Genomic DNA, 57,671 nt, shown 5'->3' on the forward strand with positions numbered 1-57,671 from the left:
GCGTACCCCTGTAGGAGCTGCCGCAGGCTGCGATCTTTGATTTTCAAACCGCAATCGAAGGCAACGCCAACCCGTTGAGCGATTGGGCACTGCTGGCCTGCTCGGCCATCAACCAATCGACAAACTGCTGGATCAGCGCCCCACGTCGTTTGCGCTGGGGCAACACCACGTAATAGCCCAACCGGGACATCACCGTTTCGCCGATCGGACGACACAACAAACCTTGCGCCAGCAAGTTATCCACAAGATGCCGCCAACCGATGGCCACGCCCTGACCGCCAATTGCGGCCTGAATCAACAAGGTGTAATTGTCGAAGCGCAGTTGTCCGGGGGCTGGAGGCGAGGTAATGCCCAACTCGCGAAACACGCCGCTCCAGTCGAACCAGTTGCTGCTGTTTTCCCCGCGCAGGTGCAGCAGCGGAAACTCCAGCAACGATTGGGCAGGCAAGGGCAGGGGACGCTCGTTCAACAGTTGCGGACTGCACACAGGAAACACTTCTTCGCTGAACAGCCAATGGCTTTCGCCCTGTTTGAAGCGCCCATCGCCGAACAACACCGCCACATCGATATCGGTACGTAGCATGTTATGGCTGCGCTCGCTGGTAACGAGGCTGACATCGACCTGAGGATTGGCCGCGTGGAAGCGGTGCAGCCGTGGCATCAGCCAATAGGCGGCGAAGGCGAAATCGGTCGCTACTTGCAGCACTTCGTGTTGATGCTGCGCGCTGATCGCACTCAATCCCGAGTCGATTTGCTGCAAACCGAGTTGAACCTGCTCGAAAAGGATCATCCCGACTTCCGTCAACTCGATACCGCGGTAGATGCGGTCGAACAGCCGAGTGGCGAGTTGTTCCTCCAACCGTTTGATCTGCTGGCTGATGGCCGGTTGCGTCGTACCCAGTTCAACCGCCGCTGCCGTGAAGCTGCGTTGTCGCGCCGCCGATTCGAAAGCGCGGAGCAAATCCAGAGACAGGTCACCGAGGGCGTCATACATAAGCTGTGCTTATCCTAGTCATTGCCGCGCATGGGCTTTACCGCAAAAGTTGTGGGTTACATCCTCGATCCCAGCACTCTCGCATAAACATCCACTATGGAATGCCGCGATCACATGAAGCGCAAGAACATTCTTTTCATCATGGCCGATCAAATGGCCGCGCCAATGTTGCCGTTCTACGGCCCATCGCCCATCAAACTACCGAATTTGAGCCGCCTCGCCGCACAAGGCGTGGTGTTCGACGCCGCTTACTGCAATAGCCCGTTGTGCGCGCCGTCGCGTTTTACCCTGGTCAGCGGCCAGTTGCCGAGCAAGATCGGCGCCTACGACAACGCGGCGGATTTCCCCGCCGATGTGCCGACTTATGCACACTACCTGCGGCGTCTCGGCTACCGCACCGCGCTGTCGGGCAAGATGCATTTTTGCGGCCCGGACCAGTTGCATGGCTATGAGGAACGCCTGACCAGCGATATCTATCCGGCCGACTACGGTTGGGCGGTGAACTGGGATGAGCCGGATGTGCGTCCGAGCTGGTATCACAACATGTCGTCGGTACTGCAAGCCGGGCCGTGCGTGCGCACCAATCAGCTGGATTTCGACGAAGAGGTGGTGTTCAAGGCCCAGCAATACCTGTTCGATCACATCCGCGAGGACGGCGATCAGCCGTTCTGCCTGACCGTTTCGATGACGCACCCACACGACCCGTACACGATTCCCAAAGCGTTCTGGGATCTGTACGACGATGCCGATATCCCATTGCCTGCAACGCCAAATCAACATGAACTCGATCCGCATTCCCAGCGTTTGCTCAAAGTCTACGATCTGTGGGACAAACCGTTGCCTGTGGATAAGATCCGCGATGCCCGCCGCGCTTACTTCGGTGCTTGCAGCTATATCGACAGCAACGTCGGCAAACTCCTGCAAACCCTCGAAGATATCGGGCTGATCGATGACACCATCATCGTCTTCTCCGGAGACCACGGTGACATGCTCGGCGAGCGTGGCCTCTGGTACAAAATGCACTGGTATGAAATGGCGGCGCGGGTGCCCCTGTTGATAAGTGCACCAGCGCAGTTCGGCGCTGGGCGGGTCAGCGCCTCGGTTTCCACCGCCGACCTGCTGCCAACCCTCGTTGAACTGGCGGGCGGCGCTCTGGAGCCAGGCCTGCCGCTCGACGGTCGATCGCTGGTCCCACATCTGCAAGGGCAGGGCGGGCACGACGAGGTGTTTGGCGAGTACATGGCCGAAGGCACCATCAGCCCGCTGATGATGATTCGCCGGGGCGCCTACAAATTCATCTACAGCGAAGACGACCCTTGCCTACTCTTCGACGTACACAATGACCCGCGCGAACTGGAGGAACTCAGCCAATCGCCACAACATCGTCAGCTTTTCGACAACTTTCTCGCCGAAGCGCGGGCTAAATGGGATATTCCGGCGATCCACCAACAAGTGCTCGCGAGTCAGCGGCGCCGGCGTTTCGTCGCCGACGCCCTGACCATCGGCAAGCTGAAGAGCTGGGATCACCAGCCGCTGGTGGACGCCAGTCAGCAATACATGCGTAACCACATCGACCTCGACGATCTGGAGCGTAAAGCACGTTATCCACAACCCTGCCAAAACCAATAATGTTAAGGGGAAGTCCATGCAAAGGTTATCCACAGTACTGACGGTCGGGCTCCTGGCTCTGGGCAGTGCATCGGCTTTCGCCGATCAATGCGAGACGGTGAAAATGGCCGATCCGGGCTGGAGTGACATCGCCGCGACCAACGCCATCACCGGGTTTCTGCTGGATGGCATGGGCTACAAGGCCAAGGTCGACACCCTCGCGGTGCCGATCACCTTTGGCGGGCTCAAGGACGGCCAGGTTGACGTATTCCTGGGTAACTGGATGCCAGCGCAGCAGGGCTTCTACGACAAGTTCGTGGCCACCGGCGATGTCACGCAACTGGCGAAAAATCTCGACGGCACCGAATTCACTCTCGCTGTTCCGGACTACGTGTGGGATGCGGGTGTGCATAACTTTGCCGACCTGAACAAATATGCCGACAAGTTCGATCACAAGATCTACGGCATCGGCTCCGGTGCGCCGGCGAACATCTCGCTGCAAGAGATTATCAAGAAAAACGATTTCGATATGGGCCAGTGGAAACTGGTTGAGTCCAGCGAACAGGCAATGCTGGCCGAAGTATCCCGCGCAGTGAAGAAACAGAAGTTCGTCACCTTCCTCGGCTGGACCCCGCACCCGATGAACGTGCAGCTGAAAATGCATTATCTGAAGGGCGGCGAGAAATACTTCGGCGACACCGGCAGCGTTCACACCCTGACCCGCAAAGGTTATGCACAGGCCTGCCCGAACGTTGGCAAGCTGCTGACCAACCTGAATTTCACCCAGGAGATGGAAAACAGCATCATGGCCGAGGTGGTGAACAAGAAAGTCAGCAATGCTGACGCCGCCAAAGCGTGGATCAAAGCCAACCCGGCGGTGCTGGATAAATGGCTGGATGGCGTGAAGACCGTGGATGGCAAGGATGCGTTGCCGGCCGTAAAAGCCAAGTTGTAATCAATACCTGTGGGAGCGAGCTTGCTCCGGGCGGCGTTCCGACGATGAGGCCCTGTCAGTCACACTGATGTTGAATGACACGCCGCCATCGCGAGCAAGCTCGCTCCCACATGGGCACTTCGTCATCTCGTCCTGATACTCTTTCGTAAAACCCCAACCGAGAGGACCCATGGCCTTCCCCAGCCGCCATTCACTCTTCCCCTTCCTTTCCTGGTTGCCCCGGCAAACCCGCGCCAGCGTCGGGCGTGACCTGATCGTCGGTCTCAGCGGCGCGATTCTCGCGTTGCCGCAATCCATTGCCTACGCACTGATTGCCGGTCTCCCACCGGAGTACGGTCTGTACGCGGCAATCATTCCGGTGCTGATTGCTTGTCTCTGGGGTTCATCGTGGCATTTGATCTGCGGTCCTACAGCCGCCATCTCCATTGTCCTGTACGCCAGCGTCAGTCCTTTGGCCGTTCCGGCGACGCAGGACTACGTCACCGTGATTCTGTTGCTGACTTTCCTGGCGGGGATTTTCCAGTGGTTGCTGGGATTGCTGCGCTTTGGCGCGCTGGTGAATTTCGTTTCTCACTCGGTGGTGCTCGGCTTCACCCTCGGCGCGGCGGTGGTGATTGCCATCGGCCAACTACCCAACCTTCTGGGGCTCGACTTGCCCAGCCAGACCACCGCGCTGGACAGTTTCATCACGCTGTTGCGCCACCTCGGCGAAATGGACAAACCCTCACTGATGCTGGGGCTGGCGACGGTGGTGGTGGGCATAATCCTCAAGCTGTGGCTACCGCGCTGGCCGACGCTGCTGATCACGTTGGTGCTGGGCGCATTGCTGGTCTGGCTCTGGCCATCGATGTTCGGCCATGTGCAGCTGGTCAGTGCTTTTACCGGAAAACTGCCACCCTTCAGCCCGTTGCCGCTCGATCTCGATCTGATCCTGCGTCTGCTGCCGAGCGCCGTGGCGGTGGGAATGCTTGGGTTGGTGACCAGCCTGTCGATTGCCCGCTCGATCTCTGCACGTTCGCAGCAATTACTCGACGCGAACCAGGAAGTTCGCGCCCAAGGCCTGTCGAATATCGTCGGTGCGTTTTTTTCCGGATCGCTGTCGGCAGGCTCCTTCACCCGGTCGGGCCTGAGCTACGAAGCGGGCGCATGCTCGCCACTGGCGGGGATTTTTTCGGCGCTGTGGGTAGCGCTGTTCGCGATTTTCGGCGCCAGCCTGATCGCGCATATCCCGATTCCGGCCATGGCCGGCAGCATTCTGTTGATCGCCTGGGGCCTGGTGGATCATCGCGGCATTCGCGCATTACTGCGGGTCAGCCGCGCCGAGTTCGTGGTCATGGCTCTGACTTGTGTCGCGACGCTGCTGCTGGAATTGCAGACGGCGATCTACGCCGGGGTGTTGGCATCGCTGTTTTTCTACCTCAAACGCACCTCGCAACCGCGGGTACAACATCTGCGCGACGGCGATGAAGACATTCTGCGAGTCGGCGGGTCGATCTTTTTCGGCGCCAGCCATTACCTGCAGGTACGCCTGCAACGCATGCACGGCGCGCGCGTGGTGATCGAGGCGCAGCAGATCAACTTCATCGACTATTCAGGCGTGGAGATGCTGCATCAGGAAGCACGGCGGTTGCTGCGCCAGGATCGTAGCTTGACCTTACGCCAGGCTCGGCCGCAGGTGGTGGATGAGTTGAGGAAGCTTGAAGGGGCGGAGAAATGCCCGATTCGGTTTGAGGATTGAAACACCGCTTCTGCTTTCGTAGGAGCAAGGCTTGCCCGCGATGAACGATAACGCGCTGCATCTGAAACACCGTGGCGTCTGAATCGCGGGCAAGCCTTGCTCCTACAGAATCATGCGGCGAGTTGCCGGCGAAGTTCAGCCAACACCGGCGCAGTATCCGGGCGCACCCCGCGCCACAGGAAGAACGCTTCCGCCGCTTGCTCAGCGAGCATCCCCAACCCATCCATCGACACCGCCGCGCCATGTTCGCTGGCCCAGCGGCAGAACGAGGTCGGTTCCTTGCCGTACATCATGTCGTAGCAAACCGTTTTGCCCGGTTCGATCAGGCTGGCGGCAATCGGCGGCACATCGCCCGTCAGGCTCGCGGACGTCGCGTTGATGATCAGGTCCACCGACTCCTGCAACCAGTCATAACCACTGGCCGACACCGGCCCCAGATCACAGAACAGTTCCGCCAGCAGCTCGGCCTTGTCCACCGTACGGTTGGCGATGATCACCGATGCCGGTTGCTCGGCGAGCAACGGTTCCAGTGCACCGCGCACCGCGCCACCGGCGCCCAACAACAGGATGCGTTTGCCCTTGAGGCTGAACCCGGCGTTGACCGTCAGGTCCCGCACCAGTCCGGCGCCGTCGGTGTTGTCACCCAACAGAGTGCCATCGTCCAGTTTGCTCAGGGTGTTCACCGCACCGGCCCGTTGCGCCCGCGCGGTCAGGTTGTTGGCCAGGCGATAGGCCTCTTCCTTGAACGGCACCGTCACATTCGCTCCACGACCCTCGAGGAAAAATGCCCGGGCACAGCCGGAAAAATCGTCGAGGGGCGCCAGCAAAGTGCTGTAGTCGAGCTTCTGTGCGGTCTGCTCGGCAAACAGGCGATGAATCAGCGGCGATTTGCTGTGGCCAATCGGGTTACCGAAAACGACATAACGGTCCATCAACATTCCTCTCAGGCTTCGGCCAACCAGTCGCGGTCTTGCAGGAAATACTCGGTCAGGCGCGCTTCTTCACTGCCAGGTTCGGCTTTCCAGTCATAACCCCAGCGCACTTGCGGCGGCAGGGACATGAGGATCGACTCGGTACGCCCGCCCGATTGCAGGCCGAACAGAGTGCCGCGGTCGTAGACCAGGTTGAACTCGACGTAGCGCCCGCGGCGATACTCCTGGAATTCCCGCTGTTTCGCGGTGAATGCGTCGTGCTTGCGCCGCTGCAGGATCGGCAGGTACGCATCGATGTACGCGTCACCGATGGCGCGCATGAAGGCGAAACTGGTGTCGAAGTCCCACTCGTTCAGGTCATCGAAAAACAGGCCGCCGATGCCCCGTGGCTCGTGGCGATGCTTGATGTGGAAGTAACTGTCGCACCAGGCCTTGTAACGCGAGTAGACGTCCGGGCCGAACGGCGCGCACGCCTGCTCGGCGACGCGGTGCCAGTGAATGCAATCTTCTTCATTGCCGTAATAAGGCGTCAGGTCGAAGCCGCCGCCGAACCACCAGACCGGCTCTTCGCCTTCTTTTTCAGCGATGAAAAATCGCACGTTGGCGTGGGAAGTCGGCACATGCGGGTTGTGCGGGTGGATCACCAGCGACACGCCCAGGGCTTCGAAACCACGCCCGGCCAGTTCCGGCCGATGGGCGCTGGCGGACGGTGGAAGACCGCTGCCGAAGACGTGGGAAAAGTTGACGCCGCCCTTTTCGATGACCGTACCGTTTTCGATCACGCGGGTGCGACCGCCACCGCCGGCAGGCCGGGTCCAGGCGTCTTCGACGAAGCGCGTGCCACCGTCTTCGGCTTCCAGCGCGGCACAGATTCGGTCTTGCAGGTCGAGCAGGTAGGCTTTTACGGCCTCGGTGCGGGTCGTCATGTCATCACCTTGAATCGGGCGAAGCTACGCGGCGTTTTACAAGGCCGGCAGCAAATTGCTGCGTAGGATAACACTGCACCTTGTTCCGTCGCAGTTGACGAAGATCAAGCTTAGGAGTCCGATAGGGCGCTTCGCATTTACACAATCAGCAACGATCTCAGGAGAGTGCAGATGGCAAAGCGTATCCAGTTCCGTGCCCACGGCGGCCCCGAAGTGCTTGAGTATGTGGATTACCAACCCGCCGCGCCGGGTCCGAAGGAAGTCCGCGTGAGCAACAAGGCCATCGGCCTGAACTTCATCGACACCTACTACCGCAGCGGTCTCTATCCGCCACCGTCCTTGCCATCGGGCGTCGGTTCGGAAGGCGCAGGCGTGGTCGAAGCGGTCGGTAGCGATGTCACCCGCTTCAAGGTCGGTGATCGCGTGGCATATGGCAGCGGCCCGTTGGGTGCCTACAGCGAGATTCACGTTTTGCCCGAAGCCAATCTGGTGAAACTGCCGGACGCCATCAGTTTCGAACAGGCTGCCGGCGTCATGCTCAAAGGCCTGACCGTGCAGTACCTGTTGCGTCAGACTTATGAACTCAAGGGTGGCGAAACCATCCTGTTCCACGCCGCTGCCGGCGGCGTCGGCTCCCTGGCCTGCCAATGGGCCAAGGCCTTGGGCGTGAAGTTGATCGGCACGGTGAGTTCTGCGGAGAAAGCCGCGCTGGCCAAGGCCAACGGTGCATGGGCAACCATCGACTACAGCCATGAAAACGTCGCACAACGCGTACTGGAATTGACTGACGGCAAAAAAGTCCCGGTGGTGTACGACGGCGTCGGCAAGGACACCTGGCTCACGTCGCTCGATAGCGCTGCGCCACGGGGATTGGTGGTGAGCTTCGGCAATGCGTCGGGTGCGGTGGATGGGGTGAACCTGGGGATTCTGGCGGGGAAGGGCTCGTTGTACGTCACCCGGCCGACGCTGGGAACCTACGCCAACAACGCCGAGAACCTGCAGCGTATGGCTGACGAGTTGTTCGAGATGATCATCAGCGGCAAGGTGAAGGTGGATATCAGCCAGACATTTTCACTGGCGGATGCAGCGAAGGCACAGACCGAGTTGTCGGCGCGGCGTACGACCGGTTCAGTGGTTTTGTTGCCCTGATATTTCCATCGCCTGGTTGGGCCTCATCGCGGGCAAGCCCGCTCCCACAGAGGCTGCTGGTGCTCACAAAACTTGTGTTCACCGCTAATCCTTGTGGGAGCGGGCTTGCCCGCGATTGGGCGCACCTCAGTCTCAATCCGGGCGCACAACGTGGCCGGTCGCCAGATCCCGAATCACGCTCGGGTTCTTGCGCCCGCCCAGCATCCCGCCGAGCACCATATCAACCTGACCACGGAAGTACTGCTCGACGCGAATCCGCGTACGCGCCGCCGGCCGACCTTGCGGGTTGGCGGAGGTCGACACCAGTGGCCCGACCAGCGCGCACAATTCCCGCACTTGCGGATGATCACTGACCCGCAGCGCCACCGTTTCATGCACGCCGGTAATCCACTGCGGCAACAGGTTCTGATGCGGCACCAACCATGTGTTCGGCCCCGGCCAGGTGCTGGCCATGCGATCCATCCACAGTTCAGGGAAGTCTTCGAAGAGGAAGTCGAACTGGCGAATGTTGTCCGCGACCAGGATCAGGCCCTTATCCACCGACCGGCCCTTGATCATCAGCAGCCGCTCGACTGCTTCTTCGTCCCACGGGTCGCAACCCAGACCCCAGACGGCTTCGGTTGGGTAGGCAAGCACCGCCCCTGCGCGAATGGCTCGTGCGGCTTGTTGCACACGCCAACTGTTGACCATGAAAAACTCTCCAGAATAAGGCTCTGCGCAGTTTACCGATCTTCCTTATAAAACCTAGCTCACCCGCGCAAACCAGCGCCCGTTTTCACACACGGCGCTGCCGTCCATTTCCAGTTCGGTCAGCGCCACCAGCACCTTGGGCAACGTCCAGCCGCTGGCATCGGCCAGGGCTTCGCTGGTGTGGGGCGCGGCGTGGAGCAACTTCAATAAGGGATGACGCGTATTCACGTTGGGCGTTTCTGTGGATAACGACAGTTGTTGCCAGCCACGTAGCGCTTCGAGGATATGCTCGACAGTCTCCACCAGCACCGCGCCGTCGCGGATCAACTGGTGGCAACCCTTGGCGCCAGGGTGATGGATCGACCCCGGAATCGCATACACCTCGCGCCCCTGTTCCGCCGCCAGCCTTGCGGTGATCAACGAACCGCTGGCGACACTGGCCTCGACCACCAGCACGCCCAGGGACAAACCGCTGATGATTCGATTGCGTCGCGGGAAGTTGCTGGCGCTGGGGCCGGTGTCCAGCGGGAACTCTGAAAGCACCGCGCTGCCCGAGGCGATCATGGCGTCCGCCAGTCGTCGATTACGCTGTGGATAAAACTTTTCCAGCCCCGTGCCGAGCACGCCGATCGTTTGCCCGCCAACGTCCAGCGCCGCCTGATGCGCGGCGGCGTCGATGCCCAGCGCCAGACCGCTGGTGATGACAAAACCGGCACCGGCCAGACTGCGGGAAAATGCGGCGGCGGTGTCCACGCCCGGCCTTGAAGCGCGGCGACTCCCGACCATCGCCAGCTGTGGTTTTTCCAGGATGCCCGGATCGCCCGCCACGAATAACATCGGCGGGGCATCGCTGATTTCTGCGAGCAGCGCCGGGTAGTCAGGCTGGTCCCACATCAATAAATGCTGGGCCGGACGTTCTAGCCAGGCCAATGCATGGCTCGCACCATCACGAACTTCAGCACAGCGCCTGGATTCGGAACATGCCAGCGGCAGACCCAAGGCACGCCAGGCACTGGCCGGTGCGCTGATGGCTTTGGACGCCGAGCCGAAGGCTTCCAGCAACTTCTTGAACCGCGCCGGGCCGAGTTCCGGCAGCCGATGCAAGCGTAAACGAGCTTCCAGTTCCGCAGGGGAAACCGGTGCAACAGTAGGCAGTGACATGGATCGTCCTTGATCGTTATAAGCACCCGTCGAAGCGGGAATAAGCTGTGGATAACTCTGTTGGTAACTTGTGAAGCAAGCTTACGGATTTCGCACCTTATCCATCACCGCCAGCGAGCGCGAAGCGTTGAGCACCAGTCCGTAACTGAGCTTGTCGTAGGTGCGGAAAACCATCAGCAGGCCGGCACGTTCATCCGGAACCTTCAGCGGCTGGCCAGTGATCCGGTCGCGCACGGTTTCGCCGGTCTTCATCACCACCAGCATATTGCCTTCGGCGAGGCCATCACGTTGCCCCTTGTTCAACGTGACCACGTCCATGGCACCGATCTGCGTCACGCCGCGCGGTACATCGATGATCAGGCCATTGATTTCGCTGCGCGGTTCGCTGGGCGTGAACGTCGAATTGATCGAACGCTCTTCGCCGCTGAACAAACGGTCGCCGAGGCGCACTTCCTGTGTTGTACGTTGCAAACTTAGCGTGGCAACGTCGCCTTCGGTGGCAATGATCTCGCCACCACCGATGTCATCGGCGTTGATCCCCAGAAACTCCCGGGTCTGCGGATCGGTATAGACCTTGCCCTGACGGAAGATGCCGTACACCGGTTGCGCCGGGTCGAAGTGGCCGCGGGCAAAGACGCGATCCCCGGCGCCGCTGAGCACCCGTTCGGCATCACCGGCCACGATGTAGGGCGCCTTGTCGAAATCCTCGGCCTTGTCGACGATGCGGTTGCTGAGCAGAAAGCTGTTGATCGACTTCAGCGCAATGCTCGGGATGGCCTCGGTCACCGGGCTGGTGCGCACCTGTGGCGACAGTTTTATGGTCGGAATATTTTCCTTCGGTGGCACTTGCCCGTGCGCCCAACCTGCCGAGGCCAGAAGGAGCAAGGCGAGTAGTGATTTCCTCATGCGGTGAATCCCTTTATTATGTACGTTCGCGTGAAACGCCAGAGCCGTCAGTGGCTCGCTCCCGGCTTGCTTATGAAGAGAAGGGAGCTACGTTTTACAAAGGTAGCCTGCATCTTCGGACCCGCCAGGCCACCGCCCCGACCTTACTTCACACGTGCAGTCATCAAGCTTATGGCCATTTTGAACATCCTCGAATTCCCTGACCCGCGCCTGCGCACTATCGCCAAACCGGTGGCCGTAGTGGACGACGAAGTGCGTCAGTTGGTCGACGACATGTTTGAAACAATGTATGAGGCACCGGGCATCGGCCTCGCCGCGACCCAGGTCAACGTGCACAAACGTATCGTCGTGATGGACCTTTCCGAAGACCGCACCGAGCCGCGAGTGTTCATCAACCCCGAGCTCGAACCGCTGACCGACGACATGGGCCAGTACCAGGAAGGCTGCCTTTCCGTGCCGGGCTTCTACGAAAACGTCGATCGCCCGCAACGGGTCAAGGTCAAGGCGCTGGACCGCGACGGCAAGCCTTACGAACTGATCGCCGAAGATTTGCTCGCGGTGTGCATCCAGCACGAATGCGACCACCTCAATGGCAAATTGTTCGTCGATTACCTGTCCACGCTCAAACGCGACCGCATCAAGAAGAAACTGGAAAAGCTTCATCGCCAGAACGCTTGATGCCCATCTTCAAAGGCTTGCTGCGGCAAGCCTTTTTCTTTTCAAGAGACTTCATGAATGACTGAGCCACTGCGCATTGTCTTTGCCGGCACCCCGGAATTCGCCGCCGAACACCTCAAGGCCCTGCTGAGCAGCCCTTACGAGATCGTCGCGGTCTACACCCAACCGGATCGTCCGGCCGGTCGCGGGCAAAAACTGATGCCGAGCCCGGTCAAGCAGTTGGCCCTGGAAAACAACATCCCGGTGCTGCAACCGCCAACCCTGCGCAACGAAGACGCTCAGGCTGAACTCGCTGCGCTGAAACCGGACTTGATGGTGGTGGTCGCCTACGGCCTGATCCTGCCGCAAGTGGTACTGGATATTCCGCGTCTGGGTTGCATCAACAGTCATGCTTCGCTGCTGCCGCGCTGGCGCGGTGCGGCGCCGATCCAGCGTGCCGTGGAAGCCGGTGACGCTGAAAGTGGCGTGACCGTGATGCGCATGGAAGCCGGCCTCGACACCGGGCCGATGCTGCTGAAAGTCACCACGCCGATCAGCGCCGAAGACACTGGCGGCAGCCTCCACGACCGTCTGGCCGAAATGGGTCCACCGGCGGTAGTTCAGGCGATTGCCGGCCTCGCTGCCGGGACGCTGGAAGGCGAAGTGCAGGACGACAGCCTCGCCACCTACGCGCACAAATTGAACAAGGAAGAAGCGCGCATCGACTGGACTCGCCCGGCGGTTGAGCTGGAGCGTCTGGTCCGCGCCTTCAACCCGTGGCCGATCACCCACAGCACGCTGAACGGCGAAGCCCTGAAAGTGCTGGCGGCGAACCTGGCCGAAGGCAAAGGCGCACCGGGTGAAATCCTCAGCGCCAGCAAGGACGGCCTGATCGTCGCCTGCGGCGAACAGGCGTTGTGCCTGACTCGCCTGCAATTGCCCGGCGGCAAGGCACTGAACTTCAGCGACCTGTTCAACAGCCGTCGTGAGAAATTCGCCACCGGGACCGTGCTCGGTCAAGCGGCGGACGCTCAATGAACCCGCGTCTGGCCGCCGCCAAGGCACTCGCCGCTGTCCTGAGCGGAAAAGCTTCGCTCAACAGCTCGCTGCCGACGCAACTGGACAAGGTCGAGGACCGTGATCGCGGTTTCACCCAGGATCTGGCGTTCGGCACCGCTCGCTGGCAGCCGCGTTTGTCGGCGCTGGCGGCCAAGTTGCTACAGAAACCATTTAAGGCCGCTGACGCCGATGTCGAGGCGCTGCTGCTGGTTGGCCTCTACCAATTGCTCTACACCCGCGTTCCGGCTCACGCCGCTATCGGTGAGACTGTCGGTTGCGCCGACAAACTGAAAAAGCCTTGGGCCAAAGCCCTGCTCAACGCCGTGCTGCGTAACGCTCAGCGCGAAAGCGAAACGATTTTTGCCGAACTGGAACGCGATCCGGTGGTGCGCACCGCCCACCCGCGTTGGCTGCAAAAATCCTTGAAAGCATTCTGGCCAGAGCAATGGGAAGCCATCTGCGCGGCGAATAACGCGCATCCGCCGATGATTCTGCGGGTCAACCGCCGCCATCACAGCCGCGATGCTTATCTCGGCTTGCTGACCGACGCTGGCATCGCCGCCACACCGTGCGTTTACAGCCGCGATGGCATCGTCCTCGAAGCCGCCGCCGACGTGCGCAGCCTGCCGGGGTTTGCCGAAGGCTGGATCAGTGTGCAGGACGAAGCCGCGCAACTGGCCGCTGATTTGCTCGACCTCGCACCCGGCCAGCGGGTGCTCGACGCCTGCTGCGCGCCGGGCGGCAAGACTTGCCACATCCTCGAAGCCGAGCCGCAACTGGCCGGCGTGGTGGCGGTGGACCTGGAAGCCAAGCGTCTGGTGCGGGTTCGCGAAAACCTCGAACGCCTCAAGCTCAGCGCTGAACTGATCGCCGCCGACGGCCGCGACACCCAGGCGTGGTGGGATGGCAAACCGTTCCAACGCATCCTGCTGGACGCGCCGTGCTCGGCCACCGGCGTGATTCGCCGTCACCCGGACATCAAGCTGACCCGTCAGCCCGACGACATCGCCGCACTGGCGGTGCTGCAAGGCGAGTTGCTCGACGCCATGTGGATAACTCTCGAGGTGGGCGGCATTCTGCTCTACGCCACGTGCTCCACATTGCCGACCGAGAACACCGAAGTCATCGAAGCCTTCCTCGCCCGCACACCGGGCGCCCGCGAACTGGACCTCGCCACGGCGGCCGGCATCAAGCAGCCCCATGGTCGCCAGTTGCTGGCCCAGGAAGGCGGACATGACGGGTTCTACTACGCCAAGCTGATCAAGATTGCCGCCGCGCGCGGTTAACCGGTTTAAGGGAGTGACTGGATGAAAATCATCATCCTCGGCGCAGGGCAGGTCGGCGGTTCGCTGGCGGAACACTTGGCCAGCGAGGCCAACGACATCACCGTGGTCGACACCGATGGCGAACGCCTGCGTGACCTCGGCGATCGGCTGGATATCCGCACCGTACAAGGTCGCGGCTCGTTCCCGACCGTGCTGCGCCAGGCCGGGGCCGACGACGCCGACATGCTGGTCGCCGTGACCAACAGCGATGAAACCAACATGGTCGCCTGCCAAGTCGCCCACACCTTGTTCCACACCCCGACCAAAATCGCCCGGGTGCGCGAAGCCGCGTACCTGACCCGCGAAGAACAGCTGTTCCAGAACGAAGCGATTCCGGTAGACGTGCTGATCAGCCCGGAACAAGTGGTGACTAACTACATCAAGCGCCTGATCCAGCATCCGGGCGCCTTGCAGGTGATCGACTTCGCCGAAGGCAAGGCGCAACTGGTGGCGGTGCGGGCTTATTACGGCGGGCCGTTGGTGGGCCAGCAGCTGCGGCAGTTGCGCGAGCACATGCCGAACGTCGAAACCCGCGTGGCCGCGATTTTCCGTCGCGACCGGCCGATCCTGCCGCAAGGCGATACGGTGATCGAGGCCGACGACGAAGTATTTTTCATCGCCGCCAAAGCGAACATTCGCGCGGTGATGAGTGAAATGCGTCGTCTCGACGAGACCTACAAACGCATCGTCATTGCCGGTGGCGGGCAGATCGGTGAACGTCTGGCCGAGGCCATCGAAAGCCGTTACCAGGTGAAGATCATCGAGATGAACCCGGCACGTTGCCGCCATCTCTCGGACCACCTCGACAGCACCGTGGTGTTGCAGGGCAGCGCCTCGGATCGCGACCTGCTGCTGGAAGAGAACATTGCCGACGCCGATCTGTTCCTGGCCCTGACCAACGATGACGAAGCCAACATCATGTCGTCGCTGCTGGCCAAGCGCCTTGGCGCGAAGAAGGTGATGACCATCATCAACAACCCGGCCTACGTCGATCTGATCCAGGGCGGCGACATCGACATAGCCATCAGCCCGCAACTGGCGACCATCGGCACCTTGCTGGCCCACGTGCGCCGTGGCGATATCGTCAGCGTGCATTCACTGCGCCGGGGCGCGGCAGAGGCCATCGAGGCCATTGCCCATGGCGATTCGAAATCCAGCAAGGTCATCGGCAAGGCCATCGAGAACATCGGCCTGCCGCCGGGCACCACCATTGGCGCGATCATTCGCGACGAAGAAGTGATCATCGCCCACGACGACACCGTGATCGAAACCGGCGACCATGTGATTTTGTTCCTTGTGGATAAAAAGCATATTCGCGATGTGGAGAAGCTGTTCCATGTGGGGTTGAGCTTCTTCTGATCCTGATTTTTTCAGTACCTGCATAGGCCCTATCGCTGGCAAGCCAGCTCCCACAGTTTTTTGGTTGTTTACAATATGATGTACACCAAAGAACCCTGTGGGAGCTGGCTTGCCAGCGATGGCGGCGTCAAAGGCAAAAAAAATATCCCCTGACACCCGCAGAAAAGGAATCCACCGATGATCGAATCCCTGGAAAAAATGCTCGCCAAAGGTGTGGATAACTCATTGCTGCGCTTCGGCCTGGGCAAGGGATATCTGGATCTGGGTGAAAACGCCAAGGCTGCCGAGCATTTCCAGCGCTGCGTCGAGATCGATCCGAAGTATTCGGCGGCCTGGAAACTACTGGGCAAGGCCCATCTGGCACTGGCGGACCATGCAGCCGCGCGCCTGGCTTGGGAACAGGGTCTGGAAGTCGCCCGCAACCATGGCGACAAGCAGGCAGAGAAGGAAATGACGGTGTTTCTGAAAAAGCTCGATCGCGCTGATCAGAGGTAACGCAAGCCGATACCCTCGGCGTCCACCTGCACCACTTCCATACGCACTCGCGGCGCGCCTGTGGGTAAGTCCTGAACCTGGCCGTAGACCACCGCGCCTCTGGGTAGAGAGGACAGTGCCGGATGCTTGACGTAGACACCCGTGGTCGAAAGATTGCGCGTCTGGCCCAGGCATTCGCCAAGGCTTTCGTGCGTAATCTTGATGCGAAATGATTTGCGATGTTCGGACATCTACTGCGCCCTTGAATGAACGGTTGTGGATAACCTCGAGTCAAGGTTATCCACAGATCATGCCAACCAACTCAATACCAGCGTTCTTCACCTGGTGGACGCTTCTTGAAGCGCTTCATGCTCCACATGTACTGACTCGGATAAGCCCGCACATAGCGCTCGACCACTTTACTCATGGCTGCACAGGATTCGGCGGTGTCGGTGCTGTACATGGCTTCGGGTGCAGCTTCCAGGATCACTTTGTAGCCAGAACCGTCCGGCAAGCGCAGCGCATGCAGGAACACGCCGACCGCTTTGCCGCCGGCGAGCATGTTCGGTACGAACTTGCTGGTCAGCGCTTGGGTGGCGAAGAACGGCACAAAGATCCCGGCGGATTCGGCCGGTTCCGGGTCAGCAGGAATGCCCACTGCACCACCTTTGCGCACTTCCTTGATGACGCTGAGGATGCCTTCCTTGGTGGACGCGGCCACTTTGTTGCCAAGCTGTACCCGCTGCTTCTGCAGCAACTCGTCCACCGCCTTCAATTTTGGCGGGCGGTAGAAAATGATCGGTTTGCATTGGCTGCAATAGAAGTGGTTGAGCACTTCCCAGTTGCCCAGGTGGCTGGTGATGCCGACCACGCCTTTGCCAGAGGCGAGGGCGTCTTTCAATACATCGAGACCTTCGACTTCGCGCACCAGATCGATGGAGCGCTGGGCCGGCCAAATCCAGGCGCAGGCGCTTTCGGTCAGGGACTTGCCGATGTCCTTCAGACTCTGGCCTACCAGACGTTCGCGCTCGGCGGGGTCCATGTCCGGAAAGCATTTGGACAGGTTGATCCGCACCACGTCGCGGGAACGGTTGGGAAATTTCCACATCATCCAGCCAATCGCCGAGCCCACGGCCTGCACCGCTCGCCACGGGAGCAGGGCAAACAGCCGCAGAGCGCCTACCAGCAAGGCGCCTTTAAACTTATCCACAGGTCACTCCTGATCTTGTGCTGTGCGTGAACCGGCCATTCTAACCGCCGTTCGCCAGCTGCGCGTAGCGGTCGCAATCCTGCGTGTGGTCCATGACCATGCCCGAAGCCTGCATCAGCGCGTAGCAAATGGTCGGTCCGACAAACGTGAAGCCGGCCTTTTTCAAACCTTTGCTCATCTCCACGGCGGTCGGCGTGACGGCCGGGACTTCGCTGCGATCCTTGAAATGATTGATCACGGGCGTACCGCCGACGAAGGACCAGAGAAACGCCACCGGGTCCTCCAGCGCCAGCCAGGCCTGGGCGTTGCGTCGGGCCGCATTGAGCTTGAGGCGGTTGCGGATGATGCCCGGATCGAGCATCAATTCATCGATTTCCGCATCGCTCATCTGCGCCACGCGCTGCACGTCGAAGCCAAACATCACCTGACGATAATGCTCACGCTTGCGCAGCACAGTGATCCAGGAAAGGCCGGCCTGGAACCCTTCGAGCAAAAGCAACTCGAACAAACCCTGCGCATCGCGTAGCGGCGTGCCCCACTCCTGATCGTGATAAGCCATGTACAGCGGATCTTCGGAACACCAAAAGCAGCGTGGCATAAGGCTCCAGGGGGCGTGCGCAGCAATGAATCGGGTATACTCCCGCTCTTTAAATCGCAGCCCAAGAAACAGGTGAATTTCGTGAGCCAGCCTACGCCAGCCGTGCGTACCTTCCAAGACTTGATCCTCGCCCTCCAGCAATACTGGGCCGAGCAAGGTTGTGTGGTACTTCAGCCCTACGATATGGAAGTAGGCGCCGGCACTTTCCACACTGCAACATTCCTGCGCGCCATTGGCCCGGAAACCTGGAACGCCGCCTACGTGCAGCCAAGCCGTCGTCCGACTGACGGCCGCTACGGCGAAAACCCGAACCGTCTGCAGCACTACTATCAGTTCCAGGTAGTCCTGAAGCCGAACCCGGACAACTTCCAGGAACTGTACCTGGGCTCGCTCAAGCACGTCGGCCTGGACCCATTGGTCCACGACATCCGTTTCGTCGAAGACAACTGGGAATCGCCGACCCTCGGCGCCTGGGGTCTGGGCTGGGAAGTCTGGCTCAACGGCATGGAAGTGACGCAGTTCACTTACTTCCAGCAAGCGGGCGGCATCGAGTGCTACCCGGTGACCGGCGAGATCACCTACGGTCTTGAGCGTCTGGCCATGTACTTGCAAGGCGTGGACTCAGTCTACGACCTGGTCTGGGCTGACGGTCCGTTCGGCAAAGTGACTTACGGCGACGTGTTCCACCAGAACGAAGTGGAGCAGTCCACTTACAACTTCGAACACGCCAACGTCGAGAAGCTGTTCGAGCTGTTCGATTTCTATGAAAGCGAAGCCAAGCGCCTGATCGAACTCGACCAGCCGCTGCCGTTGCCGAGCTACGAAATGGTGTTGAAGGCTTCCCATACCTTCAACCTGCTGGATGCGCGCCGGGCGATCTCGGTAACAGCGCGTCAGCAATACATTCTGCGTGTGCGCACCCTGGCGCGTTCCGTTGCGCAAGCCTACCTGCTGGCTCGCGCCAAGCTCGGCTTCCCGATGGCGACCCCGGACCTGCGTGACGAAGTACTGGCCAAGCTGGAGGCTGCACAATGAGTGCTCTGGATTTTCTGGTTGAACTGGGCACTGAAGAACTGCCACCCAAGGCCCTGAATACGCTGGCCGAGGCGTTTCTCGCCGGTATCGACAAGGGCCTGCAAGCTGCCGGCCTGAACTACGAGACCAAAACCGTTTATGCCGCGCCGCGCCGTCTGGCCGTGCTGATCACCTCGCTGGCCACCCAGCAGCCGGATCGCAGCATCAACCTCGATGGCCCGCCACGTCAGGCGGCATTCGATGCCGAAGGCAACCCGACCCAAGCGGCACTGGGCTTTGCCAAGAAGTGCGGCGTCGACCTGAGCGAAATCGATCAGAGCGGCCCGAAACTGCGCTACAGCCAAAGCATCGCCGGCAAGCCGACCGCAAGCCTGCTGCCGACCATCGTCGAAGATTCGCTGAACGACCTGCCGATCCCGAAACGCATGCGTTGGGGCGCTCGCAAGGAAGAGTTCGTGCGTCCGACCCAGTGGCTGGTCATGCTGCTCGGTGACCAGGTCGTCGACTGCACCATCCTCGCCCAGAAGGCCGGTCGCGATTCCCGTGGTCACCGCTTCCATCATCCGGAAAACGTGCGCATCAGTTCGCCGTCGAGCTACTTGTCTGATCTGCGTGCCGCTTATGTACTGGCCGATGCCAACGAGCGTCGCGAAATCATCAGCAAGCGCACCGAAGAACTGGCGACCCGCCAGGAAGGCACCGCGATCGTGCCACCGGCCCTGCTCGACGAAGTGACTGCGCTGGTCGAATGGCCAGTGCCGCTGGTGTGCTCGTTCGAGGAGCGCTTCCTCGACGTGCCGCAAGAAGCCCTGATCACCACCATGCAGGACAACCAGAAATACTTCTGCCTGCTGGATGCCGACGGCAAGTTGCTGCCACGTTTCATTACCGTGGCCAACATCGAAAGCAAAGACCCGCAGCAAATCATCGCCGGTAACGAAAAAGTGGTTCGTCCACGCCTGACCGACGCCGAGTTTTTCTTCAAGCAAGACAAGAAGCAGAAACTCGAAGATTTCAACCTGCGCCTGCAAAACGTGGTGTTCCAGGAAAAACTCGGCAGCGTCTACGACAAGGCCGAACGTGTTTCCAAACTGGCCGCCTACATCGCCGCGCGCATCGGCGGCAACGCTTCGTGGGCTGCTCGCGCAGGCCTGCTGTCCAAGTGCGACCTGGCGACCGAAATGGTCGGTGAGTTCCCGGAGATGCAAGGTGTCGCCGGTTACTACTACGCCCTCAACGATGGCGAGCCGGAAGACGTCGCACTGGCGCTGAACGAGCAGTACATGCCACGCGGTGCTGGCGCCGAACTGCCGTCCACCCTGACCGGTGCGGCCGTGGCCATCGCTGACAAGCTCGACACCCTGGTCGGCATCTTCGGCATCGGCATGCTGCCAACCGGCAGCAAAGACCCGTACGCCCTGCGCCGTGCAGCACTTGGCGTGCTGCGCATCCTGATCGAGAAACAACTCGATCTGGACCTGAACGATGCCGTGGCTTTCGCCGTCGCTGCGTTCGGTGCCAAGGTCAAGGCTGCCGGCCTGAACGACTCGGTGCTGGAGTTCATCTTCGACCGTCTGCGTGCCCGTTACGAAGACGAAGGCGTCGATGTGGCGACCTACCTGTCGGTACGTGCCCTGAAGCCGGGTTCCGCCTTGGACTTCGACCAGCGCGTGCAAGCGGTAGAAGCGTTCCGCAAGTTGCCGGAAGCCGCTGCCCTGGCCGCGGTGAACAAGCGTGTGTCGAACCTGCTGAGCAAGGTCGAAGGCTCGGTGCCTACGGTCGTGGAAGCCAAGTACTTCGACAATGCCAACGAGTTCTCCCTGTACTCGGCGATCCAGCAGGCAGACCAGGCCGTCCAGCCGATGGCTGCAGCACGTCAGTACAGCGAATCGCTGGCGCGCCTGGCCGCCCTGCGCGAGCCGGTGGATGCGTTCTTCGAAGCCGTGATGGTCAATGCGGAAGATGCCAAGGTCCGCGCCAACCGTTACGCCTTGCTGGCGCGTCTGCGTGGGCTGTTCCTCGGCGTCGCCGATATTTCGTTGCTGGGGTAAGACTGTTTGAAACTGCTGATTCTCGATCGGGACGGAGTGATCAATTACGACTCCGACGCTTACATCAAGTCGGTGGAGGAGTGGATTCCGCTTCCCGGTTCGATCGAAGCCATCGCGCAGTTGAGCAAGGCCGGCTGGACGGTAGCCGTCGCTACCAACCAGTCGGGCATCGCTCGCGGTTATTACGACATCGCCACTCTGGACGCCATGCACGAGCGCCTGCGCTCACTGGTGGCAGAGCAGGGCGGTGAAGTCGGCCTGATCGTCTACTGCCCGCACGGGCCGGACGATGGCTGCGATTGCCGCAAGCCAAAACCCGGGATGTTGAAAAACATCGCCGCTCATTACAACGTGTCGCTGACTAATCTATGGTTCGTCGGCGATAGTCTCGGTGACCTGGAAGCCGCCAAAGCCGTCGATTCTCAGCCAGTTTTGGTAAAGACCGGGAAAGGCGAAAAGACTTTGGGCAAGACCCTCCCGGTAGGCACATTGATTTTCGACGATCTGGCGGCGATTGCCGCAGAACTTATCCACAATTAGAGCTCTTTCGAAATCCTGACCAAGGAATGTTCGGGAGTGCGCTTGAACCGTAACGGTAAACGTCGCCATGTCGATACTGCAGGCCATCAGGACCTTTCTTTTTTACCTGCTGCTGGGCACCAGTTCCCTGCTGTGGTGCAGCCTGAGTTTTTTTATCGCGCCCTTTCTGCCGTTCAAGGCGCGCTATCGCTTCATCAACGTCTACTGGTGCCGTTGCGCCTTGTGGCTGAGCAAGGTGTTCCTCGGTATCCGCTACGAAGTGAAGGGCGCCGAGAATGTACCGGATCGGCCTTGCGTGATTCAGTCGAACCACCAAAGCACTTGGGAAACGTTCTTCCTCTCGGCGTACTTCGAGCCTTTGAGCCAGGTGCTCAAGCGCTCATTGCTGTTTGTACCGTTCTTTGGCTGGGCCATGGCCATGCTGCGACCGATCGCCATCGACCGCGACAACCCGAAAGCGGCGCTCAAGCATGTGGCAAAGAAGGGTGATGAACTGCTTAAAGACAACGTTTGGGTACTGATCTTTCCTGAAGGCACGCGTGTTCCTTATGGCACCATCGGCAAGTTCTCTCGTGGCGGCACCGCGTTGGCGGTCAATGCCGAGCTACCGGTGTTGCCGATTGCGCACAATGCCGGCAAGTTCTGGCCGAAAACCGGTTGGGCGAAAAAGCAGGGTGTCATCACCGTAATCATCGGTGCACCGATGTATGCCGAAGGTAGCGGACCGCGCGCCATCGCCGATCTGAACGATCGCGTACAGGCCTGGAACGAGCAGATGCAACGGGAAATGGGCTCGCTGCCACCAGCGCCGCAAGCACCTGTTTCCAACGATCAGGTGGCTGTCTGAGATTCTGTGGATAACCTGTGTACCGTTTAGTGTAAAAACGGCGTAATTATTCCTAACGCGATGATTTACATAGATATTTGTTAAACTGATAAAAATCGCGAAAACGTGCATAAGTTTTTTTCGGGCGCAAAAAAACCGGCAGATATAGCCGGTTTTTTTATGCCCGTAATCATGCTGTTTCACTCTTCTAACAACGGGAAGTGCAAACTGAAACACGTGCCTTTTCCCACCACGCTCCGACACTCGATTCTCCCCCCATGGCGATCCATCACGGCCTTGACCATCGACAGCCCCAGACCCACGCCATCGATGCCTTGAGCCGAGGAAAAGCGTCGGTACTGAGTGAACAGCGCGGGTAATTCCTCTGCGGCGATGCCCTTGCCTTGATCGATCAATTCGCAGATCAGCCATCCCTCGCTGCACTTGATCAGCAAACGAACGCAGGTCCCGCTGGCGCTGTACTTGATCGCGTTCTCCAGCAGATTGAACAGTGCCCGGGTCAGCAACGCCTGATCTGCCAGGATTATGCTTTCCTGCGCTTGCTCATCAATCTGCTGAAGCAGCTCGATTTGCTTCTGCTGGGCAATCGGCAATGCCTGATCCAATACGTCCAGCACCAACATCGCAAACAGACTCGGCTGGAATTCATACGCCTCGGACTCGGCTTTCGCCAGTTGAACAAAGCCGTCGGTCAGGTCCAGCGCCCGACGCACTTGTCGGTCTATCTGGTCGAACAGCTGCGTATCACCCCCCACTTGATGGCGATGCACATCGAGCAAGGCGAGAATCGCTGAATGGGGCGCACGCAGGTCATGGGAGAGAAAGCGCAGTAACACGCCACGTTGTTCTTCGGCGGCGCGTTCGGCACTCAGATCAGTCAGGCTCAGCAGCCAGCCAATCGGCAATTCACCGTCCTCTGGCAGCAGTGCCGCGCGCTCCAAACGCAGGCTGCGTTCCTTGTGATCGCGAAACTCCAGCAGCGGCAGGGTGGTTAGCTGCGGGGCTGACTCGCTGCCGATGTGCGGATAACCAAGTAATGCCAACTGATCAAGAACATCGGCGCCAACCAGATCGCTGCCAAACAGCTCCCGGGCGTTGCGGTTGCCCAATAGAATGCGGCCCCGTGGATCACTGATCAGGGTAGCGACCGGTAAATACTCCAGACCGTCAGCGATAAAACGTCGGGTGTCGCGGGTGCGGCTCATGGCTTGCTCAAGGGCCATGATTTGTCCCTGCAAACGATCGGTGCCGGAAAACTGTGCGCGACGACGTTCGGGAAATACTTTCGGCTCACTGTCCAGGCGCGACAGTTCCCAGCCGAAATAAGTGAGCACTACGCTCAGTCGCCGCCAGTTCCAGATCAGGTATCCAAACAGTATTCCCAGCACAGCGGGTGTGGGTGACCACCACCTTCGCGTCTCTGCCAGACCGAAGCTTGTGAGTAACGCCGCAGCGATGCCCACCAATGTCACCCAAAGCGCCAGACGCGGACGCCACAGCAATAGCCCAAGCACGAAAATCACCAGCAGCACCGAAAGTGCTGCGCTCAGGCTTGGCGTTGCGTCGCGCAGGTTAATTTGCGTGCGATAGGACAACAGCGCGGTCAATGGCAGCAGCACCAGGCTTATCCACAGCCATTCGCGCACCAATTGCCGAAACAATCCCTGAACCTGACTCGGTTCGCGACTTTCGTGGGAACGCGGGCTATTCATGGAAAGGGCTGAGAAGGGTGAATGGTTTCATAGGCCACTGGTCTGAGGAGGACATGGATGTGAAGAATCATAGCGGACGTCGACCAACGGCGAGCCGCTTACTTTGACTCTCCCCTGCGAGTCGCTATTGTCTTATTCACAGCGGAATGCTCCCTGAGCCCAAGGAATTACCGCACATGCGTGTTGCGATACTGGACGACGAACCGGCTGAATTGCGCCGGGTGGAACAGACTCTCCATCAGATGAGCCAGCCTGAGGAAGATGACTGGTCCCTGCACAGCTTTGAGAGGGGAGAAGACCTGTTGCGGGAACTGCGCCGGAACACCTTCGACTTGTTGATCCTAGACTGGCAACTGCCGGACCTCACCGGGATAGAGCTCTTGTGCTGGACCCGCGAACACATGGAAGTCCCTCCCCCTGCCATCATGCTCACCAGCCGCGATGGCGAAAACGACATCGTTCAGGCCTTGAACGCCGGGGCCGATGACTATGTCAGCAAACCCTTCCGTCCCAATGAATTGAAAGCGCGTGTCGCTGCGGTGTTGCGCCGACACAGTCAACAACGCAGCGCGGCAACCGAAGTGCTGAGTTTCAACGACCTGGTGTTCGACGATGCCGAGCTCACCGTCAATCGCGCCGGCAGCCCCATCGTCATGACAGAACGGGAATACCGTTTGGCTCGCTGCCTGTTCACCAATCTGGGTCGGCCGTTGTCCCGGGAGTATCTTTATCAGCGATTCTGGACTCATGAAGAGATGGTTTCTTCGCGTCCTCTGGATACCCACATCTACCGGTTGCGCAATAAGCTGGGATTGACTGCCGACCGTGGCTGGCAGTTGCTGACTATCTATGGATACGGGTATCGGTTGGAGAGTGTGGCTGCAACTATTGAATAGGGCTGTGGATCATTAATCTATCGGCAATAAAAAAGGCCAACGCATAAGCGTTGGCCTTTTCGTTTGGCGGGAGGCCTGAATCAGAAATCCAGGTTGGAAACCGCCAGGGCGTTGCTTTCGATGAAGTCACGGCGAGGTTCGACCGCATCACCCATCAGGGTGTTGAAGATCTGGTCTGCGCCAATGGCGTCTTCGATGGTCACTTTGAGCATCCGGCGCTGGCTTGGGTCCATGGTGGTTTCCCACAGCTGGTCCGGGTTCATCTCACCCAGACCTTTGTATCGCTGGATGGTGTGACGCTTGGTGCTTTCAGCCATCAGCCATTCAAGGGCTTCCTTGAACTCGGTCACCGGCTTCTTGCGTTCGCCACGCTGGATGTACGCGCCATCGTCCAGCAAGGTGCTCAATTGAGCGCCCAACGACACAACAGTCTTGTAATCGTTGCTGCCGAAGAAGTCACGGTTGAAGGTGATGTAGTTCGACAGGCCGTGAGAGATCAGCTCGACTTCTGGCAGCCAGACGTTACGTTCACGGTCTTCGCGCAGGCTGGCCTTGTAAACCAGACCGGACTTCTCAACGGTGCGTAGACGTACTTCGAACTGAGCCATCCAATCCTGCATCGCTGCGTGGTCGGACAGTTGCTCCATGCTCACCGCTGGCAGGTAGATGAAGTGCTCGGTCAGTTCCTGTGGATACAGGCGTGACAGACGCTTGAGGGTCTTCATCACGAGGCGGAAGTCATTGACCAGGCGCTCAAGGGCTTCGCCGGAAATACCCGGTGCTTCTTCGTTCAGGTGCAGGCTCGCGTCTTCCAGGGCCGACTGCGTCATGTACTCTTCCATGGCGTCGTCGTCTTTGATGTATTGCTCTTGCTTGCCTTTCTTCACTTTGTACAACGGCGGCTGAGCGATGTAGATGTAGCCACGCTCGATCAGCTCCGGCAACTGACGGAAGAAGAATGTCAGCAGCAGGGTACGGATGTGTGAACCGTCGACGTCAGCATCCGTCATGATGATGATGTTGTGGTAACGCAGCTTGTCGATGTTGTACTCGTCGCGGCCGATGCCACAGCCTAGCGCGGTGATCAAAGTGCCCACTTCTTGCGAAGAGATCATCTTGTCGAAGCGCGCCTTCTCGACGTTCAGAATCTTGCCCTTCAACGGCAGGATAGCCTGGGTCCGGCGGTTGCGTCCCTGCTTGGCGGAGCCACCAGCAGAGTCACCTTCCACTAGGTACAGTTCGGACAGGGCAGGGTCTTTTTCCTGGCAGTCAGCCAGTTTGCCCGGCAGGCCGGCAATATCCAGCGCGCCTTTACGACGGGTCATCTCACGCGCCTTGCGCGCCGCTTCACGGGCACGGGCCGCGTCGATCATCTTGCCGACAACCAGCTTGGCTTCGTTCGGGTTTTCCAGCAGGAAGTCCGAGAAGTACTTACCCATTTCCTGTTCGACCGCGGTCTTCACTTCGGAAGAAACCAGCTTGTCTTTAGTCTGGGAGCTGAACTTAGGATCCGGCACTTTTACCGAAATGATTGCGGTCAGGCCTTCACGGGCGTCGTCACCGGTGGTCGCGACCTTGTGTTTCTTCGCCAGGCCTTCAGCTTCAATGTAGGTGTTCAGGTTACGCGTCAGCGCCGAACGGAAACCCACCAAGTGAGTACCACCATCGCGCTGCGGAATGTTGTTGGTGAAGCACAACAGGTTCTCGTTGAAGCTGTCGTTCCACTGCAGGGCGATTTCCACGCCGATTCCATCTTCACGCTGAATGTTGAAGTGGAACACCTGGTTGACCGCAGTCTTGTTGGTATTCAGGTATTCAACGAATGCACGCAGGCCGCCTTCGTATTTGAACAACTCTTCCTTACCGCTGCGCTCATCCTTAAGGACGATGCCAACACCGGAGTTGAGGAAGGACAGTTCACGAATCCGCTTGGCCAGGATGTCCCAGCTGAAGTGGATGTTCTTGAATGTCTCGGCCGATGGCTTGAAGTGAATCTGGGTGCCGGTGGTTTCACTCTCACCAACGATTTTCATCGGTTCTTGTGGAACACCGTGGACGTAAGTCTGTTCCCAGATCTTGCCGCTACGGCGAACGGTCAGGACCAGTTCTTTTGACAGTGCGTTCACCACCGACACGCCTACACCGTGCAGACCGCCGGATACTTTGTAGGAGTTATCGTCGAACTTACCGCCGGCGTGCAGCACGGTCATGATGACCTCGGCTGCCGAAACGCCTTCTTCTTTGTGCACGTCTACCGGGATGCCACGGCCGTTGTCGCGAACGGTGATGGACTCATCCGGGTGAATGATGATGCTGATGTCGTCGCAGTGGCCGGCGAGAGCTTCGTCGATCGAGTTATCGACCACTTCGAACACCATGTGGTGCAGACCGCTGCCATCGTCGGTGTCACCAATGTACATACCGGGACGTTTGCGTACGGCATCCAGGCCTTTCAGCACTTTAATGCTCGTTGAGTCGTACGTATTTTCTTCGCTCAATGCCTTCACTCCCGATGGTCGTGGGTCTGGGTGATACGGCCCTGTTCCACGTGGAACAGAGCGACTGGCGTTTCCGTCTGCCAGCCTTCCCTCAATAATTCGTGATCTACACAGGTGATAAACACCTGGCAGCGTAAGTCTTCCAGCAAGCGGCAAAGCGCACGGCGATGTTGCTCGTCCAGTTCGGACGGCAAGTCATCCACCAGATAAATACACTGACCGCGTCGGGCCTGGCTTACCAAGTGCCCCTGGGCAATCCTTAATGCGCAGACCACTAACTTCTGCTGTCCACGAGACAAGATATCCGCGGCATTGTGTGCACCCAATCTGAGGCGCAAATCAGCACGTTGTGGTCCGGCCTGGGTATGACCCATTTGCTGATCCCGCTGAAGGGACCCGGCGAGCACAGCGCTCAACTCACGGTCTTTGTCCCAACCTCGGTAATAGCTGAGCGTTAAGCCCTCAAGCTCAACCAGCTCGCTCAAGGTCTGTTCAAAGACTGGCTTCAAGGCTTTGATATAGGCGCGGCGGTATTCATCGATTTCAGCGCTGGCCTGGCACAGTTCCCTGTCCCAAACCGCTTGCGAAACGGCGTCAAGTGTACCATGCCGCAGCCAAGAGTTTCTCTGGCGCAGGGCCTTCTGCAAGCGCTGCCAAGTTGACATGAACCGTGGTTCCACGTGGAACACACCCCAGTCGAGGAACTGCCGGCGAATTTTCGGCGCGCCCTCCAGCAAGCGAAAGCTGTCTGGGTTGATCAGCTGCAATGGCAGGATTTCCGCTAATTGCGCTGCGCTACGGGCATTTTGCCCGTCGATGCGGATCTGGAACTCCCCTTGGCGGTCTCGCGAAATACCGAGCGCGCTGTGCCCACCCTCCGCCAATTCAACCTGGCCAAACACCGTGCATGCCAATTGCTCGTACTGAATGACCGGCAACAGGCGGGTGCTGCGAAACGAACGGGCAAGCCCCAGCAGATGAATGGCTTCCAGAACACTGGTTTTGCCGCTGCCGTTGGCGCCGTAAAGAATGTTGATTCGGGGGGAGGGGGAGAAAGTCACCGGGTGCAGATTGCGCACCGCGGTGACCGAGACGCGACTTAAGGACATCTAGCTTCTGCTGAGCATGATTACAGACGCATCGGCATGACAACGTAAGCCGAATCGTCGTTGTCGGACTCTTGCACCAGCGCGCTGCTGTTGGAGTCGGACAGGATCAGGCGAACCTGCTCGGTGGTCATCACGCCCAGCACGTCGAGCAGGTAGCTCACGTTGAAGCCGATTTCCAGGGAGCCGCCGTTGTATTCAACACCCACTTCTTCTTCCGCTTCTTCCTGCTCCGGGTTGTTCGCCTGGATCTTCAGCTGACCATTGGCCAGTTGCAGGCGGATACCACGGTACTTCTCGTTGGACAGAATCGCGGTACGGCTGAAGGCTTCGCGCAACGCCTGACGGTCGCCGAGTACCAGCTTGTCACCGCCCTTCGGCAGAACGCGCTCGTAGTCCGGGAATTTGCCGTCTACCAGTTTCGAAGTGAAGGTGAATTCGCCGGTGGTGGCGCGGATATGGTGCTGACCCAGCACGATGCTGACGTTGCCATCCGGTTCGGTCAGCAGACGTGCCAGCTCGAGAATGCCTTTGCGCGGCACGATGACCTGGTGGCGATCCGGCTGACCGATATCGGCCTGCATGGAACACATCGCCAAGCGGTGACCGTCGGTGGCCACGGCACGGATGATCCCGGCAGAAACTTCCAGCAACATGCCGTTGAGGTAGTAACGCACGTCCTGCTGAGCCATCGCGAAGCTAGTGCGCTCGATCAAACGGCGCAACTTGCTTTGCTCGAGGCTGCAAGTCAGCGAGCCTGGGCCTTCTTCTACCGTCGGGAAATCATTGGCCGGCAGGGTCGACAGGGTGAAGCGGCTACGGCCAGCCTTCACGACGAGCTTCTGCTCATCGACCTTGATGTCGATCAGCGCATCGCCCGGCAAGCTTTTGCAGATGTCCATCAGTTTGCGCGCAGGCACAGTGATGGAACCTGGCTCGGCAGGCTCTTCAAGTTGAACACGACCGACCAGCTCGACTTCCAGGTCGGTACCGGTCAGCGACAATTGCTGGCCTTCGACAACCAGCAGCACGTTGGAGAGCACCGGCAAGGTCTGTCGGCGCTCGACGACGCCTGCGACCAGTTGCAGGGGTTTCAACAGGGCTTCGCGTTGAATGGTGAAATGCATGGTCTAGTCCCTTGCCTTAATAAGCTGCGCTGGTGTGCATCAAGTGGTCAGTGTACGCAGCAGGTTCTTGTAGTCCTCGCGGATGTCCGCGTCGGATTCCTTAAGTTCATTGATCTTGCGGCAGGCGTGCAAAACCGTCGTGTGGTCTCGTCCGCCAAACACGTCGCCGATTTCCGGCAAGCTGTGGTTGGTCAATTCCTTGGACAATGCCATGGCGACCTGACGCGGACGGGCGACCGAACGCGAACGGCGTTTGGACAGCAAATCGGAGATCTTGATCTTGTAGTACTCGGCGACGGTGCGCTGAATGTTATCCACAGAGACCAGTTTATCTTGCAGCGCCAACAGGTCCTTCAGGGATTCGCGAATCAGCTCGATGGTGATGTCGCGGCCCATGAAGTGCGAGTGGGCGATCACGCGTTTGAGCGCGCCTTCCAGTTCACGGACGTTGGAGCGAATGCGCTGGGCAATGAAGAACGCCGCGTCATGGGGCAGGTCGACTTTGGCCTGGTCGGCCTTCTTCATCAGAATCGCGACCCGGGTCTCCAGCTCCGGCGGCTCGACGGCTACCGTCAGGCCCCAACCGAAGCGGGATTTCAGGCGCTCTTCAAGGCCTTCGATTTCTTTCGGATAGCGGTCACTGGTGAGAATGACTTGCTGGCCACCTTCAAGCAGGGCGTTGAAGGTGTGGAAAAACTCTTCCTGGGAACGCTCCTTGCGGGCGAAGAACTGAATGTCATCGATGAGCAAGGCGTCTACCGAACGGTAGAAACGCTTGAACTCGTTGATCGCGTTCAGCTGCAAGGCCTTGACCATGTCGGCCACAAAGCGCTCGGAATGCAGGTACACAACCTTGGCGTTCGGGTTCTTCTTTAATAGGTGGTTACCCACAGCATGCATCAAGTGGGTTTTACCCAGACCCACGCCACCATAAAGGAAGAGCGGGTTGTAACCGTGCTTTGGGTTGTCCGCCACTTGCCAGGCCGCAGCCCGGGCCAGTTGGTTGGACTTGCCCTCGACGAAGTTTTCGAAGGTAAAGGTGCGGTTCAGATAGCTGGTGTGCTTGAGCGCGCCTTCTACCTGCACGGTACGTTGTTCGGAGCGAACCGGAGCCTGCTGCGAGCTGGCGCCAGCCATTGGGTCGAAACTGTCTCGTGACGGCTCTTCTTCAATGACCTCTGCGACTTTTTGCGTTGCGCGCTTGCTGGGTGCGGCGACCGATGCTTGCGCCGGAGCACTGACCGGTGCCGAAGTTGCCTGAACCTGGGACGCAGCCGCGGCAGCAGCCAACGGAGCATTCGGCGCAGCACGCGGCGCTGAGCTGCGTTTGCTGCCTATTAATAAGGAAAGCGCTGGCGCCATCCCATTGCCATGTTCATCGAGCAATTCCAGGACGCGGCCCAGGTACTTCTCGTTGACCCAGTCCAGGACAAAACGATTGGGCGCGTAGACACGCAACTCGTCGCCTTCGGCTTCGACCTGTAGTGGACGGATCCAAGTGTTGAATTGTTGGGCAGGCAGCTCATCGCGCAAAAGCTCAACGCACTGCTGCCAAAGTTCCACTGACACGGATATCCCCTAAGTTGAAAGCCGGTGAGGCAAAAACAAGCGGCCATTGTAGCGACCAGACGCTGACTTATCCACACGTAGGTGGCTCATCGACCAAGAAGAATCAACGTTTTATACGCAAAAAAGACGACCAATGGTCTGTGCATAAGCTCTGTGGATAACCGTGGTTAAGCTCATTGCACAACTGGGGGTGAAACTCGGTGGATAACCAGCCTGTGGATAAACCGACCTTTCACACACAGGTTTTCCGACAGCGCAGCACAGGCTTAACACGGTTTTCCACTGTAGTTGTCATTCTCTGTACATCACGTAATAAAAGGGCTAGATGTACTTATCCACAGAAGATTGCGTCCCTAGCTTTTATAAGCTTTACAGAAAAGCTTTAAATACTTTCCTTCTTTATTTTTATATTTAGTGAATGACCGATGACCGGCCAAAACGCCAGGAGATCTATTTATAAGGAAACGTTGGTTGGAAATTGACCTAGAGGCTTGCTTTCTCTAGAATCCCCGGTCTCTTAAAACGGGGGCCATTCCGGCCCGTTGTGGACGAACCAGGTAACACGACAATGAAACGTACTTTCCAACCAAGCACTATCAAACGCGCTCGTACCCACGGTTTCCGTGCTCGCATGGCTACCAAGAACGGTCGTGCCGTTCTGTCGCGTCGTCGCGCCAAAGGTCGTGCGCGTCTGGCAGTTTGATAAGCCGGCACTGGAGGTGAGTCAGGACTTCAGTCGGGAAAAGCGTCTGCTTACCCCCCGGCATTTCAAGGCAGTCTTTGACTCCCCTACCGGCAAGGTTCCGGGGAAAAATCTCCTGCTCCTTGCGCGCAACAACGATCTTGATCACCCCCGTCTCGGGTTGGTTATCGGGAAAAAGAGCGTAAAGCTCTCCGTCGAGCGCAATCGCCTCAAACGTCTGATGCGCGAATCGTTTCGCCTGAACCAGGATTTACTGGTCGGCTGGGACATTGTTATCGTCGCGCGCAAAGGTTTGGGGGACGTAGAAAACCCCGAATTGATTCAGCATTTCGGCAAACTCTGGAAGCGTCTGGCACGCAGCACGCCGGTACCAGCAGTCAAAACCGAAACTGTAGGGGTAGACAGTCCAGATGCGTAAACTGGCACTCGTTCCGATCCAGTTTTATCGCTATGCCATTAGTCCCCTGATGGCCAGTCACTGTCGTTTCTACCCCAGTTGTTCCTGCTACGCGTTGGAAGCCATCGAAAATCATGGCCTTCTACGCGGTGGCTGGCTGACCTTTCGTCGTTTAGGTCGCTGTCATCCGTGGAATCCCGGTGGTTATGACCCGGTTCCACCTATCCCTACCTCCCGTTCTTCTTCGATGGCCGAGTAATCATGGATATCAAACGCACGATCCTGATCGTCGCCCTGGCAATCGTGTCCTACGTTATGGTTCTTAAATGGAACCAGGACTATGGCCAGGCTGCCTTGCCGACTCAGAATGTTGCTTCCAGTACGACCGCCCCGGGCCTCCCGGATACGGCAACTGGCAATAAAGCGTCCGTCAGTGACGACATTCCACACGCCGCAAACGATACCAGTGCACCTGCCGAAACTCCGGTAGCGGCGAGCACCGACCTCATCCAGATCAAAACGGATGTGCTCGATCTGGCCATCGATCCACAAGGTGGTGATGTCGCACAGCTGAAACTGCCGCTGTATCCACGTCGCCAAGACCATCCGGAAATTCCGTTCCAGTTGTTCGACAACGGCAACGAGCGCACTTATCTGGCTCAGAGTGGCCTGATCGGCACCAACGGTCCGGACGCAAGTCCTACCGGTCGTCCGGTTTACTCCTCGGAGAAGAAGATTTATCAACTGGCTGACGGTCAGGACCAATTGGTCGTGGACCTGAAGTTCAGCAAGGACGGCGTCAACTACATCAAGCGTTTCACCCTGAAACGTGGCCTGTATGACGTAACCGTTTCCTACTTGATCGACAACCAGAGCGCTCAGCCCTGGTCCGGGGCGATGTTCGCGCAATTGAAGCGTGACGCCAGCTCCGATCCTTCTTCCAGCACCGCGACCGGCACCGCGACTTACCTGGGCGCCGCCCTGTGGACAAGTTCGGAGCCGTACAAGAAAGTGTCCATGAAGGACATGGACAAGGCCGCGCTGAAAGAAACCGTCACCGGTGGTTGGGTTGCCTGGCTGCAACACTACTTCGTGACCGCATGGATTCCGGAAAAGGGCGAAAACAATGTCGTCCAGACCCGTAAAGACAGCAAAGGCAACTACATCATCGGTTACACCGGTCCTTCGTTGACCGTTGCACCGGGTGCCAAGGCTGAAACCAGCGCCATTCTGTACGCCGGTCCGAAAAGCCAGGCAGTGCTGAAAGAGTTGTCCCCAGGTCTGGAACTGACTGTCGACTACGGCATTCTGTGGTTCATTGCTCAACCGATCTTCTGGTTGTTGCAACATATCCACGCCCTTGTGGGTAACTGGGGCTGGTCGATCATCTTCCTGACCATGCTGATCAAAGGGATCTTCTTCCCGCTGTCGGCTGCCAGCTACAAATCCATGGCGCGCATGCGTGCAGTGGCACCGAAACTGGCCGCGCTGAAAGAGCAACATGGCGACGACCGGCAGAAAATGTCGCAAGCCATGATGGAGCTGTACAAGAAAGAGAAGATCAATCCGCTGGGTGGTTGCTTGCCAATCCTCGTGCAGATGCCGGTTTTCCTGTCCTTGTACTGGGTTCTGCTGGAAAGCGTTGAAATGCGCCAGGCGCCGTTCATGCTGTGGATCACTGACCTGTCGATCAAGGATCCGTTCTTCATTCTGCCGATCATCATGGGCGCAACCATGTTCATCCAGCAGCAGCTGAACCCGACTCCTCCGGATCCGATGCAAGCGAAGGTCATGAAAATGATGCCAATCATCTTCACCTTCTTCTTCCTGTGGTTCCCGGCCGGTCTGGTGCTGTACTGGGTAGTGAACAACTGCCTGTCGATCGCACAACAGTGGTACATCACTCGTAAGATCGAAGCGGCTACCAAAGCAGCTGCCTGATTTACACTGTGGATAACCACTCAAAACGCCCCCTAGTGGGGCGTTTTGCTATCTGTCACTTTTGTATGGATACCGGTTTATGAGCGCTCCTCGTGAAACCATCGCCGCCGTCGCCACCGCTCAAGGTCGCGGCGGTGTCGGCATCGTTCGTATTTCCGGGCCGTTGGCCAGCGTTGCGGCCAAGGCCTTCAGTGGTCGCGAACTCAAGCCGCGTTTCGCTCACTACGGTCCGTTCCTCGGTGAAAACGACGAGGTGCTCGATCAGGGCATCGCATTGTATTTTCCCGGACCGAACTCCTTTACTGGCGAAGATGTATTGGAATTACAGGGTCATGGCGGCCCGATCGTCCTGGATATGTTGCTGCAACGTTGCCTTGGACTGGGTTGCCGTCTCGCTCGACCGGGTGAATTTAGTGAACGTGCATTCCTCAATGACAAGCTCGACCTCGCCCAGGCCGAAGCCATCGCCGATCTGATCGAAGCCAGTTCTGCACAGGCGGCCCGAAATGCACTGCGTTCCTTGCAAGGCGCATTTTCCACACGTGTGCATAACCTCACGGAGCAACTGATCGGTCTGCGGATTTATGTCGAGGCCGCAATCGACTTCCCGGAAGAAGAAATCGACTTCCTCGCGGATGGCCACGTGCTCAGCATGCTCGACAAGGTCCGCGATGAGTTATCCACTGTCATGCGCGAAGCCGGGCAGGGCGCTTTGTTGCGCGATGGCATGACGGTGGTGATTGCCGGCCGTCCGAATGCCGGTAAATCCAGTTTGCTCAATGCGCTGGCCGGACGGGAAGCGGCGATTGTGACCGAGATTGCCGGCACAACCCGCGATGTCCTGCGCGAACATATCCACATTGACGGCATGCCACTGCACGTCGTCGACACCGCTGGCTTACGTGACACCGATGATCATGTGGAAAAAATCGGCGTCGAGCGGGCGTTGAAAGCCATCGGCGAAGCGGATCGCGTACTGTTGGTTGTGGATGCCACCGCTCCTGAAGCGGCTGACCCGTTTGCTTTGTGGCCGGAATTCCTCGAAACCCGTCCAGATCCTGCCAAAGTCACGCTTATCCGCAACAAGGCAGACCTTACGGGTGAAGCCATTGCTCTGGAAGTCAGCGAGGATGGTCATGTCACCATCAGCCTGAGCGCGAAGTCTGGCGGCGTTGGTCTTGAGCTTCTACGCGAACATTTGAAAGCCTGCATGGGTTATGAACAGACGTCCGAAAGCAGCTTCAGCGCACGCAGGCGTCACCTGGAAGCCTTGCGCCATGCCAGCGACTCCCTGGAACACGGCCGTGCCCAACTGACCCTGGCCGGAGCCGGCGAACTGTTGGCCGAGGATCTGCGACAAGCACAGCAATCGCTGGGGGAAATCACCGGTGCGTTCAGCTCCGATGACCTTTTGGGGCGAATCTTCTCCAGTTTCTGCATCGGTAAATAGTCCTTCCGCAGTTCCACAGACAGGCCGTTCGTGCCTGTCTGCCTCTTTCTTTCTGAAACCAGCACTCGAACGCCATGCGGATTCTGTCTGCCTGGCTTTTTTTTGTGTCCAGATTTTGTTCCCGTAGCGCTTTTCTGTGGATTAAGCCCTGTGAATAACCGTGGCTAAGGGCAGTTGATAACAGGGCCTTAAAACTGAACATAACTGCCTCTGTGGATAACCACCTCTTTCATCCACAGGCTTAAACCGGTTATCCAAGGGCCTCATTGGCACATGGTCACAGGGTTTTGGATCTCTGTACATATTGTAAATAAAGGCCTTCAGCGTTCTATCCACAGAAAGGTGCCTCAGTAGAAATAAACATAAAAACAAAGATTTAATAAATTTCTCTCTTTTTAATTTCTATAACCCCGACTTCTCCACAGCTGGTTAAATTTTGTGCAAAGGGTTCTTTAGGAAGGGCGAAGTCCCTATACTTGTCGACCAGGTCCAAAAACCTGAGCTCAAACTATTCCTGAATTACCTACTTAAGCAGGCACGAGGTGCGTGGTGGATTTCCCTTCCCGTTTTGAAGTGATCGTCATCGGCGGCGGTCATGCCGGTACCGAGGCAGCACTGGCCTCAGCACGTATGGGGGTCAAAACCCTGTTGCTGACGCATAACGTGGAAACCCTCGGTGCCATGAGTTGCAACCCTGCCATTGGCGGGATCGGCAAAAGCCACCTGGTCAAGGAAATCGATGCCCTTGGCGGCGCGATGGCCATCGCTACCGATAAAGGTGGTATCCAGTTTCGTGTACTGAACAGCCGCAAAGGCCCGGCCGTGCGTGCAACCCGCGCGCAGGCAGACCGGGTTCTGTACAAGGCCGCTATCCGCGAAATCCTGGAGAACCAACCGAACCTGTGGATATTTCAACAGGCCGCTGACGATCTGATTGTCGAGCAGGAACAAGTCCGTGGTGTTGTCACGCAAATGGGTCTGCGTTTTCTCGCCGATTCCGTGGTGTTGACCACCGGCACGTTCCTTGGTGGACTTATCCACATAGGTTTGCAGAATTTTTCCGGCGGTCGCGCCGGTGATCCACCGTCGATTGCCCTGGCTCACCGTTTGCGTGAACTGCCACTGCGCGTGGGTCGCCTGAAAACCGGTACGCCGCCACGTATTGACGCCCGATCTGTGGATTTCTCGGTGATGACCGAGCAGGCGGGCGATACGCCGATTCCGGTCATGTCGTTCATGGGCTCCAAAGAGCAGCATCCGAAGCAAGTGAGCTGCTGGATTACCCACACGAATGCGCGCACCCACGAAATCATTGCCGCGAACCTCGACCGTTCGCCGATGTATTCCGCTGCCGGTGAGATCGAAGGCATCGGCCCGCGTTACTGCCCATCGATCGAAGACAAGATTCATCGCTTTGCTGACAAGGAAAGCCACCAGGTCTTCATCGAACCGGAAGGTTTGACGACAAACGAGCTGTACCCGAACGGGATATCCACAAGCTTGCCATTCGACGTGCAATTGCAGATCGTTCAATCGATCCGCGGCATGGAGAACGCGCACATCGTGCGTCCGGGTTATGCGATCGAGTACGACTACTTCGATCCGCGCGACCTGAAATACAGCCTGGAAACCAAAGTCATCGGCGGTCTGTTCTTTGCCGGGCAAATCAACGGCACCACCGGTTACGAAGAAGCCGGCGCCCAGGGTTTGCTGGCCGGAACCAACGCCGCGCTGCGTGCACAGGGCAAAGACGCCTGGTGTCCGCGTCGCGATGAAGCGTATATCGGGGTACTGGTCGACGACCTGATTACTCTAGGTACCCAAGAGCCGTACCGGATGTTCACTTCCCGCGCCGAATACCGTTTGATCCTGCGCGAAGACAACGCCGACCTGCGCTTGACCGAGAAAGGTCGCGAACTGGGTCTGGTGGATGACGCGCGCTGGGCGGCTTTCAGCAAAAAACGCGAAAGCATCGAGCTGGAAGAACAGCGCCTGAAAAGCACTTGGGTCCGCCCGGGCACTGAACAAGGCGATGCGATTTCGGAAAAATTCGGTACGCCGCTGACTCACGAATACAACCTGCTCAATCTCTTGAGCCGTCCGGAGATCGACTACGCTGGTCTGATCGCCGTGACTGGTGGGGGCGCAGAAGATCCACAGGTCGCCGAACAGGTCGAAATCAAGACCAAGTACGCCGGCTACATCGATCGTCAACAGGATGAAATCGCCCGTCTGCGCGCAAGTGAAGACACGAAATTGCCTGTGGATATCGATTACACAAACATTTCCGGTCTCTCCAAAGAGATCCAGAGCAAGCTCGGTGCGACCCGTCCAGAAACATTGGGCCAGGCGTCGCGCATCCCGGGTGTTACGCCGGCAGCCATTTCGCTGTTGATGATTCATTTGAAAAAACGCGGCGCGGGCCGTCAGTTGGAGCAAAGCGCTTGAGTTCGTTGGTCACTTTGCAACACGCAGAAGAGTTATCCACAGGTGCCCGCCAGCTTGGTGTCACGCTGACTGAAACCCAGCACGCGCAGCTGCTGGGCTATCTGGCCCTGTTGATCAAATGGAACAAGGCTTACAACCTCACCGCCGTGCGTGATCCGGATGAAATGGTCTCGCGTCATTTGCTCGATAGTCTGAGCGTGATGTCTTTCATCGAAAATGGTCGTTGGCTGGATGTCGGCAGCGGCGGCGGCATGCCTGGCATCCCGCTGGCCATCCTGTTTCCTGAGTCGCAAGTGACCTGTCTGGACAGCAATGGCAAGAAAACCCGCTTCCTGACCCAAGTCAAACTCGAACTCAAACTGGATAACCTTCAAGTTATCCACAGTCGCGTCGAAGCGTTCCAGCCTGCGCAGCCGTTCAACGGGATTATCTCCCGGGCGTTCAGCAGCATGGAGAACTTCACCAACTGGACTCGCCACCTCGGCGACACCGATACACGTTGGCTGGCAATGAAGGGCGTTCATCCCGCCGATGAGCTGGTAGCATTGCCGGCAGACTTCCACCTCGATAGCGAACACGCCCTGGCCGTACCCGGTTGCCAAGGCCAACGCCATCTGCTGATACTGCGCCGCACGGCATGATTGGGAACACAAGCAAGAATGGCTAAGGTATTCGCGATTGCGAACCAAAAGGGTGGTGTGGGCAAGACCACCACCTGCATCAACCTCGCAGCATCCCTCGTCGCCACCAAGCGCCGGGTGTTGTTGATCGATCTCGATCCACAGGGCAACGCCACCATGGGTAGCGGTGTGGATAAACACGGCCTGGAAAACTCGGTCTACGACCTGTTGATCGGTGAATGCGACCTGGCCCAGGCCATGCACTACTCCGAGCATGGTGGTTACCAGTTGTTGCCGGCCAACCGTGACCTGACGGCTGCGGAAGTGGTTCTGCTGGAAATGCAGATGAAGGAAAGCCGCCTGCGCAGTGCGCTGGCGCCGATACGTGAAAACTACGATTACATTTTGATCGACTGCCCACCGTCGCTGTCGATGCTGACGTTGAACGCACTGGTTGCCGCCGACGGGGTAATTATCCCCATGCAGTGCGAGTATTTCGCGCTCGAAGGCTTGAGCGACCTTGTGGATAACATCAAGCGTATCGCGGAATTGCTGAACCCGAATCTCAAGATCGAAGGCTTGCTGCGTACGATGTACGATCCGCGCCTGAGCCTGATGAACGATGTCTCGGCCCAGCTCAAGGAACACTTCGGCGAGCAACTCTACGACACCGTCATTCCACGCAACATCCGTCTGGCCGAAGCGCCTAGCTACGGCATGCCGGCACTGGCGTACGACAAAGCATCGCGCGGCGCCGTTGCCTATCTGGCTCTGGCGGGCGAAATGGTTCGTCGTCAGCGCAAAAACTCACGCATCGCCGCTGCTCAGGCAACTTAAGGAATCCCCATGGCCGTCAAGAAACGAGGTCTCGGACGTGGACTGGATGCACTGCTGAGTGGTCCGACCGTCAGCTCGCTGGAAGAACAGGCGGCGCAAGCCGATCACCGTGAGCTGCAACACTTGCCCCTGGACTTGCTCCAGCGCGGCAAATACCAGCCGCGTCGTGATATGGATCCTCAGGCACTCGAAGAGCTGGCACTGTCGATCAAGGCCCAAGGCGTGATGCAACCGATCGTGGTACGCCCGATTGGCGGTGGCCGCTTCGAAATCATTGCCGGTGAACGCCGCTGGCGCGCCAGTCAGCAGGCCGGGCAGGAAACCATTCCGGCGATGGTGCGCGATGTGCCGGATGAAACGGCCATTGCCATTGCGCTGATCGAGAACATCCAGCGCGAAGACCTCAACCCGATCGAAGAAGCGGTGGCCTTGCAGCGTTTGCAGCAGGAATTCCAGCTGACCCAGCAACAAGTGGCCGAAGCTGTGGGCAAGTCCCGGGTGACCGTGGCCAACCTGCTGCGCCTGATCTCCTTGCCGGAAGTCATCAAGACCATGTTGTCCCACGGCGACCTGGAAATGGGTCATGCCCGTGCTTTGCTCGGTTTGCCGGATAATCAACAGGTTGAAGGGGCGCGACATGTTGTCGCACGCGGGCTGACTGTGCGCCAAACTGAGGCACTGGTTCGCCAGTGGTTGAGTGGCAAACCGGAGCCTGTCGAACCCGCAAAACCAGACCCGGATATCGCCCGTCTGGAACAGCGCCTGGCCGAGCGCCTAGGCTCTGCGGTGCAGATCCGCCACGGCAAGAAGGGAAAAGGGCAGTTGGTGATTGGCTACAACTCCCTGGATGAGCTTCAAGGCGTACTCGCACATATCCGCTGAAACATTTCCTCATGTAGCGCGCAGTCGGAAATCACTACCTGACAGTTGAATAGGGGCAGAACCGCCCCTATACTCTGCGCGCATTTTGTCGGCACAAATTATGCCAAGTTATTGAATTCCGGCAGCCGACCATTGGAGAGCAATAGTGATGGAAACCCGCACGCCAAACCGCTTGCCGTTCCATCGCCTGGCAGTTTTTCCGGTGTTGATGGCTCAATTCGTGGTCTTGCTCATTGCCGCTTTGGCGCTTTGGCAATGGCACGGAGTCGTTGCCGGATACTCGGGACTTTGCGGAGGCCTGATAGCCTTGCTGCCCAATGTGTATTTCGCTCACAGGGCATTTCGGTTTTCCGGCGCCCGAGCAGCCCAGTCCATCGTCCGGTCATTTTATGCCGGCGAGGCGGGGAAACTGATTTTGACGGCAGTGCTGTTTGCACTGGTGTTCGCAGGTGTGAAGCCATTGGCGCCGATTGCAGTATTCGGTGCCTTCGTGCTGACTCAGTCGGTCAGCTGGTTCGCTCCCCTGCTGATGAGAACAAGACTTTCGAGACCTTAGGGCGTTTGAGGCAACCATGGCAGAAACAACCGCTTCGGGCTATATCCAGCACCACTTGCAGAACCTGACCTTCGGTCAGCACCCTACCGGCGGCTGGGGCTTTGCCCACACCGCAGCAGAAGCCAAGGAAATGGGCTTCTGGGCTTTCCACGTCGATACCCTCGGCTGGTCGGTCGCATTGGGTCTGATCTTCGTTCTTCTTTTCCGCATGGCGGCAAAGAAGGCGACTTCCGGTCAGCCAGGTGCTTTGCAGAACTTCGTTGAAGTTTTGGTCGAATTCGTCGATGGCAGCGTGAAAGACAGCTTCCATGGCCGTAGCCCGGTGATTGCACCGCTGGCACTGACCATCTTCGTCTGGGTGTTCCTGATGAACGCCGTCGACCTGGTACCGGTCGACTGGATTCCTCAGCTGGCCATCCTGATCTCCGGCGATGCACACATTCCGTTCCGCGCCGTGTCGACTACCGACCCGAACGCTACCCTGGGCATGGCCCTGTCGGTATTCGCGCTGATCATTTTCTATAGCATCAAGGTCAAGGGCATCGGCGGCTTCATCGGCGAACTGACCCTGCACCCGTTCGGCAGCAAGAACATCTTCGTTCAGGCCCTGCTGATCCCGGTGAACTTCCTGTTGGAATTCGTGACCCTGATCGCCAAGCCGATCTCCCTGGCTCTGCGTCTGTTCGGCAACATGTATGCCGGCGAGTTGGTCTTCATTCTGATTGCTGTGATGTTCGGCAGCGGTCTGCTCTGGCTGAGCGGCCTGGGCGTAGTTCTGCAGTGGGCGTGGGCTGTGTTCCACATCCTGATCATCACCCTGCAGGCGTTCATCTTCATGATGCTGACCATCGTCTACCTGTCGATGGCGCACGAAGAAAACCATTAAGACCAGTCTCGACTAGTCTGATGTCCTTCCCGGTAAAACGGGAAGGGGCTCCTGACGGGGCATCTGAAACGATTTGTTTTACCGCTTTAAATTAAAAAAACCTAAACCATACGACGTAAAAGTCGGGAGGAAAGATGGAAACTGTAGTTGGTCTAACCGCTATCGCTGTTGCACTGTTGATCGGCCTGGGCGCACTGGGTACCGCAATTGGTTTCGGCCTGCTGGGCGGCAAGTTCCTGGAAGGCGCAGCGCGTCAGCCAGAAATGGTTCCAATGCTGCAAGTTAAAATGTTCATCGTTGCCGGTCTGCTCGACGCCGTAACCATGATCGGTGTTGGTATCGCTCTGTTCTTCACCTTTGCGAACCCGTTCGTTGGTCAGATCGCTGGCTAATTACTCGGATCTTCCGGGTAATTTGGTGTGATGGACAACGTAACTGCGAGGTGTTGGCGTGAACATTAATGCGACCCTGATTGGCCAGTCCGTTGCGTTCCTGATTTTTGTACTGTTCTGCATGAAGTTCGTATGGCCTCCGGTCATCGCGGCACTGCACGAACGTCAAAAGAAGATCGCTGATGGTCTGGACGCTGCCAGCCGTGCAGCTCGCGACCTGGAGTTGGCCCAAGAGAAAGCGGGTCAGCAACTGCGCGAAGCGAAAGCTCAGGCAGCTGAAATCATCGAGCAAGCCAAGAAACGCGGTAATCAGATTGTTGAAGAGGCTGTTGAAAAAGCCCGTATCGACGCTGACCGTGTGAAGGTTCAGGCTCAAGCCGAGATCGAACAGGAACTGAACAGTGTCAAAGACGCTCTGCGTGCCCAAGTGGGCTTGCTGGCAGTCGGCGGCGCCGAGAAGATCCTGGGTGCCACAATCGATCAAAACGCGCACGCAGAGCTGGTTAACCAACTGGCTGCTGAAATCTAAGCGAGGGCGATCATGGCAGAACTGACCACGTTGGCCCGACCTTACGCTAAGGCGGCCTTCGAGCACGCTCAGGCCCACCAGCAACTGGCCAATTGGTCAGCCATGCTCGGCCTGGCTGCAGCGGTGTCGGAAGACGACACCATGCAGCGCGTGCTCAAGGCCCCGCGACTGACGAGCGCAGAAAAGGCCGCCACGTTCATTGACGTGTGCGGCGACAAGTTTGATGCAAAGGCACAGAACTTCATCAACGTCGTTGCCGAAAACGACCGTCTCCCGCTGTTGCCGGAGATCGCCGCTCTGTTTGACCTGTACAAGGCCGAACAAGAGAAGTCGGTAGACGTAGAAGTGACCAGTGCTTTCGCATTGAACCAAGAACAGCAAGACAAACTCGCCAAGGTTCTCAGTGCACGACTCAACCGGGAAGTGCGCCTGCAAGTTGCGGAGGACGCTGCCCTTATTGGTGGTGTCGTCATCCGCGCCGGCGACCTGGTTATCGATGGCTCGATTCGCGGCAAAATCGCGAAACTTGCCGAAGCATTGAAATCTTGAGTTTGAAGGGGCAGCAGAGCAATGCAGCAACTCAATCCTTCCGAAATAAGTGAAATTATCAAGGGCCGCATCGACAAGCTCGATGTGACCTCCCAAGCCCGTAACGAAGGCACTGTCGTCAGCGTATCTGACGGTATCGTGCGGATTCACGGTCTGGCCGACGTAATGTACGGCGAGATGATCGAGTTTCCGGGCGGCGTCTTCGGTATGGCCCTCAACCTGGAGCAAGACTCCGTAGGTGCCGTTGTATTGGGCGCATACCAGTCTCTGGCTGAAGGCATGAGCGCCAAGTGCACCGGCCGCATCCTCGAAGTTCCGGTTGGTAAGGAACTGCTGGGTCGCGTAGTCGACGCATTGGGTAACCCTGTTGACGGCAAAGGTCCACTGGGCAACACCGAGACCGACGCGGTCGAGAAAGTTGCTCCAGGCGTGATCTGGCGTAAGTCGGTAGACCAGCCTGTACAGACTGGCTACAAGGCTGTCGATGCCATGATCCCTGTCGGCCGTGGCCAGCGTGAGCTGATCATCGGTGACCGTCAGATCGGTAAAACCGCTCTGGCGATCGACGCGATCATCAACCAGAAGAACAGCGGCATTTTCTGCGTCTACGTAGCAATCGGTCAGAAACAATCGACCATCGCCAACGTGGTTCGCAAGCTGGAAGAAAACGGCGCCCTGGCCAACACGATCATCGTGGCTGCCAGTGCTTCGGAATCTCCTGCGCTGCAATTCCTGGCACCGTACTCCGGTTGCACCATGGGTGAATTCTTCCGCGACCGCGGTGAAGACGCGCTGATCGTTTATGACGATCTGTCCAAGCAAGCAGTGGCTTACCGCCAGATTTCCCTGCTGCTGCGCCGTCCACCAGGCCGTGAAGCTTACCCAGGCGACGTGTTCTATCTCCACTCCCGTCTGCTGGAGCGCGCATCCCGCGTTTCGGAAGAATACGTAGAGAAGTTCACCAACGGCGCAGTGACCGGCAAAACCGGTTCCCTGACCGCACTGCCGATCATCGAAACCCAGGCTGGCGACGTTTCCGCGTTCGTTCCGACCAACGTGATTTCCATCACCGACGGTCAGATCTTCCTGGAATCGGCCATGTTCAACTCGGGCATCCGCCCTGCAGTGAACGCCGGTGTTTCGGTATCCCGTGTGGGTGGTGCCGCTCAGACCAAGATCATCAAGAAGCTGTCCGGTGGTATCCGTACCGCTCTGGCTCAGTACCGTGAACTGGCGGCATTCGCCCAGTTCGCTTCTGACCTGGACGAAGCGACCCGCAAGCAACTTGAGCATGGTCAGCGCGTTACCGAGCTGATGAAGCAGAAGCAATACGCTCCAATGTCGATCGCTGACATGGCGCTGTCGCTGTATGCCGCTGAGCGTGGGTTCCTGACTGACGTTGAAATCGCCAAGATCGGCAGCTTCGAGCAAGCGCTGATTGCTTTCTTCAACCGCGATCACGCCGATTTGATGGCGAAGATCAACGTGAAGGGTGACTTCAATGACGAAATCGATGCTGGCATGAAAGCCGGTATCGAGAAGTTCAAGGCCACCCAAACCTGGTAAGCCGCAGCGGGAGCCTAGCGGCTCCCGCTTGCTAACCTGATAGGTGTTACATGGCAGGCGCAAAAGAGATTCGCAGTAAGATTGCGAGCATCAAAAGCACGCAAAAGATTACCAGCGCCATGGAAAAAGTGGCGGTCAGCAAAATGCGCAAGGCACAAATGCGCATGGCTGCTAGCCGTCCTTATGCGGAGCGTATCCGCCAGGTAATTGGGCATCTGGCCAACGCCAACCCGGAATACCGCCACCCGTTCATGATCGACCGTGAAATCAAGCGCGTCGGTTATGTCGTAGTGAGCAGTGACCGTGGTCTGTGCGGCGGCTTGAACACCAACCTGTTCAAGGCCCTGGTCAAGGACATGGCGGTAAACCGCGAAAACGGCGTCGAGATCGATCTGTGTGTCGTTGGTAGCAAGGGTGCGGCCTTTTTCCGCAACTTCGGCGGTAACGTCGTTGCAGCTATCAGCCACCTGGGTGAAGAGCCGTCGATCAATGATCTGATCGGCAGCGTCAAGGTGATGCTGGATGCCTACCTGGACGGCCGTATTGACCGCCTGTCCGTGGTGTCCAACAAGTTCATCAACACCATGACGCAACAGCCTACCGTGGAGCAATTGATTCCACTGGTGGCGACCCCGGATCAAGACCTCAAGCACCACTGGGACTATCTCTACGAACCGGATGCCAAGGAGCTGCTGGACGGCTTGATGGTCCGTTACGTGGAGTCGCAGGTCTACCAGGCGGTGGTCGAGAACAACGCGGCTGAACAAGCTGCGCGGATGATCGCGATGAAGAACGCTACCGACAACGCCGGTGATTTGATCAGCGATTTGCAGCTGGTCTACAACAAGGCGCGTCAGGCTGCGATCACCCAAGAGATCTCGGAAATCGTCGGCGGCGCTGCCGCGGTTTAACGGTTCAAATATTCAGAGGATCCAGCTATGAGTAGCGGACGTATCGTTCAAATCATCGGCGCCGTTATCGACGTGGAATTTCCACGCGACAGCGTACCGAGCATCTACAACGCGCTGACTGTACAAAGCGCGGCCGGGACCACCCTGGAAGTTCAGCAGCAGCTGGGCGACGGCGTGGTTCGTACCATTGCGATGGGTTCCACCGAAGGCTTGAAGCGCGGTCTGGACGTTGTCGACTCTGGCGCAGCCATCTCCGTACCGGTTGGTAAAGCAACTCTGGGCCGGATCATGGACGTTCTGGGCAACCCGATCGACGAAGCAGGTCCAATCGATACCGACGAGCGTTGGGGCATTCACCGTCCAGCGCCTTCGTTCGCTGAACAGGCAGGCGGCAACGACCTGCTGGAAACCGGCATCAAGGTTATCGACCTGGTTTGCCCGTTCGCCAAAGGCGGTAAAGTCGGTCTGTTCGGTGGTGCCGGTGTAGGCAAAACCGTAAACATGATGGAACTGATCCGTAACATCGCCATCGAGCACAGCGGTTATTCCGTGTTCGCCGGTGTGGGTGAGCGTACTCGTGAGGGTAACGACTTCTACCACGAGATGAAGGATTCCAACGTTCTGGACAAAGTGGCACTGGTTTACGGTCAGATGAACGAGCCGCCGGGTAACCGTCTGCGCGTAGCACTGACCGGCCTGACCATGGCCGAGAAGTTCCGTGACGAAGGTAACGACGTTCTGCTGTTCGTCGACAACATCTATCGTTACACCCTGGCCGGTACTGAAGTATCTGCACTGCTGGGCCGTATGCCTTCCGCAGTAGGTTACCAGCCGACCCTGGCTGAAGAGATGGGCGTTCTGCAAGAACGTATCACTTCGACCAAGGAAGGTTCGATCACTTCGATCCAAGCGGTATACGTACCTGCGGATGACTTGACCGACCCGTCGCCAGCGACCACCTTCGCCCACTTGGACGCCACCGTCGTTCTGTCCCGTGACATCGCTTCCCTGGGTATCTACCCAGCGGTCGATCCACTCGACTCGACTTCGCGCCAGCTGGACCCGAACGTAATCGGCCAGGACCACTACGACACCGCTCGCGGCGTTCAGTACGTTCTGCAGCGTTACAAAGAACTGAAGGACATCATTGCGATCCTGGGTATGGACGAGCTGTCGGAAGCCGACAAGCAGTTGGTAAACCGTGCTCGTAAGATCCAGCGTTTCTTGTCGCAGCCGTTCTTCGTGGCTGAAGTCTTCACCGGTGCTTCGGGTAAATACGTTTCCCTGAAAGACACCATTGCTGGCTTCAAAGGCATCCTCAACGGTGACTACGACCACCTGCCAGAACAAGCGTTCTACATGGTTGGCGGCATCGAAGAAGCGATCGAGAAAGCCAAGAAACTGTAATCCCGGCGCCCGGAAACGGGCGCTAATTTAGGTTGAGGCAATCAGATGGCTATGACAGTCCATTGCGATATCGTCAGCGCGGAAGGGGAAATCTTTTCCGGTCTGGTCGAGATGGTGATTGCGCACGGTGCACTGGGTGATCTTGGTATCGCCCTGGGTCACGCGCCGCTGATCACCAATCTCAAGCCGGGCCCGATCCGCCTGGTCAAGCAGGGCGGGGAAGAGGAGGTGTATTACATCTCCGGTGGTTTCCTCGAGGTTCAGCCGAACATGGTCAAGGTTCTTGCCGACACCGTGCAACGTGCTGCCGACCTGGACGAAGCCTCCGCTCAGGAAGCCGTTAAGGCTGCCGAGAAGGCCTTGCATGAGCGGGGCGCGGAATTCGATTACGGTTCTGCTGCCGCACGTCTGGCCGAGGCCGCAGCTCAGCTGCGCACCGTCCAGCAGATCCGCAAGAAGTTCGGCCACTAAGGTTGAGTTTGTTGTGTGATTGATTAAAAAGGGTAGCCTCGGCTACCCTTTTTTCTTTTCCGATATTCATCACGATGGTCGCAGCCGCTGACCACCCAGGATTGGTAGCCAGTCATGTCTCTTGAAATCGTTATTCTCGCTGCTGGCCAAGGCACGCGCATGCGTTCCGCTTTGCCGAAAGTACTGCACCCGATTGCCGGCAACTCCATGCTCGGCCATGTTATCCACAGCGCCCGACAACTTGATCCGCAGCGCATCCACGTGGTGATCGGCCATGGTGCCGATGCTGTGCGTGAGCGTCTGGCCGCTGACGATCTGAATTTCGTCCTTCAGGACAAACAACTAGGGACCGGCCATGCCGTGGCCCAGGCTGTACCGTTCATCAAAGCTGACACCGTGTTGGTTCTTTACGGTGACGTGCCGTTGATCGAAGTTGAAACCCTGCAGCGTTTGCTCAAGCTGGTCGTGCCAGGGGAGATGGGTCTGCTTACCGTGGAGCTGGACGACGCAACTGGTTACGGCCGTATCGTTCGCGACACCGACGGCAAAGTCGCCGCCATCGTCGAGCACAAGGACGCGACCGAAGCTCAGCGTGCCATCAACGAAGGTAACACCGGTATCCTCGCGGTCCCGGCCGATCGCCTGGCCGACTGGACGGGGCGTCTGTCGAACAACAACGTGCAGGGCGAGTACTACCTGACCGACGTGATCGAAATGGCGGTCAGCGACGGTCTGGTAGTGGCCACCGAACAACCCCACGATGCGATGGAAGTGCAGGGCGCCAACGACCGCAAGCAACTTTCCGAGCTTGAGCGCCACTATCAACTGCGTGCCGGTCGCCGGTTGATGGCCCAAGGCGTGACATTGCGCGACCCGGCGCGTTTCGATGTGCGCGGTGAAGTCACCGTTGGCCGCGACGTGCTGATCGATATCAACGTGATCCTCGAAGGCAAAGTCGTTATTGAAGACGACGTGGTGATCGGCCCGAACTGTGTGATCAAGGACAGCACGTTGCGCAAAGGCGTGGTGATCAAGGCGAACAGCCATATCGAAGGCGCGATTCTCGGTGAGGGCAGCGATGCCGGTCCGTTCGCACGTTTGCGTCCAGGCACGGTGCTTGAAGCACGGGCGCATGTGGGCAACTTCGTCGAACTGAAAAATGCACACCTGGGTGAAGGCGCCAAGGCTGGCCACCTGAGCTATCTGGGCGATGCCGAAGTTGGCGCGCGCACCAACATCGGCGCCGGCACCATCACCTGCAACTACGATGGCGCCAACAAGTGGAAAACCGTGTTGGGTGAAGACGTATTCATCGGCTCCAACAACTCGTTGGTGGCACCTGTGGATATCCTGGACGGTGCAACTACCGCAGCCGGATCGACCATTACCTCGACTGTGGATAAAGCCCAGTTAGCAGTAGGACGTGCTCGTCAGAAGAACATCGATGGCTGGAAGCGGCCGGAGAAGATCAAGAAGGGCTGAGTTATCCACAACTCATAAAATAAAAAGATCGCGGCCTTCGGCAGCTCCTACAGAGTGATCACAAATCCCGTGTAGGAGCTGCCGCAGGCTGCGATCTTTTTTAATTTATCCACAGATGTTTTTATCGTTCCGCGCTTGACGAAGTTTCGCCAATAGGTTTTGATTGCTTCCGTTATCTTTCGAATCGAAACTTACCAGATCATGTCGAAGCGCAACACACCTCAACGTCGCCACAATATCCTTGCCTTGCTCAACGAGCAGGGTGAAGTCAGTGTGGATGAGTTGGCAAAACGCTTCGAAACGTCGGAAGTTACGATTCGCAAGGATCTTGCGGCACTCGAGAGCAACGGTCTGTTGCTGCGCCGTTATGGTGGCGCGATCACCATGCCACAAGAATTGGTCGCCGACCTCGGTCAACCGGTCTCCAAGTACAAGCAAGCCATCGCCCGTGCTGCAGTGACGCGTATCCGCGAACATGCGCGCATCATCATCGACAGTGGCAGTACCACCGCCTCCATGATCCCGGAACTTGGTCAACAACCCGGTCTGGTGGTGATGACCAACTCGCTGCATGTCGCCAACGCCCTCAGCGAACTGGAACACGAGCCGGTGCTGTTGATGACCGGTGGCACGTGGGACCCGCATTCCGAGTCCTTTCAGGGGCAGGTTGCCGAGCAGGTACTACGCTCTTACGACTTTGATCAATTGTTCATCGGTGCCGATGGCATCGATCTGGTTCGCGGTACAACCACTTTCAATGAATTGCTCGGGCTGAGCCGCGTCATGGCTGAAGTCGCCCGTGAAGTGGTCGTGATGGTGGAGGCCGACAAGATTGGCCGCAAGATTCCCAACCTGGAACTGCCCTGGAGCAGTGTCCATACCCTTATTACCGATGATCGCCTGTCGCTCGAGGCACGGGATCAGATTCAGGCCCGCGGTATCACTTTGATTTGCGCGGCTGTCAGTCAGGAGAAATAGCATGTGTGGAATTGTCGGCGCAGTCGCAGAACGTAATATCACCGCCATCCTGGTCGAAGGCCTGAAGCGTCTGGAATACCGTGGGTATGACAGCGCCGGCGTGGCGGTCTACACCAACGACGAGAAGCTCGAGCGCCTGCGTCGTCCGGGCAAGGTCAGCGAACTGGAGCAGGCACTGGCCGAAGAAGCGCTGGTCGGTCGTCTGGGCATCGCCCACACCCGCTGGGCGACTCACGGTGCACCGTGCGAGCGCAACGCGCACCCGCATTTTTCCGGTGACCTGGCGGTGGTGCACAACGGCATCATCGAAAACCACGAAGCTTTGCGTGAGCAGCTCAAAGCCTTGGGTTACGTGTTCACCTCGGACACCGACACCGAAGTCATCGCCCACTTGCTCAACCACAAGCTCAAAGACCTGCGTGACCTGACCGTGGCCCTCAAGGCAACCGTTAAAGAACTGCACGGTGCTTACGGTCTGGCAGTGATCAGTGCGCAACAACCGGATCGCCTGGTTGCAGCCCGCAGCGGTAGCCCGCTGGTGATCGGCCTGGGCCTGGGGGAAAACTTCCTCGCGTCCGACCAACTGGCCCTGCGTCAGGTCACCGACCGCTTCATTTACCTGGAAGAAGGCGATATCGCCGAGATCCGTCGCGACAACGTGCAGATCTGGGACGTGAGCGGCCAAGCGGTTGAGCGCCAGACAGTGCAGTACAGCGACGGCGCCGAAGCTGCCGACAAAGGCGAATTCCGCCACTACATGCTCAAGGAAATCCACGAGCAACCGTCTGTGGTGCAACGCACCCTGGAAGGTCGCTTGAGCGAGAACCAGGTGCTGGTGCAAGCCTTCGGTCCACAGGCTTCCGAGTTGTTTGCCAAGGTGCGCAACGTGCAAATCGTCGCGTGCGGCACCAGCTATCACGCCGGTATGGTCGCCCGTTACTGGCTTGAAGAACTGGCCGGCATCCCGTGCCAGGTCGAAGTCGCCAGCGAGTTCCGCTATCGCAAAGTCGTGGTGCAGCCTGACACGCTGTTCGTCACCATTTCCCAGTCCGGCGAAACCGCCGACACGTTGGCCGCGCTGCGTAACGCCAAGGAGCTGGGCTTCCTCGCCAGCCTGGCGATCTGCAACGTTGGCATCAGTTCGCTGGTGCGTGAATCCGACCTGACCCTGCTGACCCAGGCCGGTCGTGAAATCGGCGTGGCTTCGACCAAAGCGTTCACCACGCAACTGGTTGGCCTGCTGTTGCTGACTCTGTCGCTGGGTCAGGTTCGCGGGACGTTGGCCGCAGGTGTCGAAGCCACCTTGGTCGAAGAACTCCGTCGCCTGCCGACCCGCCTGGGCGAAGCGCTGGCGATGGACAGCACCGTCGAGAAAATCGCCGAGCTGTTTGCCGAGAAGAACCACACGTTGTTCCTCGGTCGTGGCGCGCAATTCCCGGTGGCGATGGAAGGAGCGCTCAAGCTCAAGGAAATCTCCTACATCCACGCCGAAGCCTATCCGGCCGGAGAACTGAAACACGGCCCGCTGGCGCTTGTGGATAACGACATGCCTGTGGTCACTGTGGCGCCAAACAACGAGTTGCTGGAGAAGCTTAAGTCCAATCTTCAGGAAGTACGGGCCCGTGGTGGTCAGCTAGTCGTCTTCGCCGACGAGAAAGCCGGCATGACCAACGGTGAAGGCACGCACGTTGTGCAAATGCCGCACATCCACGACATCCTGTCGCCGATCCTCTACACCATCCCGCTGCAGTTGCTCTCGTACTACGTGGCTGTGCTCAAAGGCACTGACGTCGACCAGCCGCGCAACTTGGCGAAATCGGTGACTGTGGAATAAGTTATCCACAGGTCGTTGAGTTGATGCTTCGAAAGTATTTCGAAACCGTCAGCTCAATGACTCGTGGCGGCTGGCGTCACCTCGACAGCTTAATGTTTTCACACCTGATAGGTAGGCTTACCTGTTGCAGTGAGTGTGTATGAAGCATTAGGTGATAATCGCGCTGAGGTCGGGCATTGTGAAATGCAACTCCGTTGTAAGAGGCGGAGTGGCGAGGCGCTTTAGTGCGCAAACGCTTCAGGGTATCTTTCGAGGTAGGCGTCGTTGAGATGCGTATCTTGGGAACGCATGAAAGTTTTGAAATCAGGCACCAGAAAAACCAGCAGAGACAGCAGCAGCACCATCAAACCCAAAACCGTGATTGTCATTGCGACTCCCAGACTGGCGATCAGGGTGTTCATCGTGAAGCTGCCCAAGGGGCTGGCCGCCGCAGACAGAAATGAAACCGTGGCGAAAATCCGGTTGCGATGGAGCTTTGGAGTCGCCAGTAATCTCACGGCGGAGGTTGGAATGTTGATCAACATCAAGCCTACACCGCCGCAGAAAAAGGCAGCAGGTACGATGATTGAAGATGAAACGGTGCCAACTACCACCAGATTGCATCCCAATAATGCGAACCCCGCAGAAACACACATGTCACGGGGAATCCGATCGGATAACCAGCCGATGATTTTGTAACTGCCCGCCAAAATGCCCAGCCCGAAGCAAGAATCCAGAAGACCGATGTAAGTGACCGGGTACTCGATGACATCCTTTACGTACAGTGGAATCAGTATGGTGAAGAACGGAAACAGGGCAAAGTTGATCAACATTGCAATGATGGCCAGATAGAATTCGACCTTCACTCCGTAAATTACTTTGAAGCCGGAATAGATCATGCTGAAGCCGCTAGCCCCCGAGGCTTTTTCGTCTTGCACCGTGGCACCGATGTGATTCGGAATTGTCGCGATCAACACCCCGGCGATCAAAATCGCAAAGAAATCGGCGGCAAAGGCAAACGTGGTACCAAATCCGTATATCAAGCCGCTGGCCAGTGCGGGCCCAAGCAGAATGGAAAAGGATGACATCACGCTTTTGGTCCGAAAGGCCAAGGAGACTTTTTCGTCATCTGCAAATAAAGGAATGATCGACGCTTGAAGAGGGTCGCGCACTCCGACAATCGCACTGCTGATCATCATTAGAGCGCCCACCGCCCAAGGGTTGAACGACCCTGTAGCGGACAGCCCCACCATCAACAGCGCTGTCAGCAAACTGATCCCTGAGGCCAGCTTAATGATCAGTATTTTGTTGTATTTGTCCCCCAGCCATCCCAACAGAGGTTTGGCTAACACCTCCGTCGCAATGGAACAGGCAATCATGTTGGCAAAATAGAGCGCAGAGCCTGTTTCCTGCAACGCCCACCATGCCACCGCCAATTGGTTGCACCGTCCTCCCAGAACCATCAGCAAAAAGCTGAATTGTACTTTCAGCAAACGCCGGTCGAAACCGGCTCCCCACGCGTAACCTGAGTTTGCACTCATCGATGTACCTTTCATCCTGATAGGGCGAATGCGGAAGCAAGGACATTCAAGAAACCACAGGTGACTTTGATCGAGTTAGATCGCTAGATATCGCTCAATGCCACCTTCAAGGCTATAGAGTTCCCTTCTTGGCTGACGCTTCGAATTGTTAGCTACTGACGCCGTTTGTGCTGTAGACAACCAAGCGCCGGACCCAACATACAAGGTGCGGCCGTAGGCTGCGATGTTTAGATTTTAATGAGGACAAAGCCATGGACCGCTTCCAGGAAATGCAGGTCTTCGCTGCCGTCGCCCAAGACCAGGGTTTTTCTGCTGCGGCGCGGCGGTTGGGGCTGTCGGCGGCCAGTGTCACCCGGGCGGTTGCTGCGTTGGAGAAGCGCATCGGTACGCAATTGCTCACGCGCACGACACGCAGTGTGCATTTGAGCGAGGCGGGTCAGCGTTATCTTGAAGATTGTCGGAGGATTCTTGCCGAGGTGCAGGAAGCCGAGGATTCGGCGGCGGGTAGTCACGCTCAGCCTCGTGGGCAACTGACGATCACCGCGCCAGTTTTGTTCGGTGAGTTGTTTGTCACACCGCTGATGGTGGATTTTCTGACTCAGTTTCCGGACGTCATGATCAATGCGCTGCTGGTTGACCGGGTGGTGAGCGTGGTGGAGGAGGGCGTTGATGTGGCGGTGCGCATTGGTGATCTGCCTGATAGTCACCAGCATGCGATCCGTGTGGGTGAAGTGCGGCGAGTCATCGTTGCGTCACCGCAGTTTCTGGCTGCCAATGGTCGACCGACACATCCGCAAGACCTGGCTCAGACACCGATCATTGCGACGTCATCGATCGGTCAGCAAAGAAGCTGGCCTTTCCTCGAAGGTGACGAGCCACTGAGTGTGCGCACTGAGCCGCGTCTGGTGGTGACGGCGAATCAAGCCGCGATTACCGCAGCGGCGCTTGGTCTGGGTTACACCCGAGTCTTGTCCTATCAGGTGGCGAGCAAGATTGCGACCGGGGAGCTGGAGATCATTCTGGCCGAATTCGAAGTTCCGCCCCTGCCAATCCACGTGGTTTACCAGGGCGGACGCAAGGCACCGGCGCGGGTTCGCAGCTTTGTCGACTTTACGGTGAAGGCGCTCAGGGAGCATCCGGCCTTGCAGGGCTGATGGGTTGTTTCACTGGATGAAATAATGGATTGCGTTTACTGGTTATTCTGTTGTTTCCGTGACTGGTAGAAGATGGCTGCCATCGGTGCTGATCTTTCCTGAACAGCGCCACTCACTCGCGGAGTCGTCCATGCAAGCCATCAAACTCTATAACTTCCCACGTTCCGGTCACGCTCACCGTGTGGAACTGATGCTGTCGCTGCTGCAACTGCCGACCGAGTTGATCTTCGTCGACCTCGCCAAGGGCGAACACAAGAAGCCCGAGTTCCTGGCGCTCAATGCGTTTGGTCAAGTGCCGGTGCTGGACGATCAGGGTGTGGTGTTGGCCGATTCCAATGCGATCCTGGTTTATCTGGCTCAAAAGTATGGCAACGGTCGCTGGTTGCCTGCCGATCCGGTTGGCGCTGCAAAGGTGCAACGCTGGTTGTCCGCCGCCGCGGGGCCCATTGCTTTTGGCCCTGCCCGGGCAAGGTTGATCACGGTGTTCGGTGCGCCTTACAACGCTGACGAAGTGATCCCTTACGCCCACACCGTGCTTAAGGTTGTCGATAAGGAGTTGGCCAATACGCCTTTCTTGGCCGGCAGCGAGCCGACCATCGCTGACATAGCTGCCTACAGCTATATCGCCCATGCACCGGAAGGCAACGTGTCGCTCGACGACTACGCCAACATTCGCGCCTGGTTGGCACGCGTCGAAGCCTTGCCCGGTTTTGTCGGCATGCCGCGCACTGTCGCCGGCTTGCAAAAAACTGCCTGACGTTTGTGGCCCGACTTTGTCGGGCCCTTCACGCTGTGCCGTTGGCGCAGGGGAGAAGCCGTAATGGAACGTTCACCGTGGCATGCAGGCGAGATCCAATTGCAGGCTCATGTCGGAGTCAGCGAGCGAATGGAGGTGCTCGGTCGCAGGGTGATTCGCGATCACATGCCGGACCAGCACCGCACGTTCTATGAGCAACTGCCGTTCATGTTGTACGGCGCCGTGGATGCGGACGGAAACCCGTGGGCCAGTGTGCTTGAAGGGGGGCCCGGTTTTGTTCAATCACCTGAGCCTCAGCTGTTGCGGTTCAGCAGCCTGCCTGCGGCGGACGATCCTGCGCAATTGGGCGATGGCGCGGCCATTGGCCTTTTGGGTATCGAACTGCATACCCGCCGACGCAACCGCATCAATGGCCATATTGGTGCAATGACGGCGAACGGTTTTGCCGTGACGGTGGATCAGTCCTACGGCAATTGCCCGCAGTACATCCAGTTGAGGCAGTTTCGTTCGGTGCCGTTGGCGGATCCGGAAACACGTCCCGCGCAGCACTTCAACGAACTGGATGATGCGGCCAAGGCAACGATCGCTGAGGCAGACACCTTCTTCGTCGCCAGCTATGTGGATGTCGATGGCGTACGTTCGGTGGATGTTTCACACCGTGGTGGTCAGTCGGGTTTCGTACAAGTGGAAGGCAATCGCCTGACTATCCCGGACTTTGCCGGCAACCTGTTTTTCAACACCTTAGGCAATCTGCTGGTCAATCCCCGGGCCGGATTGCTGTTTATCGATTTCAACACTGGCGATCTGCTGCATCTCAGTGGACGAACTGAAATCATCCTTGACGGTCCGCAGGTTGAGGCATTTCAAGGTGCCGAGCGCTTGTGGACGTTCCACGTGGAACATGTTGTGCGTCGTCCCGCCGCTCTGGCCTTGCGCTGGCGTTTCGACGGTGTCTCGCCGACCAGTTTGCTCACCGGCACCTGGGAGCAAGCCGCCGCCCGTCTGCAAGCCAAGGCGTTGGGCGATCAATGGCGGCCACTGCGGGTGGTGCGGATCGAAGCGGAGAGCCACCACATCCGCTCGATCTATATGGAGCCGGCAGATGGAGCCGGGTTGCCATTGTTCCAGGCTGGGCAGCATTTACCACTGCGCTTCAACATTGACGGTGAGGTGCATATCCGTACCTACAGCCTGTCGAGTGCGCCGTCCGATGACTTTTTCCGTATCAGTGTGAAGCGTGACGGCCGGGTGTCTTCGCACCTGCATGATCACATTAGCGTGGGTGATTTGCTGGAGGCGCGCGCACCCCAAGGGCATTTCACGGTCGCGCCCCATGAACGTCGGCCACTGGTGTTGCTCGCTGCCGGTGTGGGTATCACGCCGTTGCTGTCGATGCTGCGGGAGGTGGTCTATCAAGGTTTGCGCACCCGTCGAATTCGCCCGACATTGTTTTTGCAGAGTTCGCGCACCCTGGCGGACCAGCCGTTTCGTCCTGAGGTGGACCGCTTGCTTGAGGACGCCGGTGATGCGGTTAAGGTGGTTCGCCTGCTCAGTCAACCGGAGCCTGACGCTCGGGAAGGTGAAGATTTCGATTTGACCGGGCGGATCGATGTCGCACGACTCTCGGAAATGCTCGAGGTCGAGGACTACGATCAACTGGATTTTGTCCTCTGCGGCCCCGGCAGTTTTACCCAGGCGCTGTATGACAGCCTGCGGGAACTGGATATTCGCGACGCTCGGATTCACGCCGAAACCTTTGGCCCTTCAACACTGCGCCGACTGCCTGACCCTGACGCGGTAGTGATTGAGCAACCGCCCGCCGCGACTACTTCAGTGGCGGTGGTATTCGAGCGGTCGGCCAAGGAAGCGCGCTGGCAACCCGATGGCGGCAGTCTGCTGGAGTTGGCGGAAAGCCGTGGCTTGCATCCGGAGTTCAGTTGCCGTGGCGGCTCTTGCGGCACCTGTAAAACACGCTTGATCAGCGGTCAGGTGAATTATCCACAACCACCGGCAGAAGTGCCGGATGAAGGACATGTGCTGATTTGCTGCGCGATTCCGGCTCAGGGTTCGCAGCCTTTGGTTCTCGATATTTGAACGATGTTGCGCTGGAGCATTGCCCGCCGGTCGATGGCTGAGTAGGGTGGGAGCAGAACGAAAAAGGGCCGTGACAGGCCCTTTCTGCATTTCAGGGATAGGCGCTTCATGGTTTTCTTCACTCGCTTGATCATCCTGCTGACGGCGTTGATGCTGCTCAATGGCTGCGACCAACAGCCCGCAAC

The 57,671-nt window shown here is 58.2% G+C and carries 53 protein-coding genes and 1 pseudogene (1 of these 54 running past the window's edge); 39 read left to right on the forward strand and 15 right to left on the reverse strand.

The window, feature by feature from the left end:
• Window positions 1-43 precede the first annotated feature (43 nt).
• Window positions 44-994 (reverse strand): choline sulfate utilization transcriptional regulator, encoded by a 951-nt coding sequence (locus tag ACW9JC_RS04590; RefSeq protein ID WP_457453858.1) that lies wholly within the window; start codon window positions 992-994, stop codon window positions 44-46.
• 114 nt (window positions 995-1,108) lie between these two features.
• Between ACW9JC_RS04590 and betC the strand changes: the two genes are divergently transcribed.
• The 3 genes from betC to ACW9JC_RS04605 all read left to right on the forward strand — a co-directional run bounded on the left by betC (window position 1,109) and on the right by ACW9JC_RS04605 (window position 5,295).
• Entirely contained in the window at window positions 1,109-2,623 is a 1,515-nt protein-coding gene (gene betC / locus ACW9JC_RS04595) for a choline-sulfatase (RefSeq protein ID WP_457453859.1), read from the forward strand.
• 16 nt (window positions 2,624-2,639) lie between these two features.
• Window positions 2,640-3,557, forward strand: a complete 918-nt coding sequence (choX, locus tag ACW9JC_RS04600) for a choline ABC transporter substrate-binding protein (protein WP_338583983.1) — start codon at window positions 2,640-2,642, stop codon at window positions 3,555-3,557.
• Window positions 3,558-3,726: 169 nt separating this feature from the next.
• Complete coding sequence (locus ACW9JC_RS04605; protein WP_457453860.1) at window positions 3,727-5,295, forward strand: SulP family inorganic anion transporter; 1,569 nt, start codon at window positions 3,727-3,729, stop codon at window positions 5,293-5,295.
• A gap of 110 nt (window positions 5,296-5,405) precedes the next feature.
• On the opposite strand, the gene aroE is transcribed toward ACW9JC_RS04605, so the two are convergent.
• Both aroE and hemF read right to left on the reverse strand, forming a co-directional pair.
• Window positions 5,406-6,227 carry a shikimate dehydrogenase gene (gene aroE, locus ACW9JC_RS04610; RefSeq protein ID WP_457453862.1) on the reverse strand — a complete coding sequence of 274 codons (822 nt, stop codon included), beginning with the start codon at window positions 6,225-6,227 and terminating at the stop codon, window positions 5,406-5,408.
• 11 nt (window positions 6,228-6,238) lie between these two features.
• Window positions 6,239-7,153 carry an oxygen-dependent coproporphyrinogen oxidase gene (gene hemF, locus ACW9JC_RS04615; protein ID WP_457453864.1) on the reverse strand — a complete coding sequence of 305 codons (915 nt, stop codon included), beginning with the start codon at window positions 7,151-7,153 and terminating at the stop codon, window positions 6,239-6,241.
• Window positions 7,154-7,324: 171 nt separating this feature from the next.
• Between hemF and ACW9JC_RS04620 the strand changes: the two genes are divergently transcribed.
• Entirely contained in the window at window positions 7,325-8,302 is a 978-nt protein-coding gene (locus ACW9JC_RS04620) for an NADPH:quinone reductase (protein ID WP_338583979.1), read from the forward strand.
• A 132-nt stretch (window positions 8,303-8,434) separates the two neighbouring features.
• On the opposite strand, the gene ACW9JC_RS04625 is transcribed toward ACW9JC_RS04620, so the two are convergent.
• The 3 genes and pseudogenes from ACW9JC_RS04625 to ACW9JC_RS04635 all read right to left on the reverse strand — a co-directional run.
• Complete coding sequence (locus ACW9JC_RS04625) at window positions 8,435-8,992, reverse strand: L-threonylcarbamoyladenylate synthase (RefSeq protein ID WP_338583978.1); 558 nt, start codon at window positions 8,990-8,992, stop codon at window positions 8,435-8,437.
• Between the two features lie 54 nt (window positions 8,993-9,046).
• Window positions 9,047-10,153, reverse strand: a complete 1,107-nt coding sequence (dprA, locus tag ACW9JC_RS04630; protein WP_457453865.1) for a DNA-processing protein DprA — start codon at window positions 10,151-10,153, stop codon at window positions 9,047-9,049.
• An 81-nt stretch (window positions 10,154-10,234) separates the two neighbouring features.
• Window positions 10,235-10,981: pseudogene (locus ACW9JC_RS04635) on the reverse strand (LysM peptidoglycan-binding domain-containing protein); the annotation flags it as partial.
• A gap of 249 nt (window positions 10,982-11,230) precedes the next feature.
• Between ACW9JC_RS04635 and def the strand changes: the two are divergent.
• From def to ACW9JC_RS04660, 5 genes are all read left to right on the forward strand, one after another.
• On the forward strand, window positions 11,231-11,737 hold the full coding sequence (def, locus tag ACW9JC_RS04640; RefSeq protein WP_007969867.1) for a peptide deformylase: 507 nt from the start codon (window positions 11,231-11,233) through the stop codon (window positions 11,735-11,737).
• 57 nt (window positions 11,738-11,794) lie between these two features.
• Complete coding sequence (fmt, locus tag ACW9JC_RS04645; protein WP_457453868.1) at window positions 11,795-12,754, forward strand: methionyl-tRNA formyltransferase; 960 nt, start codon at window positions 11,795-11,797, stop codon at window positions 12,752-12,754.
• A complete protein-coding gene (rsmB, locus tag ACW9JC_RS04650; protein ID WP_457453869.1) occupies window positions 12,751-14,061 on the forward strand; it encodes a 16S rRNA (cytosine(967)-C(5))-methyltransferase RsmB in 1,311 nt (436 codons plus the stop codon). Before fmt ends, rsmB begins: the two co-directional genes overlap by 4 nt.
• A gap of 21 nt (window positions 14,062-14,082) precedes the next feature.
• Window positions 14,083-15,459 (forward strand): Trk system potassium transporter TrkA, encoded by a 1,377-nt coding sequence (gene trkA, locus ACW9JC_RS04655; RefSeq protein ID WP_338583973.1) that lies wholly within the window; start codon window positions 14,083-14,085, stop codon window positions 15,457-15,459.
• A 177-nt stretch (window positions 15,460-15,636) separates the two neighbouring features.
• The gene (locus ACW9JC_RS04660; RefSeq protein ID WP_457453870.1) at window positions 15,637-15,954 is read left to right on the forward strand and encodes a tetratricopeptide repeat protein; all 318 of its coding nucleotides are present in this window, start codon (window positions 15,637-15,639) and stop codon (window positions 15,952-15,954) included.
• Here the strand turns inward: ACW9JC_RS04660 and ACW9JC_RS04665 are convergent.
• The 3 genes from ACW9JC_RS04665 to tag all read right to left on the reverse strand — a co-directional run bounded on the left by ACW9JC_RS04665 (window position 15,945) and on the right by tag (window position 17,741).
• The gene (locus ACW9JC_RS04665) at window positions 15,945-16,184 is read right to left on the reverse strand and encodes a PilZ domain-containing protein (protein ID WP_457453871.1); all 240 of its coding nucleotides are present in this window, start codon (window positions 16,182-16,184) and stop codon (window positions 15,945-15,947) included. The genes ACW9JC_RS04660 and ACW9JC_RS04665 overlap by 10 nt on opposite strands.
• A 71-nt stretch (window positions 16,185-16,255) precedes the next feature.
• Window positions 16,256-17,143 carry a lysophospholipid acyltransferase gene (locus ACW9JC_RS04670; protein ID WP_338583971.1) on the reverse strand — a complete coding sequence of 296 codons (888 nt, stop codon included), beginning with the start codon at window positions 17,141-17,143 and terminating at the stop codon, window positions 16,256-16,258.
• A gap of 40 nt (window positions 17,144-17,183) precedes the next feature.
• Window positions 17,184-17,741 carry a DNA-3-methyladenine glycosylase I gene (gene tag / locus ACW9JC_RS04675; RefSeq protein ID WP_457453873.1) on the reverse strand — a complete coding sequence of 186 codons (558 nt, stop codon included), beginning with the start codon at window positions 17,739-17,741 and terminating at the stop codon, window positions 17,184-17,186.
• An 81-nt stretch (window positions 17,742-17,822) separates the two neighbouring features.
• Here tag and glyQ point away from each other — a divergent pair, with 81 nt between their 5' ends.
• The 4 genes from glyQ to ACW9JC_RS04695 all read left to right on the forward strand — a co-directional run bounded on the left by glyQ (window position 17,823) and on the right by ACW9JC_RS04695 (window position 22,214).
• Entirely contained in the window at window positions 17,823-18,776 is a 954-nt protein-coding gene (gene glyQ / locus ACW9JC_RS04680; RefSeq protein ID WP_003213601.1) for a glycine--tRNA ligase subunit alpha, read from the forward strand.
• Window positions 18,773-20,827, forward strand: a complete 2,055-nt coding sequence (gene glyS / locus ACW9JC_RS04685; protein ID WP_457453875.1) for a glycine--tRNA ligase subunit beta — start codon at window positions 18,773-18,775, stop codon at window positions 20,825-20,827. Before glyQ ends, glyS begins: the two co-directional genes overlap by 4 nt.
• Window positions 20,828-20,833: 6 nt before the next feature.
• Window positions 20,834-21,367: a D-glycero-beta-D-manno-heptose 1,7-bisphosphate 7-phosphatase gene (gene gmhB / locus ACW9JC_RS04690; protein ID WP_419712666.1), complete on the forward strand. Its 534-nt coding sequence runs from the start codon at window positions 20,834-20,836 to the stop codon at window positions 21,365-21,367.
• Between the two features lie 67 nt (window positions 21,368-21,434).
• A complete protein-coding gene (locus ACW9JC_RS04695; protein ID WP_457453876.1) occupies window positions 21,435-22,214 on the forward strand; it encodes a lysophospholipid acyltransferase family protein in 780 nt (259 codons plus the stop codon).
• Between the two features lie 179 nt (window positions 22,215-22,393).
• Here ACW9JC_RS04695 and ACW9JC_RS04700 read toward each other — a convergent pair whose 3' ends face one another.
• On the reverse strand, window positions 22,394-23,926 hold the full coding sequence (locus tag ACW9JC_RS04700) for an ATP-binding protein (RefSeq protein ID WP_457453877.1): 1,533 nt from the start codon (window positions 23,924-23,926) through the stop codon (window positions 22,394-22,396).
• A 176-nt stretch (window positions 23,927-24,102) separates the two neighbouring features.
• On the opposite strand from ACW9JC_RS04700, the gene ACW9JC_RS04705 reads away from it, so the two are divergent.
• The gene (locus ACW9JC_RS04705) at window positions 24,103-24,822 is read left to right on the forward strand and encodes a response regulator transcription factor (RefSeq protein WP_457453879.1); all 720 of its coding nucleotides are present in this window, start codon (window positions 24,103-24,105) and stop codon (window positions 24,820-24,822) included.
• A gap of 80 nt (window positions 24,823-24,902) precedes the next feature.
• Here ACW9JC_RS04705 and gyrB read toward each other — a convergent pair whose 3' ends face one another.
• Genes gyrB through dnaA form a run of 4 tightly spaced genes read right to left on the reverse strand, consistent with a single transcriptional unit; the run spans window position 24,903 to window position 31,122 of the window.
• Window positions 24,903-27,320: a DNA topoisomerase (ATP-hydrolyzing) subunit B gene (gyrB, locus tag ACW9JC_RS04710; protein WP_217856990.1), complete on the reverse strand. Its 2,418-nt coding sequence runs from the start codon at window positions 27,318-27,320 to the stop codon at window positions 24,903-24,905.
• 5 nt (window positions 27,321-27,325) lie between these two features.
• On the reverse strand, window positions 27,326-28,429 hold the full coding sequence (gene recF, locus ACW9JC_RS04715) for a DNA replication/repair protein RecF (protein ID WP_008064628.1): 1,104 nt from the start codon (window positions 28,427-28,429) through the stop codon (window positions 27,326-27,328).
• Between the two features lie 20 nt (window positions 28,430-28,449).
• Window positions 28,450-29,553 carry a DNA polymerase III subunit beta gene (gene dnaN, locus ACW9JC_RS04720; protein WP_338583963.1) on the reverse strand — a complete coding sequence of 368 codons (1,104 nt, stop codon included), beginning with the start codon at window positions 29,551-29,553 and terminating at the stop codon, window positions 28,450-28,452.
• A 39-nt stretch (window positions 29,554-29,592) separates the two neighbouring features.
• Window positions 29,593-31,122: a chromosomal replication initiator protein DnaA gene (gene dnaA / locus ACW9JC_RS04725; protein WP_457453882.1), complete on the reverse strand. Its 1,530-nt coding sequence runs from the start codon at window positions 31,120-31,122 to the stop codon at window positions 29,593-29,595.
• Window positions 31,123-31,690: 568 nt separating this feature from the next.
• On the opposite strand from dnaA, the gene rpmH reads away from it, so the two are divergent.
• The 21 genes from rpmH (at window position 31,691) to glmS (ending at window position 51,961) form a co-directional block, all read left to right on the forward strand.
• Entirely contained in the window at window positions 31,691-31,825 is a 135-nt protein-coding gene (rpmH, locus tag ACW9JC_RS04730) for a 50S ribosomal protein L34 (protein ID WP_003213577.1), read from the forward strand.
• A gap of 16 nt (window positions 31,826-31,841) precedes the next feature.
• On the forward strand, window positions 31,842-32,243 hold the full coding sequence (rnpA, locus tag ACW9JC_RS04735) for a ribonuclease P protein component (protein WP_197677877.1): 402 nt from the start codon (window positions 31,842-31,844) through the stop codon (window positions 32,241-32,243).
• Window positions 32,236-32,481, forward strand: a complete 246-nt coding sequence (gene yidD, locus ACW9JC_RS04740) for a membrane protein insertion efficiency factor YidD (RefSeq protein WP_010207715.1) — start codon at window positions 32,236-32,238, stop codon at window positions 32,479-32,481. The genes rnpA and yidD overlap by 8 nt, the downstream gene beginning before the upstream one ends.
• A gap of 2 nt (window positions 32,482-32,483) precedes the next feature.
• Window positions 32,484-34,163, forward strand: coding sequence for a membrane protein insertase YidC (gene yidC, locus ACW9JC_RS04745; RefSeq protein ID WP_457453883.1), 1,680 nt, complete (start codon window positions 32,484-32,486; stop codon window positions 34,161-34,163).
• A gap of 79 nt (window positions 34,164-34,242) precedes the next feature.
• The gene (gene mnmE / locus ACW9JC_RS04750; RefSeq protein WP_448109842.1) at window positions 34,243-35,613 is read left to right on the forward strand and encodes a tRNA uridine-5-carboxymethylaminomethyl(34) synthesis GTPase MnmE; all 1,371 of its coding nucleotides are present in this window, start codon (window positions 34,243-34,245) and stop codon (window positions 35,611-35,613) included.
• 549 nt (window positions 35,614-36,162) lie between these two features.
• A complete protein-coding gene (gene mnmG, locus ACW9JC_RS04755; protein WP_457453884.1) occupies window positions 36,163-38,061 on the forward strand; it encodes a tRNA uridine-5-carboxymethylaminomethyl(34) synthesis enzyme MnmG in 1,899 nt (632 codons plus the stop codon).
• On the forward strand, window positions 38,058-38,702 hold the full coding sequence (rsmG, locus tag ACW9JC_RS04760; protein ID WP_457453886.1) for a 16S rRNA (guanine(527)-N(7))-methyltransferase RsmG: 645 nt from the start codon (window positions 38,058-38,060) through the stop codon (window positions 38,700-38,702). The genes mnmG and rsmG overlap by 4 nt, the downstream gene beginning before the upstream one ends.
• Before the next feature lie 18 nt (window positions 38,703-38,720).
• Window positions 38,721-39,518, forward strand: coding sequence for a ParA family protein (locus tag ACW9JC_RS04765; RefSeq protein WP_150702276.1), 798 nt, complete (start codon window positions 38,721-38,723; stop codon window positions 39,516-39,518).
• Window positions 39,519-39,527: 9 nt separating this feature from the next.
• Window positions 39,528-40,400 (forward strand): ParB/RepB/Spo0J family partition protein, encoded by an 873-nt coding sequence (locus ACW9JC_RS04770; RefSeq protein WP_075946952.1) that lies wholly within the window; start codon window positions 39,528-39,530, stop codon window positions 40,398-40,400.
• A 148-nt stretch (window positions 40,401-40,548) separates the two neighbouring features.
• Complete coding sequence (locus ACW9JC_RS04775; protein ID WP_056854266.1) at window positions 40,549-40,956, forward strand: F0F1 ATP synthase subunit I; 408 nt, start codon at window positions 40,549-40,551, stop codon at window positions 40,954-40,956.
• Between the two features lie 16 nt (window positions 40,957-40,972).
• Complete coding sequence (gene atpB / locus ACW9JC_RS04780; RefSeq protein WP_150702274.1) at window positions 40,973-41,842, forward strand: F0F1 ATP synthase subunit A; 870 nt, start codon at window positions 40,973-40,975, stop codon at window positions 41,840-41,842.
• Between the two features lie 134 nt (window positions 41,843-41,976).
• On the forward strand, window positions 41,977-42,234 hold the full coding sequence (gene atpE, locus ACW9JC_RS04785; protein WP_003097235.1) for a F0F1 ATP synthase subunit C: 258 nt from the start codon (window positions 41,977-41,979) through the stop codon (window positions 42,232-42,234).
• 58 nt (window positions 42,235-42,292) lie between these two features.
• Window positions 42,293-42,763, forward strand: a complete 471-nt coding sequence (locus ACW9JC_RS04790) for a F0F1 ATP synthase subunit B (RefSeq protein ID WP_008064601.1) — start codon at window positions 42,293-42,295, stop codon at window positions 42,761-42,763.
• Between the two features lie 12 nt (window positions 42,764-42,775).
• Window positions 42,776-43,312, forward strand: a complete 537-nt coding sequence (locus ACW9JC_RS04795) for a F0F1 ATP synthase subunit delta (protein WP_007934341.1) — start codon at window positions 42,776-42,778, stop codon at window positions 43,310-43,312.
• Window positions 43,313-43,333: 21 nt separating this feature from the next.
• Entirely contained in the window at window positions 43,334-44,878 is a 1,545-nt protein-coding gene (atpA, locus tag ACW9JC_RS04800) for a F0F1 ATP synthase subunit alpha (RefSeq protein ID WP_030132553.1), read from the forward strand.
• A gap of 50 nt (window positions 44,879-44,928) precedes the next feature.
• A complete protein-coding gene (atpG, locus tag ACW9JC_RS04805) occupies window positions 44,929-45,789 on the forward strand; it encodes a F0F1 ATP synthase subunit gamma (RefSeq protein ID WP_008045673.1) in 861 nt (286 codons plus the stop codon).
• A 27-nt stretch (window positions 45,790-45,816) separates the two neighbouring features.
• Entirely contained in the window at window positions 45,817-47,196 is a 1,380-nt protein-coding gene (atpD, locus tag ACW9JC_RS04810) for a F0F1 ATP synthase subunit beta (RefSeq protein WP_060540274.1), read from the forward strand.
• 45 nt (window positions 47,197-47,241) lie between these two features.
• Window positions 47,242-47,667, forward strand: a complete 426-nt coding sequence (locus tag ACW9JC_RS04815) for a F0F1 ATP synthase subunit epsilon (RefSeq protein WP_007969909.1) — start codon at window positions 47,242-47,244, stop codon at window positions 47,665-47,667.
• A gap of 114 nt (window positions 47,668-47,781) precedes the next feature.
• On the forward strand, window positions 47,782-49,149 hold the full coding sequence (gene glmU / locus ACW9JC_RS04820; RefSeq protein WP_457453890.1) for a bifunctional UDP-N-acetylglucosamine diphosphorylase/glucosamine-1-phosphate N-acetyltransferase GlmU: 1,368 nt from the start codon (window positions 47,782-47,784) through the stop codon (window positions 49,147-49,149).
• 198 nt (window positions 49,150-49,347) lie between these two features.
• Window positions 49,348-50,127, forward strand: coding sequence for a DeoR/GlpR family DNA-binding transcription regulator (locus ACW9JC_RS04825; RefSeq protein WP_457453905.1), 780 nt, complete (start codon window positions 49,348-49,350; stop codon window positions 50,125-50,127).
• A 1-nt stretch (window position 50,128) separates the two neighbouring features.
• On the forward strand, window positions 50,129-51,961 hold the full coding sequence (glmS, locus tag ACW9JC_RS04830; protein ID WP_457453892.1) for a glutamine--fructose-6-phosphate transaminase (isomerizing): 1,833 nt from the start codon (window positions 50,129-50,131) through the stop codon (window positions 51,959-51,961).
• Between the two features lie 221 nt (window positions 51,962-52,182).
• Here the strand turns inward: glmS and ACW9JC_RS04835 are convergent, their stop codons facing one another.
• Window positions 52,183-53,481: an MFS transporter gene (locus ACW9JC_RS04835; RefSeq protein WP_338583953.1), complete on the reverse strand. Its 1,299-nt coding sequence runs from the start codon at window positions 53,479-53,481 to the stop codon at window positions 52,183-52,185.
• Between the two features lie 251 nt (window positions 53,482-53,732).
• On the opposite strand from ACW9JC_RS04835, the gene ACW9JC_RS04840 reads away from it, so the two are divergent.
• From ACW9JC_RS04840 to ACW9JC_RS04855, 4 genes are all read left to right on the forward strand, one after another.
• Window positions 53,733-54,635 (forward strand): LysR family transcriptional regulator, encoded by a 903-nt coding sequence (locus ACW9JC_RS04840; RefSeq protein WP_457453894.1) that lies wholly within the window; start codon window positions 53,733-53,735, stop codon window positions 54,633-54,635.
• 130 nt (window positions 54,636-54,765) lie between these two features.
• Complete coding sequence (locus ACW9JC_RS04845) at window positions 54,766-55,392, forward strand: glutathione S-transferase family protein (RefSeq protein WP_457453896.1); 627 nt, start codon at window positions 54,766-54,768, stop codon at window positions 55,390-55,392.
• 63 nt (window positions 55,393-55,455) lie between these two features.
• On the forward strand, window positions 55,456-57,486 hold the full coding sequence (locus ACW9JC_RS04850) for a 2Fe-2S iron-sulfur cluster-binding protein (RefSeq protein ID WP_457453897.1): 2,031 nt from the start codon (window positions 55,456-55,458) through the stop codon (window positions 57,484-57,486).
• Window positions 57,487-57,594: 108 nt separating this feature from the next.
• Window positions 57,595-57,671: the beginning of a DUF3142 domain-containing protein gene (locus tag ACW9JC_RS04855; RefSeq protein ID WP_457453899.1), read on the forward strand. Its footprint extends 1,120 nt past the window's final position; only the first 77 of its 1,197 coding nucleotides appear in the window; the start codon lies at window positions 57,595-57,597; the stop codon falls past the right edge of the window.

Source organism: Pseudomonas sp. SDO5591_S426 (assembly GCF_054070755.1).

Bases quoted from the DNA above. Each gene is read 5' to 3' on its own strand.
- ACW9JC_RS04590 (WP_457453858.1), bottom strand. From the start codon at position 994: ATGTATGACGCCCTCGGTGACCTGTCTCTGGATTTGCTCCGCGCTTTC.
- betC (WP_457453859.1), top strand. From the start codon at position 1,109: ATGAAGCGCAAGAACATTCTTTTCATCATGGCCGATCAAATGGCCGCG.
- choX (WP_338583983.1), top strand. From the start codon at position 2,640: ATGCAAAGGTTATCCACAGTACTGACGGTCGGGCTCCTGGCTCTGGGC.
- ACW9JC_RS04605 (WP_457453860.1), top strand. From the start codon at position 3,727: ATGGCCTTCCCCAGCCGCCATTCACTCTTCCCCTTCCTTTCCTGGTTG.
- aroE (WP_457453862.1), bottom strand. From the start codon at position 6,227: ATGGACCGTTATGTCGTTTTCGGTAACCCGATTGGCCACAGCAAATCG.
- hemF (WP_457453864.1), bottom strand. From the start codon at position 7,153: ATGACGACCCGCACCGAGGCCGTAAAAGCCTACCTGCTCGACCTGCAA.
- ACW9JC_RS04620 (WP_338583979.1), top strand. From the start codon at position 7,325: ATGGCAAAGCGTATCCAGTTCCGTGCCCACGGCGGCCCCGAAGTGCTT.
- ACW9JC_RS04625 (WP_338583978.1), bottom strand. From the start codon at position 8,992: ATGGTCAACAGTTGGCGTGTGCAACAAGCCGCACGAGCCATTCGCGCA.
- dprA (WP_457453865.1), bottom strand. From the start codon at position 10,153: ATGTCACTGCCTACTGTTGCACCGGTTTCCCCTGCGGAACTGGAAGCT.
- def (WP_007969867.1), top strand. From the start codon at position 11,231: ATGGCCATTTTGAACATCCTCGAATTCCCTGACCCGCGCCTGCGCACT.
- fmt (WP_457453868.1), top strand. From the start codon at position 11,795: ATGACTGAGCCACTGCGCATTGTCTTTGCCGGCACCCCGGAATTCGCC.
- rsmB (WP_457453869.1), top strand. From the start codon at position 12,751: ATGAACCCGCGTCTGGCCGCCGCCAAGGCACTCGCCGCTGTCCTGAGC.
- trkA (WP_338583973.1), top strand. From the start codon at position 14,083: ATGAAAATCATCATCCTCGGCGCAGGGCAGGTCGGCGGTTCGCTGGCG.
- ACW9JC_RS04660 (WP_457453870.1), top strand. From the start codon at position 15,637: ATGATCGAATCCCTGGAAAAAATGCTCGCCAAAGGTGTGGATAACTCA.
- ACW9JC_RS04665 (WP_457453871.1), bottom strand. From the start codon at position 16,184: ATGTCCGAACATCGCAAATCATTTCGCATCAAGATTACGCACGAAAGC.
- tag (WP_457453873.1), bottom strand. From the start codon at position 17,741: ATGCCACGCTGCTTTTGGTGTTCCGAAGATCCGCTGTACATGGCTTAT.
- glyS (WP_457453875.1), top strand. From the start codon at position 18,773: ATGAGTGCTCTGGATTTTCTGGTTGAACTGGGCACTGAAGAACTGCCA.
- ACW9JC_RS04695 (WP_457453876.1), top strand. From the start codon at position 21,435: ATGTCGATACTGCAGGCCATCAGGACCTTTCTTTTTTACCTGCTGCTG.
- ACW9JC_RS04700 (WP_457453877.1), bottom strand. From the start codon at position 23,926: ATGAATAGCCCGCGTTCCCACGAAAGTCGCGAACCGAGTCAGGTTCAG.
- ACW9JC_RS04705 (WP_457453879.1), top strand. From the start codon at position 24,103: ATGCGTGTTGCGATACTGGACGACGAACCGGCTGAATTGCGCCGGGTG.
- recF (WP_008064628.1), bottom strand. From the start codon at position 28,429: ATGTCCTTAAGTCGCGTCTCGGTCACCGCGGTGCGCAATCTGCACCCG.
- dnaN (WP_338583963.1), bottom strand. From the start codon at position 29,553: ATGCATTTCACCATTCAACGCGAAGCCCTGTTGAAACCCCTGCAACTG.
- rpmH (WP_003213577.1), top strand. From the start codon at position 31,691: ATGAAACGTACTTTCCAACCAAGCACTATCAAACGCGCTCGTACCCAC.
- yidD (WP_010207715.1), top strand. From the start codon at position 32,236: ATGCGTAAACTGGCACTCGTTCCGATCCAGTTTTATCGCTATGCCATT.
- yidC (WP_457453883.1), top strand. From the start codon at position 32,484: ATGGATATCAAACGCACGATCCTGATCGTCGCCCTGGCAATCGTGTCC.
- mnmE (WP_448109842.1), top strand. From the start codon at position 34,243: ATGAGCGCTCCTCGTGAAACCATCGCCGCCGTCGCCACCGCTCAAGGT.
- ACW9JC_RS04765 (WP_150702276.1), top strand. From the start codon at position 38,721: ATGGCTAAGGTATTCGCGATTGCGAACCAAAAGGGTGGTGTGGGCAAG.
- ACW9JC_RS04770 (WP_075946952.1), top strand. From the start codon at position 39,528: ATGGCCGTCAAGAAACGAGGTCTCGGACGTGGACTGGATGCACTGCTG.
- ACW9JC_RS04775 (WP_056854266.1), top strand. From the start codon at position 40,549: ATGGAAACCCGCACGCCAAACCGCTTGCCGTTCCATCGCCTGGCAGTT.
- atpB (WP_150702274.1), top strand. From the start codon at position 40,973: ATGGCAGAAACAACCGCTTCGGGCTATATCCAGCACCACTTGCAGAAC.
- atpE (WP_003097235.1), top strand. From the start codon at position 41,977: ATGGAAACTGTAGTTGGTCTAACCGCTATCGCTGTTGCACTGTTGATC.
- ACW9JC_RS04795 (WP_007934341.1), top strand. From the start codon at position 42,776: ATGGCAGAACTGACCACGTTGGCCCGACCTTACGCTAAGGCGGCCTTC.
- atpA (WP_030132553.1), top strand. From the start codon at position 43,334: ATGCAGCAACTCAATCCTTCCGAAATAAGTGAAATTATCAAGGGCCGC.
- atpG (WP_008045673.1), top strand. From the start codon at position 44,929: ATGGCAGGCGCAAAAGAGATTCGCAGTAAGATTGCGAGCATCAAAAGC.
- atpD (WP_060540274.1), top strand. From the start codon at position 45,817: ATGAGTAGCGGACGTATCGTTCAAATCATCGGCGCCGTTATCGACGTG.
- ACW9JC_RS04815 (WP_007969909.1), top strand. From the start codon at position 47,242: ATGGCTATGACAGTCCATTGCGATATCGTCAGCGCGGAAGGGGAAATC.
- glmU (WP_457453890.1), top strand. From the start codon at position 47,782: ATGTCTCTTGAAATCGTTATTCTCGCTGCTGGCCAAGGCACGCGCATG.
- glmS (WP_457453892.1), top strand. From the start codon at position 50,129: ATGTGTGGAATTGTCGGCGCAGTCGCAGAACGTAATATCACCGCCATC.
- ACW9JC_RS04835 (WP_338583953.1), bottom strand. From the start codon at position 53,481: ATGAGTGCAAACTCAGGTTACGCGTGGGGAGCCGGTTTCGACCGGCGT.
- ACW9JC_RS04840 (WP_457453894.1), top strand. From the start codon at position 53,733: ATGGACCGCTTCCAGGAAATGCAGGTCTTCGCTGCCGTCGCCCAAGAC.
- ACW9JC_RS04845 (WP_457453896.1), top strand. From the start codon at position 54,766: ATGCAAGCCATCAAACTCTATAACTTCCCACGTTCCGGTCACGCTCAC.
- ACW9JC_RS04850 (WP_457453897.1), top strand. From the start codon at position 55,456: ATGGAACGTTCACCGTGGCATGCAGGCGAGATCCAATTGCAGGCTCAT.